This is a genomic window from Streptomyces sp. NPDC051320, assembly GCF_040682175.1.
Taxonomy (GTDB): Bacteria; Actinomycetota; Actinomycetes; order Streptomycetales; family Streptomycetaceae; genus Streptomyces.
Map to the genome: position 1 here is coordinate 170,400 of NZ_JBFBAL010000005.1, position 55,675 is coordinate 226,074.

The following is a 55,675-nucleotide window of genomic DNA, read 5'->3' on the forward strand; positions in this document are numbered from 1 at the left end:
GCGTCGGGGATGCGCTCCACGTTCCAGAACTCGGGCACGGCTCTGTCGATCGGCCTGTCGTTCTCCCTGATGATCTCCGGACTCGCCGGTTCGCTGCCCCACGCCCTGAACAGTGGGCTGCAGGCCCAGGGGGTGCCCGCCGCAACAGCGGCGGAGGTGTCCGGGCTGCCCCCGGTGAGTACCTTGTTCGCCACATTCCTCGGGAAGAACCCGATCGGCCACCTGCTCGGCCCCAGCGGTGTGCTGGACAGACTTCCGGCGCACCGCGTGCAGACGCTGACGGGAACCCGGTTCTTCTCCGAACTGGTCTCCGGGCCCTTTCACCACGGCCTTGGGACCGTCTTCGGGGTGGCCACCGTGATGGCCCTGGTGGCCGCGCTCGCCTCGGTGCTGCGCGGCCGCCACCACAAAGCCGGGCCGACCGGCCCGGGCGGTTCGGACAACTCAGGGAAAGGACAGCCGTCATGGCGAAAAGCGCCCTCCTCGTGATGGATGTACAGCAGGGCATCGTCGACCGGCTCAACGAGGACACCGACTATCTGCCACGACTGGCCGGAGCGGTCGACGCGGCCCGGGCGGCAGGCGTGCCGGTGATCCATGTGGTCATCGGTTTCCGCGCCGGGCATCCGGAGGTCAGTTCCCGCAACAAGAGCTTCGAAAGGCTGGCCGGCGGCGCCGCGGGCGGAGGCTTCGCCGAGGGTGATCCGGACGCCCGCATCCATCCCTCGGTGGCGCCCGGGCCGGGCGACATCGTGGTGACCAAGAAGCGGGTCAGCGCATTCGCCGGAAGCGACCTCGACATGGTGCTCAGAGCCGGGGGAGTGGACACCCTGGTGCTCGCCGGCATTGCCACCAGCGGCGTGGTGCTGTCCACCGTGCGGCAGGCGGCGGACCTGGATTTCGCTCTCGTGGTGCTGGCGGACGGTTGTCTTGACGCCGATCCCGAGGTGCACCGGGTGCTGACCGAGAAGGTGTTCACGCGCCAGGCGGACGTCATCGGTGTGGATGACTGGATCGGAACCCTGCGCAAATGATCCCCGGAGCCGGCCGAGGGTCAGCGGCCCTCGCCCGGCGCCTCCGGTGGCAACCACCCCGTGCCTCTGCCGCCTAGGGACAGATGCTCCACCACATCGGCCAGTTCTTCGCAGGCTCGCTCCAGCCTGCGGCGGATGTTCTTGTGCTCGGTGACGATCGCGGACAGCAGCAGCGAGGTCAGCGCCACAGAGCCGTTCAGCGTCGTGAGGTTGATCATGACCTCGAGGAGCGTGAGATGGGCGAAAGCCCCTACGCGGTCGGTCGCTGCCACCACCGCAAGCACGGCCACCAGCAGTGCGCACGGTGCGCTGCCGGCCAGCTCGAAACGCAAAGCAGCCCAGATGAGCAGGGGAAAGACCAGGAAGAGCATGGCCAGATGACTTCTGGTGGCCAGCGGGGAGACGACCAGGGCGGCGACTGCCAGCGCTCCGGCTTCGACCGATCGGCCGGTGAGTTGTGGCAGCCGCGCTCTGCTCAGCACGAGCAGCAGGGGCGTCACGACGAGCACGCCCATGGTGTCCCCCGCCCACCAGGCGAACCAGACCAGCCAGAAACCGCTGCGCGGAAGCTTGTCGTCCGCCAGCAGCACCACCGAGCCCACGGTCGAGCTGACCAGCATGCCGGGAAGCGCGCCCAGGAAGACCAGCGCCAGGCCGTCGCGGAGCCTGTCGAGCTGGATGCGGAAGTCGGCCCTGCGTAGCAGATAGCAAGCGCCCAGCGGGGCGAGTGTGTTGCCCAGCGCGATCACGATACCGTCACCGCTGAAGGAGTCTCCGGTCGCGGCTGTCACGAACAGGGCGCCGAGTGCGATGCCGGGCCAGACGCGCAGTCCCCAGCACAGCAGCGCGGCGAGTGCCACGCCGGTGGGCGGCCACAGCGGTGTGACCATGGAGCCGTGGACCGTCACCTGCCGCTCCAGACCGAGCTGCCCCGACACGTAGTAGGCGGCGGCGACGGCCAGCACCCGCAGAGCGGTTGCGGTCCGTCTTCTGGCTGCCTCGCTGCGGATCACGGAGCCCATCAGACACCGGGTCCGGAGCTGCGGCCGCCTATGACACGCGCACCCGGGAGCAGCGGTCAGGCCGGCCCGGGTGCCGCGTCATGGCGCAGGACGAGCACGGCGGCGTCGTCCTGGTGCCCGGTGCGCCGGGCCGCCCGGATGACGTCGTCGGCCAGCTCGTCCGCAGTGGCTTGCGGGAGGGCGGCTACTTGCTCGCGCACCTGTTCCAGCCCGGCGTCGATCGGGAAGGAGGGGCCCTCGACGACTCCGTCGGTGATGAGCACGACGGCCCCGGCCGTCGTCAGCCTCCGCCGGGTGACCGGGTAGTGCTGCTTGGCCAGGATGCCGAGCGGCACGCCGCCCTCGTCCTCGGTAACACCGGAGTGGCCCTCGGCCGACGACCACACGGCGGGCACATGGCCGGCGCGAGCGCTGTGAAGTTCCCAGGTACAGGGATCGAAGCGCAGGAACGTGCATGTCGCGAAGAGATTGGAATCCACCGAGAGCAGCAGGTCATTCGTCCGGCCCATGACCTCGCCCGGATCCGCCGCGGTGCTGGCGGCGGCCCGCATGCCGATACGGATCTGCCCCATGAAGGCCGCTGCCTCGACGTCGTGCCCCTGGACGTCCCCGATGGCGAAACCGAGCGAGCCGTCCGGGAGCACGAAACCGTCGTACCAGTCGCCGCCGATGTCCAGGCCACTGCGGGCGGGGGTGTAGCGGGCGGCGGTCTGCAGGCCCGGGAGTGCGGGGAGGGTGGCCGGGAGCATCTCGCGCTGCAGCGCCTCGGCCAGTTCCACCCGGGCCTGGTGCAGTTCCACCTCTTTCCGCGCCCGGGCGGTGAGGTGCTGGAGGGTGGTGAGCAGCTCGTCGGCGGTCGCTGAACGAGATGGACGACGCCGGTTCATGGGCCGCTCCGCGGTACGTTCGTTCCCGGACCGCGACGCAGCGCTCGTCGTCACGAGGCAGATGCGGTGTCCGTCGGCCGAGCCCGCACCCGACGGTGACCACGGCCTGCGCTCTGCGGGTCGTCCCCTGCATCATATTTCCCGACCGAGGATCCCGCAGACCCGAATGCCGCGAAAGGGTCGTATGTGCCCCGGTGAGGAATCAACGGATGAGCCGACGGGGTGCTCGCGCCTCCGGCCGTGTAGCGTCTCACTCAGCTGTCGTGGTTCCGAAGTACCTCTCGCCCGTGCGTACATGCACGGGCGGGTTTGCTGTTCGGCGTCTCCGAGGACCAGGGCGATCACCTCCGGCTCCCGCGCGGTGCGGGAACCGACTTCGAGTCCCCTTGGAGGGCACAAGCATGGCCAGTGGCACCGTTAAGTGGTTCAACGCGGAAAAGGGCTTTGGCTTCATCGAGCAGGATGGTGGGGGCCCGGACGTCTTCGCCCACTACTCCAACATCAACGCCCAGGGCTTCCGTGAGCTGCAGGAGGGCCAGAAGGTGAACTTCGACATCACGCAGGGCCAGAAGGGCCCGCAGGCGGAGAACATCGTCCCCGCCTGATCCAGGCGTTCGTGCCCGTCCCCGGTCTGCCCGGGGACGGGCACTGCCGTATCCGCCTGCCTGGCGCCATCCGGTCCTGGAACGACCCGTGACGCCATGGCTGCTCGGGTGCGCTCCGCAGCCGAGAAAACCTGTTTGCACGGATGATCTTGAGGGTACCCGCAGCGTGTCGTTGCGGCGCCAACGGAGTCGTCGCAGGCAGGAGGGAACCGATGAGCGCCACCGGAGAGTCCGCACACCCCACCGTCACCACGGAAGTGCCTGCCCGTCTCGACCGGCTGCCGTGGTCCCGCTGGCACTGGATGATCGTCATCGGCCTCGGGACCGTCTGGATCCTGGACGGTCTGGAAGTCACGGTCGTCGGCAATATCGCCAGCCGCCTCTCGGAGCACGGCAGCGGGCTCGCCATCACTGACGCGCAGGTCACCGGCCTCGCGGCCGCCCTCTACGTGGCCGGTGCTTGCTCCGGAGCCCTGTTCTTCGGCTGGCTCACCGACCGCTTCGGCCGCAAGAAACTCTTTCTGATCACCCTGGCGGTCTACCTCGCGGCGACCGCGATGACGGCGCTGTCCTTCTCCGTGTGGTGGTTCTTCATCTTCCGGTTCCTTACCGGCTTCGGTATCGGTGGTGAGTATGCCGCCATCAATTCCGCCATCGATGAACTGATCCCCAGCAAGTACCGGGGCAGGGTCGACCTGATCATCAACGGCAGTTACTGGCTGGGCGCGATGGGCGGCGCCCTGCTCTCCGTCGTGGCGCTCAATACCGACATCTTCCCGAAGAACATCGGCTGGCGGCTCACCTTCGCGCTCGGTGTGGTGCTGGGTCTGGTCATCCTGCTGGTCCGCAGGCATGTACCCGAGAGCCCGCGCTGGATGTTCATCCATGAACGCTCCGAGGGTGCCGAGAAGATCGTTTCCGATGTCGAGCGAGAGGTCGAGGCGGAGACGGGCGAGCGACTGCCCGCACCGGGGAAGGCCATCACCATCGAGCAGCGCAAGAGCGTCGGCTTCGCCGAGATCGCCGGCGCGCTCTTCCGCTCCTACCCGAAGCGCGCCACACTGGGATTCTCACTCTTCATCGGGCAGGCCTTCCTCTACAACGCCATCACCTTCGGATTCAGCTCGATCCTGGTCAACTTCTTCGATGTGTCCAGTGGTTCGACCGGATACTTCTTCGCCGTCATGGCGATCGGCAACTTCCTCGGTCCGCTGCTGCTCGGCCGGCTCTTCGACACCGTGGGCCGGAGGAAGATGATCTCCGGCACGTACATCCTCTCCGGCCTGCTGCTCTTCGCTACCGCCTGGCTCTTCGACCAGGGCCATCTCAATGCGACCACCATGACGGCGTGCTGGTGCGTCGTGCTCTTCTTCGCCTCGGCCGGTGCCAGTTCGGCCTATCTGACGGTGAGCGAGATCTTCCCGATGGAGACCCGGGCGCTCGCGATCGCCTTCTTCTACGCCATCGGCACGGCGGCGGGCGGTATCACCGGCCCGCTGGTCTTCTCCAGCCTCACATCGAGCGGTGTGGTGGGGGACGCCGTCCTGGCGTTCTCCATCGGGGCCGCGCTGATGGTCGCCGCCGGAGTCGTCGCCCTGTTCTTCGCCGTCGATGCGGAAGGCAGGTCGCTGGAGGACATCGCGAGCCCGCTCTCCGCCCGGGCGGCGAAGGCGGATGGCACCACCGGATCGCCGAGCGCTCCGGCTGTATGACTCCGAGGAGGCGCTGGCATGAGTGACGACGACGCACTGCGGACCTACCGCGACAAGCGGCATTTCGACACCACTTCGGAGCCGCGCGGCGAGAACGGTGCCGGCGCGGATGAGCTCTCCTTCGTGGTACAGATCCACGACGCGCGCCGGATGCACTTCGACTTCCGGCTGGAGGTGGACGGTGTACTGAAGTCCTGGGCGGTGCCCAAGGGGCCCTCCACCGATCCCCGGGACAAGCGGCTCGCCGTACCGACCGAGGACCATCCGCTGGAGTATCGCGAGTTCGAGGGCGTCATCCCCCAGGGTGAGTACGGCGGTGGCACCGTCATCGTCTGGGACGAAGGAACCTATCGCTCCCTCAGCCACGACCGCCGGGGCCGGCCGGTGCCGTTCGGGGAGTCCCTGGAGCGTGGGCACGCGACGTTCCGCCTGCATGGGACGAAGCTCCAGGGCGAATACGCACTCACCCGCTTCCATGGCGGCGGAGGTGACGGAAGCGGTGAGCCCGAGGCCTGGCTGTTGATCAAGGCGAGGGGGAAGAAGGAGAAGAACGGGAAGAAGACCCAGGACACCGAGCAGCGCGGCGGGAAGAGCGCAACACATGGTTCGCCGGACCCCTGGCGGGCGCGCTCGGTCCGTAGCGGACGCACGCTGCAACAAGTCGTCGACAGCGCCGCCGACAGCAGCCGAAACGAGGAGGTCCGATGATCCGAGCAGCCGACATCCGCGAGTGGCGGAACCGCGACGTGGTGGACGCCGAGGGACGCAAGATCGGGCCGCTGGAGGCGGTCTACGTCGACACCAGAACCGACGAACCAGCCGTCGTCACTGTCCTGATCGGTCTGCCGACCCGCCGTCGGCTGACGTTCGTGCCGCTGACCGACGCCATTCTGGGCCCGGACTACGTCAAGGTCGGTTATCTCCGGGATCAGGTGAAGAGCGCACCCTCGATGGGCACCGATGACGTGCTGCCCGCCGAGGAGGAGAAGGCGGTCTTCGCCCACTACGACCTGCCCTACCAGCCAGGTGCCAACGGCGAACGGCAACTCGCCCGCCCCTGATCCGCTCCACCCTCTCGGACCTCTCGAAGAAAGCCCGTCGACATGACTGCGGTCCTGCTGTTCGTCATCGTGGCCCTTCTACTAGGCATCATCGGCGTGCTGGTCTCCGGGCTGGCCTATCTGTGGATCGTCGGGATCGTGGTCCTGGTGGCGGACCTCGCCTATGCCGCTTGGCGCTGGCGCCGCAGCGGACGCCGCCCGGTGCGCTGACGGCACCTTGGCCCGGGCGGTCCAGGCCGTGACGGATTGATCGCTTCAGGCTTCCGTGTCGAGACCTGTCACGGTCGCCGGACCGAGCGGCGCCGTTCTGTCGGAGAATCCCGCCTCGCGCAGCGCGGCGGACGCGGTCTGCTTCGCGCTCTCCTCCGCACTGTGGATGTTGTCGGCGGCCACTTCGAGCCGAATGCTGAAGGTGCGGTTCTCATTGACGGTGAGCAGATCGAGGTCCTCGGCCTCGCCCAGCGGCGTCTGCCGGGGGTCGGACGGGCGGAGCTTGCGCAGCAGTGTGTTCCGGGACGCATCGCTGATCTCCTGCAGAAAGGTGCCCGGGATGGTGATGACATAGGTGGCCATATGAACTCCTGGTGTCGGCTGCCCAACGCTGAGCCGGGCGGGTAATGGCCCGCCCACCTCTTGGCCTGCCCCGTTTTCGGCTGCGATCACCGTCGGCCACCCACCCCGTCACCCGCCTGCACCGCATGCCCCCGCATCGGACACCCGGCTGCACCGCATCCCGCGTGTCGAACACACTGCCGGGACCGATGAGCGACCATGGTGGTCTCGCAGAGACACCGCCCCGGTGCGGCCGGCCGGGGCGGTTCCGACCGGCCGAGGAGCAGCGGATGAAGAGCGCAGAGGTACTGGCGGACGCTTTCGGACGTGTCCAGGAGATCGTGCATTCCGCGGTCGACGGGCTCTCCGCGGATGACCTCGGCGCCCGGTTGGACGGCGGGGCGAATTCGATCGGCTGGCTGGTCTGGCATCTGACCCGGGTCCAGGACGACCACCTGGCTGATGCCGCGGGCGAGGATCAGGTGTGGCATTCCGGGGGCTGGGCGGAGCGCTTCGAACTCCCCTTCAGCCACGAAGAGACCGGATACGGCCAGACCACCGAACAGGTGGCGCAGGTCGGGGTCGGTGCCGATCTGCTGCTCGGCTATTACGACGCCGTCCACGAGCGGACCCTGCGCTTCATCCAGGGCCTCGACGACGACGCGTTGGACCGGGTGGTCGACGAGGCGTGGTCCCCGCCGGTCACGCTGGGTGTCCGGCTGATCAGTGTGATCGGCGACGATCTCCAGCACGCCGGACAGGCGGCGTTCGTACGCGGCTCTCTGGAGCGCTCAAAGGGTTGAGCGCGCGGCAACAGCCGTAATGCGGTGCAAAGTGCCGAAAGTTAAACTCTGGGCATCGAAAGGCGCCCATAGTCCTCCTTCGGAGCGGCCGCATGGCAGGACGAGATCTCCCACCGATCGGGGCCGGCGAGCGGCTGGCTCTGAACCGCATGGGCAGTTTCGACTGGGATCTCGCCCGGGGCACTTTCGCGCTCGACGAGGCCGCCCTGGCCGTTTTCGACCTGCGCGCCGACGAATATGACGGCAGCCCGAAGTCACTCAGCTGCCGGGTGCCTCCCGAGGAGGGGCTCCGACTCGATGCGGCGGTGACCGAGGCCATGCGCAGCGGCCGGTCGTCGTACGGTACGTACTTCCAGGTGCGGCGGCGCGACGGGATCCGGCAGTGGACCCATGCGCGGGGGCGGATCCTGCGCGATGAACAAGGCGATCCCTACCGGGTCGTCGGCATCGTCCGCAATGCCGCCACCGAGCTCACCGAATTCGTCTCCATCAGCCCGATCGAGGCCGGCCGGCGCCGTTTGAGCACCATGGTCCAGGGGGCCACCGACGCGTTGGCGAAGGCCGTCACGGTCGATGACGTGACCGACGTGCTGATCGGTGAGGGTGGTCTCGAGCGCCTCGGAGCCGACGGGCTGCTCCTGGGACTGGTCGACGGCGGATCCCTGAGGATCATCGCTCTGGCCGGAGACTCCATGCAGATGATGGCGGACCCTGAGCTCAACCGTCTGGATCAGGCCATGCCGCTCCCGCAGGCGGTCCTCACCCAGCAGCCACATTTCGTGACGTCCCTGCGGGACCTCGCGCACCGGGTCCCCGGGTTGCAGGAGTACGTCCGGCACTGGGGGCTCGATGCGGCGGCCTTCCTTCCGCTGATCGCCCAGGCGCAGTCCATCGGTGGCCTGGCGCTCTTCTACCGGGGACGGAGCGATTTCCCGTACGAGGACCGCAACTTCTGCCTCGGCATGGCGGGCATCATCGCCCAGTCCCTGCAGCGCGCCATCCTCTTCGACCAGGAGCGGGAATTCGCGGCCGGCCTTCAGTCGGCGATGCTGCCCCGGCGGATCCCGAAGTTCGCAGGGGCCGAGATAGCGGTCCGCTACCACGCGGCCTGGACCGGCCGGGAAGTCGGCGGTGACTGGTACGACGTGATGCCGCTGCCCCGCGGCCGGGTCGGCGTCGTCGTCGGGGACGTACAGGGACACGACACTCATGCCGCGGCGATCATGGGCCAGTTGCGGATCGCGCTGCGGGCCTACGCGGGGGAGGGACATTCGCCCTCGACCGTACTGGCCCGGGCCTCCCGCTTCTTGGCCGACCTCGACACGGACCGTTTCGCCACCTGCACGTACGCCCAGATAGATCTCACCTCGGGAGGCGTGCGGGCGGTGCGCGCCGGCCACCTCGGGCCGCTCATCCGGCACACCGACGGACGGATCGGCTGGCCCCATGTGCGCGGTGGTCTCCCGCTCGGGCTGGCTACCGAGTTCGCGCAGGAGGAGTACCCGGAGACCCGTCTCGATCTTGTGCCCGGCGAGTCCTTCGTGCTCTGCACCGACGGTCTGGTCGAGGAATCGGGCATGGACATCAGCGCCGGGATGGATGCGCTGGCCGAAGCGGTGCACACGGGGCCCGAGGAGGCGGAGAAACTGTCCGATCACCTGGCGGACCGGTTGTGGGAGCGCTGGGGAACGGGCGACGATGTCGCGCTGCTCGTACTGCGCCGCTCGCCGGACTTCGGAACCCCGCAGGCGCCCCGTATCCACGAGTACATCCACCAGGCGGACCCGGAAGGCCTCGCGGAGACCCGGGTCGTGCTGCGCAAGGCGCTGGACGCCTGGGGCTTCGGCGACCTGGCGGACGATGTCGAGCTCGCTGCCGGCGAGCTGCTGGTGAACGTACTGCTCCATACGGAGGGCGGCGCCGTGCTCACCCTCGAAGTGCTGCCCGAGCCGATCCGCCGGATCCGGCTGTGGGTCAAGGACCGGTCGAGCGCCTGGCCCCGGCGCAGGACGCCGGGCGAAGCGGCGACGTCCGGCCGTGGCCTGCTGCTGATCGATGCGGTGTCGGCGCGCTGGGGGGTGGAGCCGCGCGGAGACGGCAAGGCGGTCTGGTGCGAGTTCGAACCGGCCGGCGCGGGCGCCTGACGCCGGAAGCGGTGGGCGGACCCGGGCGACGAGCTCACGCCACGAGGGCCGGTCCGCCCGGGTCCGGGCAGGACACACCGTGCTGGTCCACGGCGCCAACGGAGGAGTGGGCTCCACCCTGGTCCAGCTCGCCCGGCTGGCCGGGGCGCGGGTCATCGGCACCGCATCGCCGCGTGACCACGACGCGCTGCGCGCTCAGGGCGTGGTTCCGCTGGACTACCGGGCGCCCGACCCGCCGGCGCTGGTCCGAGCAGCGGCCCAGCAGGGGCTGGACGCAGTCTTCGACCACGTCGGCGGTGACGGCATCGTCGACTCCTTCCGTCTGCTGGCCCCCGGCGGCACCCTGGTGTCGTACGGCACCGCAGCCACCCGGGACACCCCGGGCGCCTCCGGGCTTCCGGTGCTGCTCCTGCTCGCGCGACTGACCCTGTGGAACCTGTTGCCCAACCGCCGCCGTACGACCTTCTACAACCTCTGGGCGGGCGAGCGCCGCCGGGCGGCCGTCCGTTCCCGTATCCGCACGGATCTCACCCGGGTGCTCGGCCTGCTGGCGGAAGGGTCGCTGACGGCCGCGGTCGCGGCTCGTGTCCCGCTCGATCGAGCCGCCGAGGCGTTGCGGCTCGCCGAGTCCGGCACCCCGGCGGGCAAAGTTGTGCTGACCCCGCCGCGGTAACCGCTACGGCAGGTAGTTGAAGGTGTCCGGGTCGGGTCCCGTCCGGTCGCCCCGGCCGAGGGCGGTGATCGCCGCCATGTCGGCCTCGGTCAGCTCGAAGTCGAACAACGCGAAATTCTCCTCGACCCGGGAGCGAGTGACCGACTTGGGAAAGACGATGTCGTTGCGCTGCAGATGCCAGCGGAGGGTGACCTGGGCCGTCGTCCGGTTCAGACGGCGGGCGATGTCGGTGAGGGTCGGATCGTCGAGCACCTTGCCCTGGGCGATCGGCGACCAGGCCTCGGTGGCGATCCGGTGACCGGCGTCGAAGGCGCGGAGCTCGTCCTGAGGGAAATAGGGGTGGATCTCGATCTGGTTCACCGCCGGAGCCACCTCGGTCTCGGCGAGGAGACGGCGCAGATGATCCGGCTGGAAGTTGGAGACCCCGATGGCCTTGACCCTGCCGGACCGGTAGATCTCCTCCAGGGCCCTCCAGGTGTCCACGAAGTCGCCGACGGCCGGCATCGGCCAGTGGATCAGGAACAGGTCGAGATAGTCGAAGCGCAGATCGTCGAGGGTCCGGTCGAAGGCCTTGAGCGCGTCGTTGTGGGCGTGATACCCGTTGTTCAGCTTGCTGGTGACGAAGACGTCCTCACGAGCCAAACCCGATTCGCGGACCGCCTGCCCGACCTCCTTCTCATTGCCGTACATCTCCGCCGTGTCGATGTGCCGGTAGCCGGTCTCGAGGGCGACGAGCGTCGCCGCCACGGTGGCCGCCGGCTCGATCTGGTAGACACCGAAGCCCAGCTGCGGAATCTGGACGCCGTTGTTCAGGGTGACGGTGGGAACTGCGTTCACGATCATTCCTTGTCTCGTCCGGATGATGCATGGGCAGGGAGCGCGACCCGCGCTCCCTCTGGATCCAGGGTGCAACGGTCCGGGCGCTCTGTCGCATCGGCTTCCCGGTCGGCCGCACCTCATGCGCTGCGGTCGGCTGCTGCGGGGATCGGGCAGGAACGTCGTGGGTGCGGCGTTAGTCTGCGGTCATGGGCGAGCAACAGCGAACCGCGGGCGCAGCCGACCCGGGCCTCTTCGGTCCCGCATCGGTGACTTGGCAGGCGCACGCGGACCCGATCATGTGGGTCGCCGGGATCCGGGCGCTCTACCTTCAGGCGCTGCACCCCCGCGCGGTACGCGGAGTCACCCAGAACTCGGCAGCCTTCGACGGCAGGAGCGGCAGCCAGGAATCCTGGGGCCGGCTGATGCGCACGGCTGGTTTCGTCGGCACCATCAGCTACGGAACGACGGCGGCGGCCGAGCAGGCCGGCGACCGGGTGCGGAAGATACACAGCCTGCTCGGCGCCACCGATCCAGGAACCGGCGAGCGGTACGGCATCGGTGAGCCGGAACTGCTGCTGTGGGTGCACTGTGCCGAAGTCGATTCGTATCTGCAGGTGCTCCGCCGTTCCGGTTTTCCGATCAGTGATGCCCAGGCCGACCGATACGTCGACGAGAACCGGGCCGGCGCCCGGCTGGTGGGCCTCGACCCGGCAGGAGTTCCGGCGAGCCGGGCCGCGCTCGCCGATTACTTCGACTCGGTGCGCCCCGAGCTGGCCGCCACCGAGGAATCGCGCCGGGTCGACGACTTCCTGCGGCGTCCTCCGGTGCCCGCTCTCCTGGTCCCGGCGCGCGAGGTCCTCTGGCGGCAGGTGGCGGGCCTCGCGTACGGCTCGTTGCCCCGGTACGCCCAGGAGCTCTACGGCAGACGGGCGCCCGCCCCTGCGACGGTGGACCGCCGGCTCACTGTCACCGGGAACGCCCTGCGCTGCATCCCCGCCCGGCTGCGCTGGCAACTGCCGCCCGGCCATATCCTGAAGGCGATGGCCCGTCTGGGGCCCGGCAGCCGTCCGGCACCGTACAAACTCCGGACACAGGACGCCATACTGGACGGGCCGGGGAGGGCGAAGCTGAGCAACGGGGGCGACAGCACGACATGGCGGACACCAGGCTGATCCACGGCCGGTACCGGCTGCTCGATCAGATCGGTCGCGGCGGCATGGGCGAGGTGTGGCGGGCCCGGGATGAGTCGCTGGGCCGCCAGGTCGCGGTCAAATGCCTCAAACCGATGAGCCCGCAGCCTGATCAGTCCTTCACCCGGGTGCTGCGCGAACGCTTCCGCCGCGAGGCGCGGGTGGCCGCCGCGCTCCAGCACCGCGGTGTCACCGTCGTACACGACTTCGGGGAGTACGAAGGCGTTCTGTACCTCGTGATGGAGCTGCTCGACGGGCGGAACCTCAGCCAGCTCCTGGAGTCCAACGACCAGCAGCCACTGCCGGTGCCGGAAGTCGTCGACATCGCCCGGCAGGTCGCGTCCGCTCTGGCGTACACCCATGAACAGGGCATCGTGCACCGGGACCTGAAGCCGGCCAACATCATGCGGCTCACCGACGGCACTGTGAAGATCTGTGACTTCGGCATCGCGCGACTGGGCCATGACATCGGCCTCACCTCGAAGCTCACCGGCACCGGCATCGCCATGGGCACCCCGCACTACATGTCGCCCGAGCAGATAATCGGCGGCGACGTCGACCCGCGCAGCGATCTCTACTCGTTGGGCTGCGTGCTGTACGAAATCGCGACCGGTGCCCCGCCGTTCGACTTCGAGGACGCCTGGGCGGTGCTGGTCGGCCACCGGGACACCGTTCCGGCGCCGCCGCGCAGCCACCGGGCCGAGCTGCCGGCCTTCCTCGACCGGCTCATACTCGACCTGCTCGCCAAAGCGCCGGAAGAACGGCCCGCGGACGCCAGCGACCTCGGCGACCGCCTCAACCCCGGCTTTCCCACTCCGGGACTGCCCGCACTGGAAGGGGCGCAACGGCCGTCCCCGGCCCCGGGCCTGCCGTCCTGGACGCGGGGGATGACCACCGGTCCGAAGGCGACCGGAACCTGGACGCTCGTTTCCACCCCCTCCGACCGGGCGACCGCCCTGACCGGCGAGTGGACGACTGCCGCCGCGCCGCACGCGAACGAAACGCCGGCCGTGTCGTCCTCGGTTCTGCGCCCCACGCCGGCGCCCGAGGTGCTGGCCGGCCTCGCCGGCCGGCACAACGCGGGCCTCAGCCTGAGCAGACTGGGGCGGTGGAACGAAGCGGGCAAGGTGCACCGTGCGGTCGCCGCCGAGCGCGAGTACCTGCTGGGCCCCGAGCATCCCGACACCCTCGCCAGCCGCTACGAGGTCGGCTTCACGCTCAGCCGTACGGGACGACCGGCGGACGCATTGCGCGAGTTCACCCGGGTGTCCGAAGGCCGGGAGCGCAGCCTGGGCGCCGATCATCCGGAGACGCTCGCCGCCCGGCAGGAGTTGGCGTTCGTGCTGGGGCGCCTCGGCCGGCACTTCGAGGCGCATCAGGTGTACACCGCGGTGCTGGCCGCTCGGGAGCGCACCATGGGCCCTCACCACGCCGACACCTTGCGGTGTCGCCACAACCTCGCCTTCAACCTCGGCATGCTGGGGCGCTTGGACGACTCCTACCGAATGGCGTGCGACGTCGCGAAGGCCCGCTCCGAGGTGCTGGGTGCGGGCCATCCCGACACGCTGGTCACCCGGTACGAAGTCGGGTACGCACTGGGACGGCTGGGGCGCTGGCCGGAGGCGTTGGAGACCTACCGGGAGGTGGCACGGGCGCGCGCACAGGCGCTCGGACCCGACCATCCCGACACCCTCGCCGCCCGGTACGAGGTCGGCATCAGCCTGGGCCGGCTCGGCCGCAGCGCGGAGGCGCTCGATCTGTTCCGGGCCCTGATCGCCGACCGGACCCGGGCACACGGCCCCGACGAGCCGGAAACCCTGCGCGCCCGGCACGGCCTGGGCGTCAATCTGGGCCGCCTGGGACGCTGGGAAGAGGCTCTCGCCGAGGCGCGTGACGTCTGCCGACTCCGCGAGCGGATCCTGGGCGCCGACCATCCGGACACCCTGGTGAGCCACCGGGAGATCGCTGTCGGGCTGGGCTGGCTGGGCCGGTGGGCGGACGCCCTCGTGATCTACCGACAGGTGGCCGAGGCCCGCGAGCGGGTATGGGGCACCGACCACCCGGATGCCCTGGCCAGCCGCAACGACGAGGCGCACTGTCTGGAGCAGCTCGGGCGCGTTGTCGAGGCCGCGGATCTGTACCGCAGGGTCGCCGCCCGGCGCCAGGAGCGGAGCGTGCGGAGCCACTGACACCTGGCGGACGGTGATCAGCACGTGTTACCAAGAGCCATGCCCCTGCATCACTCGTATGACGTCGTGATCGTCGGCGGTGGCCACAACGGACTGGTCGCCGCCGCGTATCTGGCTCGCGCCGGACACTCCGTTCTGGTCCTCGAACGCCTCGGCCACACGGGTGGGGCCGCGGTGTCCACCAGCCCCTTCGCCGGCCGGAACGTGCGGCTCTCGCGCTATTCGTACCTGGTCAGTCTGCTGCCGCAGAAGATCGTGCGGGAACTGGGTCTGCGCTTCGCGGTCGGCGAGCGCACCGTCTCCTCGTACACCCCCGCGGTCCGCGGCGGCCGGCCCACCGGGCTGCTGGTGGGCGGCGGGCCGGAACGCACCCGTGCCTCCTTCGCGGCGCTGACCGGAAGCGACCGGGAGTACGAGGCATGGCAGCGGTTCTACGCGCGGACCCGGCACGTCGCCGAGCGGGTCTTTCCGACGCTCACCGAACCGCTGCCCAGCCGGTCCTCACTTCGCGAGCGAATCGGCGACGAAGCGGCCTGGCGGATGCTTTTCGAACAGCCCATCGGCGCCACCATCGAGGAGCACTTTGCCGACGACCTGGTTCGCGGCGTCGTCCTCACCGACGGGCTGATCGGCACCTTCGCCGACGCCCACGACCCCTCGCTGCGGCAGAACTGCTGTTTCCTCTACCACGTCATCGGTAACGGCACCGGTGACTGGAACGTCCCGGTGGGTGGCATGGGAGCGCTGACCGATTCCCTCGCCACGGCCGCTCGCGGCGCCGGCGCCGACCTCGCCACCGGGCACGAGGCCACCCGTATCGAGACCGACGGCCGCCGGGCCGAAGTGACGTTCCGTACCGGTGACACCGAGGCCACCGTCGCGGCCGGCCATGTCCTGGTGAACGCCTCGCCCCAGGCCCTGGCCACGCTGCTCGGCGAGCGGCAGCCGCCGCCCGCCGAGGGCGCCCAGCTCAAGGTCAATATGCTGCTGCGCAGACTGCCGCGCCTGCGTGACCACTCCGTCGACCCTCGCGAGGCCTTCGCCGGAACGTTCCACATCGCCGAGGGATACCAGCAGTTGGCTGCCGCGTACGCGGCAGCCGCACGTGGCCGCCTGCCGGACACGCCGCCCTCCGAGATCTACTGCCACTCGCTCACCGACCCGTCGATCCTCGGCCCCTCGGCGGCCGCCGAGGGCTGCCACACGCTCACTCTCTTCGGGCTGCACACTCCTGCCCGGCTCTTCGCACAGGACCACGACTCGGTGCGGGACGCCCTGCTGACGGCGACCCTCGCTCAGCTCGACGCCTACCTCGAGGAGCCCATCGCGGACTGTCTGGCGCTCGACCAGGACGGCCGCCCCTGTATCGAGGCGAAGACCCCTCTCGATCTCGAGCGCGAACTGAGACTGCCCGGCGGAAACATCTTCCACCGGGACCTCGCCTTTCCGTTCGCAGCCGATGACCCGGGCAACACTGAAGGCCCGAGCGGCCGTTGGGGTGTGGAGACGGCGCACGCCAACGTCCTGCTGTGCGGTGCGGGCGCCGTCCGGGGTGGCGGAGTCAGCGGTATCCCCGGTCACAACGCCGCCATGGCGGTCCTGGGGAGGTGATCATGGTCAGGAGCCGATCGGGTTGACGGAGGTCGCCGGGTGCGGGGCGCCGTCCTGCTGGGTGACCGCCCCGCCGAACGGCCACTTCAGCGAGAACGGGGTCTTCTCGTTGGGCTGGGTGATAGGGACGAGACCGGGCTCGAAGGTGCCGGAACCCGTCTGGGTGGTGGCTCTCAGGGTGATGGTGAAGTCAGTGGTGGCGCCGGGAGCCACCCGTTATCAATCCCGCGAGCGTACCCACCCGGGGGCCGCGATCCTTGCCGCGTCCTGCGGTCGTCTCTCGTCGAAGACCGCGTGCCGGCCGTCCTCCACCAGGATCCCGCCGAGGTACACGCCACGCCCCACGTAGAGCGGATCCGTCGTGCAGCGCCAGCGCAGTTGGAGCTGTCTGCCCCGCCAGGCGGTCAGATCCGCCTCCATCCGATGCCACGCCCGGCCGGACCATCCCTCCACCGAACCTGTCGGGTGCGTCTGTGGCGCCCGGCCCCGGAGCATGGTGGAGAAGGGCAGCGACTCCCACGTCGCCCCGGTGTCCGCGGACACCTCCAGAAACAGGAAGTCGGAGTGCGGCTCGGTGTCCCACCAGACCGAGGCGGTGAGACGCGCCCGCTGAGATGCGGGGGCCGGGGGCAGCGTGAGCGAGGGCAGCGTGAGGGTGGTCGTGCTCGCACTCGCCATGCCGGTGAACCACGCGGTACGCCCCTGCGCGGGACGTACCGGCACGGCGCGCGCCAGATTGTTCCCGGCGGCGACCCGCGGCGCGCTTCCACTGCGCCAGTTGCGCACCGGGTGGACCGAGTTCCCCAGCAAGATGAGGAACGAGTCGGTGGACGGGTCGAGCACCAGGCTGGTGCCGGTGAACCCGGTGTGGCCCGCTGTGTGCGGCGTGGCCATCGCCCCCATGTACCAGTGCTGGTAGAGCTCGAACCCCAGGCCGTGGTTGTCACCGGGGAAGGCGGTGTTGAAGTCGGTGAAGAGCAGATCCACCGACTCGGCCCCGAGGATGCGGGCTGCTCCGTACGCCCCGCCGTTCAGCAGGGTGCGGGCCAGGACGGCCAGGTCCCGGGCGCAGGAGAAGACCCCCGCATGGCCGGCCACGCCTCCGAAGCTGTAGGCGTTCTCGTCGTGCACCTCGCCCCAGACGAGTCCGCGGTCCAGCCCCGACCAGGGCAGCCGGGCGTCCTCCGTCGCGGCGATCTTCGGCTTCCAGGCAGCGGGAGGGTTGAAACGCGTGCGGTGCATGCCCAGCGGAGCAGTGATGTCTTCCCGGAGCAGTACGTCCAGGGTGCGGCCGGTGATCTTTTCCAGGACCAGCTGCAGCGAGATGAGATTGAGGTCCGAGTAGAGATATGCGGTCCCGGGCGGGTTGATCGGCGCTTCGTTCCACAGCAGCCGCAGCTTCCCCTCCCGGGTCGGCTCCTTGTAGAGAGCCAGCGTCGCACGGAAGCCGGAGGTGTGGGTGAGCAGCTGAAGTACCGTCACGTCCTGCTTGCCCGCCGCCGCGAAATCGGGCAGATAGGAGGCCACCTTCGCCGTCAGCTCGAGCGAGCCGCGTTCGATCTGCTGAACCGCCACGATCGAGGTGAAGAGCTTGGTGACGGACGCCAGATCGTAAAGGGTGTCCTCAGCCGTGGCGATCTGCTGGTCCGCGGGGAACTCCACGCCGGTGTCGGACGTCTCGTCGTATGCCCTGTAGCGCACCGCCCGGCCGATCGGCCGGTGCAGAGCCACGGTGGCGCCCCGACCGGCGAGCAGCACCGCGCCCGCATACCAGGGATGGGTGGGGGAGGGGCCGAGGAACGCCTCCGCGTCCTTCACCAACTGCTTCAGGTGGGCGCCGAGCAACCCTGCTTGTTCGGCGGAGCCGTGCCGCAGCGTGGTACGGCGCGAGCCGGGCACCGCACTGCGACTGTCGCTGCCGCCGGCGTCCGCCCGTGCGGGCCCTGCCGGGAGCGAGGCCAGCGCGAGTGCCCCGCCGAGCGCGAGCATCCCGCCGCCGAGCAGGCGTCTGCTGATGTCGCCGCTCGCTGCGTCCCCGCCTGCTGCCTGCCCGCTCATCCGGAGACTCCCTGAAAGTATCTTTCGAAAACTTCACCGACCCCGAAACATTCTGCCGCCGATACGGAGCTGTCAACCCTCCGCTCGCGTGTCCACCGAGCGGACAAGGGACCTGATGGCCTATCAGCAAGCCCGCCACCTTGACCCGCTCGGTGGCGGACCCCAGGATCGCGCCATGACCGAAGTACGCAGCAGCACAGTCGACGGAGTCCTGCGCCGCAGCGCGCGGCGAGTGCCCGGACGCACCGCGGTCCGCTACGGGGAACGCTCCTGGACCTACGCCTCCCTCGACGAAGCGGTCACCACGGCCGCCGCTGTCCTCGTCGGGCATGGACTGCGGCCCGGCGACCGGGTCGCCTCCTACGGTCACAACTCGGACGCCTATCTCATCGGCTTCCTGGCCTGCGCCCGCGCGGGGCTGGTGCACGTTCCGGTGAACCAGAACCTGAACGGGGAGGACCTGACGTACATCCTCCGCCAGTCGGGCAGCACGCTGGTACTCACCGACCCGGAGCTGGCGGCCCGGGTCCCCGCGGGGCTGCCGGTGCGGCTGTTGCGCGGCAGCGACGACTCGCTGCTCACCGAACTGAGCACCCCGCGGACCTTTGTCCCGGAGCGGGCCCCGGGGACCGAGGACCTGGTCCAGCTGCTCTACACGTCGGGGACCACCGCGCTCCCCAAGGGCGCGATGATGACCCACCGCGCGCTGGTGCACGAGTACGTCAGCGCCATCACCGCGCTGGACCTGCGGGAGAGCGACCTGCCCGTCCACTCACTGCCGCTTTACCACTCGGCGCAGTTGCATGTCTTCCTGCTGCCCTATCTCGCGGTGGGCGCGGAGAACACCATTCTTGACACCCCGGACACGACGACGATCTTCGATCTGGTCGAAGCGGGCCGGGCCGACAGCCTTTTCGCGCCGCCCACCGTCTGGATCGGCCTGGCGAACCACCCGGACTTCACGGCACGCGATCTGAGCGCGCTGCGCAAGGCCTTCTACGGGGCGTCGATCATGCCGGTACCCGTCCTGGAACGACTGCGCGAGCAACTGCCCGCGCTGGCGTTCTACAACTGCTTCGGGCAGAGCGAGATCGGCCCGCTCGCCACGGTGCTCGGACCCGACGAGCATGACGGACGGATGGATTCCTGCGGCAGACCGGTTCTCTTCGTCGAGGCGAAGGTGGTCGACGAGGACGGCAAGGACGCGCCGGACGGAACCGCCGGCGAGGTGGTGTACCGCTCCCCGCAACTGTGCGAGGGCTACTGGGACAGACCCGATGAGACGGCAGAGGCGTTTCGGGACGGCTGGTTCCGCTCCGGTGATCTGGCGGTGCGCGACGCCGAGGGTTACTTCACCGTGGTCGACCGGGTGAAGGACGTCATCAACTCCGGCGGCGTCCTGGTCGCCTCCCGCCAGGTCGAGGACGCGCTCTACACCCACCCGGCCGTCGCGGAGGTGGCGGTGATCGGGTTGCCGGACGAGCGCTGGATCGAAGCGGTGACGGCTGTCGTGGTTCTGAGGGAAGAGGCGACCGAGGAGGAACTCCTCGCCCACGCCCGCGAGATGCTCCCGCACTTCAAGGCTCCCAAACGGATCCTGTTCGTGACGGCGCTGCCGCGCAACGCCAGCGGCAAGCTTCTCAAGCGCGAGCTTCGGGACCGTTTCGCAGATCCACGATCCTCTTGATCTTCCCGACGGACCGCTCCAGCGTCTCCGGGTCGACGATCTCGACCCGCACGGACAGCCCTACGGACTCCTTGACGGCGTGGGCCACCTGCCCGGCTGCCGCGTCGCGCACCGGCCCCGGGGTCTCCGGCCTCGCCTCGACCCGCACAGTGAGCGCGTCCAGCCGCCCCTCCCGGGTGAGCCGCAGCTGAAAGTGCGGGGCGAGTCCGGGCGTACGCAGCACGATCTCCTCGACCTGCGTGGGAAAGAGATTCACCCCGCGCACGATCAGCAGATCGTCGCTGCGCCCGGTGACCTTCTCCATCCGGCGGAACACCCGAGCGGTCCCCGGCAGCAGCCGGGTCAGATCCCTCGTCCGGTAACGGATCACCGGCATCGCCTCCTTGGTCAGCGAGGTGAGGACCAGTTCCCCCTGCTCCCCGTCCGGCAGCACCGCGCCGGTCACCGGATCGACGATCTCCGGAAAGAAATGGTCCTCCCACACGTGAAGGCCGTCCTTGGTCTCGACGCATTCCTGCGCGACGCCCGGACCCATCACCTCGGAGAGTCCGTAGATGTCGACGGCGTCAATCGCGAACCGCTCCTCGATCTCGGTCCGCATCTCCTCGGTCCACGGCTCCGCGCCGAATATGCCCACCCGGAGCGAGGTGCTGCGCGGATCGATGCCCTGGCGCTCGAACTCGTCGAGCAGGGTGAGCATGTAGGTCGGTGTGATCATGATGATCTCCGGACGGAAATCCCGGATCAGCTGCACCTGGCGGGTGGTCATCCCGCCGGACGCGGGAATCACCGTGCAGCCGAGCCGCTCGGCTCCGTAGTGCGCGCCCAGGCCGCCGGTGAACAGGCCGTATCCGTACGCGACATGGACCTTGTGCCCAGGACGCCCGCCGGCCGCGCGGATCGAGCGGGCCACCACATCGGCCCAGATGGACAGATCACGCTCGGTGTAACCCACCACCGTCGGGCGTCCTGTGGTGCCACTGGACGCGTGAATGCGGCGGATGTCCGCCTGTTTCACGGCGAACATGCCGAACGGGTAGTGGTCACGCAGATCGGCCTTGACGGTGAAGGGAAATCCGGCGAGGTCGGAGAGCGTCCGGCAGTCGTCCGGACGCAGGCCGGCCCGGTCGAAGGAGTCCCGGTAGAAGCCGACGTTCTCGTAGGCATGCCGCAGCGTGGCGCGCAGGCGCTCGATCTGCAGGGCCGCGAGATCCTCACGGCTGAGCCGTTCTGCCGCATCCAGCAGAGCTGTCATAGGGGCTACTCCCGTCCCAACCGGACAACCGATCATTCGGTTGTGCTGTGCGTGATCAGTAATTCAGGAGAGGAAGGGAGCGTCAAGGCATCGGCGCGGGGCCGGAGTGGCAGCCCGTGCGCCCCGGGTGGGGGCATGGGTGGTACTTCTGCCGTGGCCTGTTCGTTATCCGCGTCCCTCGCTAGGGTGGTGCCGGACGACGAACGCGGGAGGAGCACGGACGTGGCCGAGAGCACCACCCCTCAGCGAACCCTGGCCGGCTGGGACAAACCGGAGCTCGATCTCACTCATGCGGACTGGCAATCGGGGAGTCAGGGACGGGGCGACGTGCAGATCGCCTTCGTCGACGGCTTCATCGCGATGCGTAACGGCGGCAAACCGGGCGGCCCCTCGCTGATCTTCGATCCGGGTGAGTGGCGGGCCTTCGTACTGGGCGCGCGCGACGGGGATTTCGATCTGACCTGACTCGGGTTGCCGACCCGGTCGCCGACGGGTGCAGTGACAGGTACGGCGCCGGCCGGGGGCAGTGCCGCCGACCGGGGGCGGCCCGGGCCTCGGCAGCACGCCTGGACACGTACCATGGCTGCATGTCCTTCCTCCGCCGCCGCAGCGCCGCCACTCCCGCGGGTCCGGACTTCGACGTCCTGGCCATGGACCCGGGTGACTGGCCCGGCAATCTCGGCGCCGGACTGCTGCCGGCTCCGGACGGCAGCTGCCAGGGTGTGTTTCTGCGGTACGACCTCTTCGGCGGCCGCGGCCCAGCGATGATCATCGGGAATCTGCCGGAAGGCTCACCGGCCCGGGACCTCGCCGACGGGGAGGTCCCCTTCGAGGTCACGCAACTGCTGGCGGCGCTGGAGAACGATGAGCACGTCGACGTGCAGGATGCCGAGGACACGCCCGTGATGCAGGGAGACAATCTCCTCATCGTCCGGCGCCTCAAGCTTTCCGAGACGCGTATCTCCTGTGTCCAGTTCGACCGCAGCGACAATGTCCTCGTCACCATCGCGAGCTGGGACAGGCCGATCACGGACGATCTCTACACGCTGCTGAAGCCGCTGCCGGCCGAGATGTTCCAGCAGGGCTGAGCCCCTCACCACTGAACCCCTTCACCGCTGGGTCCCCTCACTGCTGAGCCCCTTCACACCCGCACCATGCCCCCGGCCCCTCGTGCGGCGGGTCGCACGGGCGTGTCCGCGCGCGGGTGGGACGTAAAAGTCGGGTAACGCGGCTTCGCCAGCATGTGGTGACGGCCGCCTTCGCACAGGTCAACCGGCATGCCAGTGGTCTGGACAACTGTTTCAACAGGCGGCTCGCACGGCGCCCTTGACGTGTTGTCACCTCAGGTCGGAGAGTGCGCGCATACCGCATGCGAGATCACCCGGCGCAACTCCCCGGCAAGAAGGGCTGCCCATGACGTCCAAGCAGAGGATCAGACTCGCGCTTGCGCTGACCACCACGAGCGCATTCAGTCTCGCGCTGTTCAGCCCAGCGGCGCAGGCGAGTCCGCAGGGCGGCCGGCCGGAGTGCCCGCGCACCCTGGACTGCGCCTGGGCCCCCGCCGCCTACCAGCAGACCGGTGATCCGGCCGACAAGGAGACGTACGGCAATTACGACACGGCCGATCGCCCGCACACCGCAAAGATCAAGTACATCGTCCTGCACGACACCGAGGAGACCTTCGACAAGACCCTGAAGATCTTCCAGGACCCGCACAACCAGACTTCGGCGCACTATGTGGTCCGTTCCAGCGACGGTCACGTGGCCCAGATGGTGAAGGACAAGGACGTCGCCTGGCAGGCCGGCAACTGGTACATCAACCAACAGTCGATCGGCATCGAACAGGAGGGCGTCGCGACCGAGGGTGCGAAGTGGTACACACCCGCGCTGTACCGCTCCACGGCAGAACTCGTGCGCTACCTCGCGGCCAAGTACGACATCCCGCTCGACCGCCAGCACATCATCGGGCATGACAATGTGCCGCCCACCAGCGCCTCCGGAACCGCGGCCATGCACTGGGACCCGGGCACCTACTGGGACTGGAACTACTTCATGAAGCTGCTGGGCAGGCCGACGGTCCCCACCGCTCGACCCAGCAGCCAACTGGTCACCGTCAACCCGGTGTTCAAGGAGAACGTCCAGGCCTTCAGGGACTGCGAGAAGAACGTCGATCTGCCGCCCCAGCCGTCGAGCGCCGTGCCCCTGTACACGGAACCCTCGACCGACGCACCCCTCTTCTCCGACCCCGGTCTGCACACCGACGGGTCGCCGGGCACCAACTGCGCCGCCGACTGGGGCAGCAAGATCAGCGCCTCCCAGCAAGCGGTCGTCGCCGAGCGCAGGCCCGGCTGGACGGCGATCTGGTGGTACGGCCAGGAGGCCTGGATGCAGAGCCCCTCGCACACCAGGACCATCACACCCACGTCGGGTTACGTCGTCAAGCCGAAGGCCGGCAGCACCGGCGTACCGGTCTACGGGGTCGCCTACCCGGAGAAGGGCGACTACCCGTCGGACTTCACCGCGCCCCACGTCGGTACGGCCCTGAAGTACACCATCAAGCCCGGCCAGGCCTACCCCGGAGGCGGCGAGGCGCCCACGGGCTACTACTACGCACCGACCATCGACTCCTCCTATCCGTACGACCACACGTACTTCCCCGGCAGCACCACATATGTGACGGTCCAGATCGGCCACCGGGTTGCGTTCGTCAAGGCGGACGACGTCGACATCGTTCGTACCCGCTGAGGCCCGAGGCCCCGGGGGCAGCCCCGGGGCCTCGGACGGACGCTGTGCCCGCGGCTCAGCGGGTGCCGACCGCGGCGCGCACGGCACGGCGGGCCAGCGCGCAGTCGTCGTGCAGTCGCCGGAGCAGCAGCCGCTGCTCCTCCCCGTGGGACAGCACACCGGGCTGGACCTGCTGGCCTCCACCGGTCGGTGCGGCCTCGCGGATGGTGCGCTGGACCGCTGTCTCGTACGTACGGATCTCGCGGGTCAGCACCAGCATCAGGTTCACCAGGAACGCGTCCCGGGCCGCCGGACCGGCCGACTGAGCGAGCTGGCTGATCTGCCGGCGCGCCACCGGCGCCTCCCCCAGCACCGACCACAGGGTCGCCAGGTCGTAACCCGGCAGATACCAGCCGGCGTGCTCCCAGTCGACGAGTACGGGACCGGCCGGGGACAGCAGGAGGTTGGAGAGCAGCGCGTCACCGTGGCAGAACTGCCCCATGCCCTGCCGCCCGCCGGAGTGCGCGAGACCGTGCAGAAGCTTCTGCAGATCACCCAGATCACGGTCGGTGAAGAGACCGAGCTCGTGGTAACGCGCAATCCGGGAGGCGTAGTCCAGCGGCTGGTCGAACATCCCGGCGGGCGGCCGCCACCCGTTGACCTTGGTGATGGCGCCCAGGGCCGACCGGAGATCCGCACGGGGCGGAGCCTGCACCGGGTGCCGCTGAAGGGCCGCCGCTCGTCCGGGCATTCGCTCGATCACCAGGACGCAGTCCTCGGGATCCGCGGCGATGAGCCGCGGCACCCGAACCGGTGGGCGGTGTCGGACGAACGCGCGGTAGGCAGCTATTTCCTGCCGGAAGTGCTCCGACCATGCGGGGGAGTGGTCGATTAAGCACTTGGCGACCGCGGTCGTGCGTCCGGTGGTACCGACGAGCAGCACCGAACGACTGCTGCGGCGCATCACCTGCACCGGATTGAACTCGGGACAGATGCGGTGCACCGACGCGATGACCATGCGCAGTTGCGCGCCCTGGGGGCCGGACAAGTCGAGTCTCCCGCTGAGCGGTTGGGTGCCCTGTCCCGCAGCCCGCGGGGCCCGGCCCGCGCCGACAGCGGCCACAGCATGGGAGGGGTCGAGGTACGGTCCGCCACTTATCGGGAGAGCGCGGTGCGACCGAGGTGGGGCGGACACGGAGGACGATGCTGTGTACATGGGGATACAGATCCCTTCGTGTGCCGACGAGTTGCCTGCGCAGTCCCGGCGGCGGCCGGGACATACCCTGGGGAGTACGCCCCGGCCATCGGGTCGGGGTGGCGCGTTCCTACCTGACACCGGCCCGCGGGTGGCACACCATCTGGCGCACCCTGGCGAACCCTGGCGAATAGTCGCGGGGCATCTGACAGAGGGTTACTGTCAAATCAGCCGAGAACCTGGGGGCTTGACGTGACCGGAGTACCCAACACCCGCCTAGCAGACCTGTTCGGCCTGGCCGGCTGGTCCAAGGGCGAACTTGCGAGACTCGTGAACCGGCAGGCGGCCGTGATGGGCCACCAGCAGCTGGCGACCGATACGTCGCGGGTACGGCGCTGGATCGACATGGGCGAGAGCCCGCGCGATCCCGTACCGAAGGTGCTGGCGGCTCTGTTCACCGAGCGGCTCGGTCGTGTCGTGACCATCGAGGACCTCGGGTTCGTACGCCCTGGGCGCGCAGGGAAACGGCAGGACGTCGGGAACGCGGAACACACGGCGAATCCGGACGGCCTCCCCTGGGCGCCAGAACGAACGGCAGCGGTCCTCACCGAATTCACGGGAATGGACCTCATGCTCAACCGACGCGGCTTGGTGGGCGCAGGCGCTGCGCTTGCCGCAGGCTCCGCACTCAGCAGCGCCATGCACGACTGGCTACACACCGATCCGGCGCTCGCCTCGGACGCCCCCCGTATCTCCGACCCCCTGCAGGCCGACCCCGCAGCATTCGACCGGTACGAGGCCGCTCCCATCGGTTCGCAGGAGATCGAGGCACTGGAGCACTCCGTCGAGGTCTTCCGCGCGTGGGACGCCTCTCGCGGCGGCGGACTCCAGCGCAAGGCCGTTGTGGGGCAGCTCAACGAGGTGGGCGGCATGCTCTCCTACCGCCACCCCGACGTACTCCAGAGGAGACTGTGGGGCGTCGCGGCCAACCTGGCGGTACTCGCAGGCTGGATGTCGCACGACGTCGGTCTCGAGCCGACGGCCCAGAAGTACTTCGTCATCGCCGCTCACGCGGCACGCGAGGGCGGCGACCGCCCCCGGGCCGGCGAGGCCCTGTCGCGCGCCGCACGTCAGATGGTGCATCTCGGCCGCCCGGACGACGCACTCGATCTGATGAAGTTGGCCAAGACCGGCTCCGGCGAAGAGACCCTGCCGCGCACCCGCGCCATGTTGCACACCATCGAGGCCTGGGCGCAGGCCTCGATGGGCCGTGGCCAGGCCATGCGCCGCACGCTCGGCGAGGCCGAAGAGCTCTTCGTGTCGGACCGGGGTGACGTGCCGCCGCCGAGCTGGATGCAGATGTTCGACGAAGCGGATCTCCACGGTATGCAGGCACTCGCCTTCCGCACGCTCGCGGAACATGAGCCCTCGGCCGCGGTGGCGGCCCAGCACCATGCCAAGCAGGCGCTGCAGCTGCGGATCAACGGCCGTCAGCGATCGAAGATCTTCGACTACATCTCGCTGGCGTCTGCCTGCTTCATCGCCGACGACCCCGAGCAGGCCGACCGCTATGCCCGTCTCGCGCTGGTGTCGATGGGGGAGACCTCCTCGCATCGCACCTGGGACCGGCTGCGTGAGATGTACCGGCTCACGAATCAGTACGCCGGTCACGCGACGATCCAGGACCTGCGGGAGGAAATCGGCCTGGCGCTGCCCCAGCAGACGAAGCGGCCACGCAACGCGGGTGCCTAGTCGGCCGGGCGGCCTTGGGGAGAGCCGGCCCCCGGGACCCGGGCGACCAGCACGCAGGCATCGTCGCGTCGTTCCGTCTCGCCGCACTCGTCGGTGATCACCCGCAGGCAGTCCTCGGCGGTACCGGTAGCGGCGAACCGAAGTGCGAGTGCGAGCAGCCGGTCCGGGCCCGACTCGTCCAGGGCATCGCGCCGCGCCAATCCGGCGGTGTGCAGGACCAGCAGGTCGCCGGGGAGCAGCTGCACCTCCGCCTGCCCGTACGCGGCACCGGGCGCCGCACCGAGCAGCGCACCACTCGGCGGCGCGAGCACACGCCCCGCCCCCCCACGGAACAACAGGGGGGCGGGATGTCCGGCCTGTGCCCAGGCCAACGTTCGGGTGCTCCGGTCGTACGTGCAGCACACGGCGCTGCCCAAGGCCGGCTGCGCGGAGGCTTCCAGAAGGTGGTTCAGGTGCCCCAGCAATGGACCGGGAGCGATGCCTGCCACGGCCATCCCGCGCAGCGCACCGAGCAGCATCGCCATTCCGGAGGCGGCGCTCACCCCGTGACCCGTGAGGTCGCCCACCGTGAGCAGCGAGCCGCCGCCGGGCAGTTCCATCGCGTCGTACCAGTCGCCGCCGATGAGCGTAGGGGCTGCGGCCGGCAGGTAGTGCGCTGCGAGGTCCAGCGCCGCACGGTCACTGTGGGCGAGTCGTACCGGTCCGCGCCAGTGCGGCAGTACGGACCGCTGCAACTCGACCGCTACCTGGCGCTCCGTGCTGGCGATCCGCTGTCTGCGCTGCAGGGTGTCCTGTGACTGGCGCACCGCATGCTGGCTGCGCCGGAGGTCGCTGACGTCGCGCAGGACGGCCCACATGGACGCCGTGCAGCCGTCGCTGTCGAGTACCGGCTCACCCATCATGTGCAGCGTCCGCAGCGTGCCGTCGCTCCGGATGATGCGGAACTCGCCGTCGATCGGCTTCCCGTCCACGAGGCAGTCGGTGACCATTGCGGTGAGACGTGTCTGATCGTCGGGCAGCAGCAACGAGGGCAACTCGTCGAGGGACAGCGGCCCTTTCTCCGGAGGCCGCCCGAAGATCTGGTAGACCTCCGCCGACCAGCTCATCTCGTCGGTGATCAGGTTCCATTCGGCGCTGCCGACCCGGCTGATCAGCGATCCCGGCCGGGCATCGGACAGCGGTTCGGAAAAGGCCGGGCGCCCGAAGTACTCGTCGCGGGGCCCATCCGTGCCATCGGCAGGGAGACCGTCCTTGAGCTGGCCGAGATGTGTGCCCAGGTCGTCGAGTTGATGAACCGCGAGATCGCACAGCGCCCGGTGCCAGCGGCCCTGGACGTCGTCGTCGATGGACACGGAGTCCCGGCGGACCGCGTCGAGGTCGCCGCGGAGTCTGCGGGTCCGGGTGATGAGCGCGTCGACAGTTTCCCGCTCCGGTGGCTGCGGGGCGGGGCGGTCCGCGAACACATGGGACGGCATGACGTACTCCGATACGGGCGCGGCGCGGCCGAAGGCTGCGGGATGGGCCGGTTACGACTGTTGCACAGTGAGCTAACGCCCGTAAGGGAATTGGCAACACTCGATGCGATGATGCCGTTGGCATATGTCAATGGCGCTCGGTTCCCGGGTCGGCACCCTCTTGCGCCCTGAGTGCCGCAGCTCACACCCGAAAGTCGGACCGAGATGGAACGCCCCGGCATGGTTCATCGTTCTACTACATGTAGGCGCGGCCGGGAATCATGGTCCCGCCCCCACCGGAGGCGACCGCCCTCCGCGTCTGCACCCGGTACCGCCCCGGCTGGCCTCCCCCGACCGGCCGGGGCTTTGCCGTCTCGGACCACTGTGTCCCGGAGCCGGCCTCCGTTGCCGGGGGTGCGCATATGCCAGCTGATCTGGCCAGAATTCTATGGTGACAATGTCGGTCCACCAACGAAAGGCTATTGACCTGCCTAGCCGCAAACTGCCCGGGGGGGGGTGGCTGTGCACGACGAATTCCTGTGCCATGTCACCGCGTACGGAGTCTGCGGCGGCCGACGTGTCGGCGTGCCTCTGGGAACCTATCGCGCGCCGACCCTTCCGCTGGCCCTGTGGTGGCTCAGGGATCGGGCCACCTGGATCTCCGAGCGGCTGGATCCGCGCCCAGACAGCGCCGCTTTCCCGCCACAGGCACTGATCGAGCTGCCGGTGGACGCTCCGGACGTGCCGGGCGCCTTCCGTGCCTGGCGCGACGACCCGGGCCGCCAGGAAAGGGCGGCGGAGGCGCTGGCGGACGGCCTGCTCATGCGATTCACGGTTCGGGACGACACCACGGAATACGAACTTCTTGCGGAGTCGGTCGATGCGTTGCGCATGCAGCGGGCCATTCCGGCGCTGTCGCCCTCCACTGCGGAATCGAAAGGTGATCTCGGCAGTTCTTTGGTGGCTTCTGCAAAGGGAATGCGCAGCGATGATTTTGGTCCGGCGGAATTCTCCGGGCTGCCTTCGGGGGCGGCGCTGCTCGCCCATCTGCAGGGCTCCACCGTCGTGTTCAGCTATGCGGCGGGGTGACGGCCGAGTGTGACTGTCGCCCCGCCGCAGCACCGACGGCCGGTGTCAGCCGCGGGCCGGGGAAGTCAGCACGGCCCCTCGTCCTGCCAGACGCCCCAGGTGCCGGTGGTGCCGGGCTCCTCGTTCTGGGTCCACCACTTCGCCTGCCAGGTGTGACCGTTGTGCGAGACCGTATTGCCCTGGGTGTATACGGCTGCTCCGCTCCACGCCGCCGCAGTGCATGATCCGCCCGGCGTGGGCGAGGGCGATGTCGGGGGAGTGGTCGGCGGGCCGGTGGGTGGCGTCGCCCCGGCGAAGGTCACCGAGTACTTGGCGAACTCCCAGGCCGACTGGGGCACGCTGCTGCAGGTGCCGGATGTTTTGCCGTTGTCCGGGGGGCTGCACTCCCGGTCGCGGTTGAGCGACCAGAAGGTGAAGCGGTCCATGTGATGGCTGGTGGCGAAGTCGAGGACGGTCTGGAAGTCGGACTGCCGGAAGTACTCACCACTGTCACTGCGGCCGTTCATGCCGGAGAAACCCTCATGGGCGTACGCGGTCGCCTCGTTCCAGCCGAAGGTCGACTGGAGGATCGCGTTGAAATTCGTCAGAGCGCCGGTCTGGGCGGCCGCTCCGCTGAAGCCCCCGTCGAAGGGCATGATCGAGAAGTTGTTGGGGGTGAACCCTTGTGCCTTGGCCTCGTTCAGCATCTGCTTGCCGAACCAGCCGGTCCCGTCGGCGGTGCCCGCGGTGGTCACCGACACGTACAGACCCGGGTTGTTCTGCTGGAGAATCCTGGCAGCGCCGATCTCATGGGATACGGCGGCCGTGTTCTCGTACTCCGGTTCCTCCAGGTCGAAGTCGATGGCCTTCAGCCGGTATTTGGTGATGACCTGCTGGTAGGCGGCCGCAGTGGACGCCGCGTCGGAGCACGCCTGCCCGAGCTTGGTGCCGCCGTATCCGCCGATCGACACCGAGACGTCGCCGCCCTTGGCTCGGATCTTACTGATGACGGATCCCACGGCGGTGTCCGACGAAACGGCCGACGTGCCGCCCCAGGTGGGGCTGCAGCCCCCGCCATTGGGGGCCAGGATGAAGGCGAGCTGGAAGGCTTTGAGTCCGGTGGCGTCCATGATGGCGCCCGCGTCCGGCGGGTCGTTGTCCAGGGGCATCAGGTAGGGAGCGGCCGCGTACCAGCGGTTGCTGAGAGCGGTGGGATTCTCGGTCGCACCGGCTGCCTGGCCGGTGGTGAGCGTGGCCAGGCCGGCGGCGGCCAGCGCGGCGGTGGCCACGCCGCAGAACAGTGCACGTATGCGTTTCATGGGGCGGTCTCCTGAGTGGGGCGGGGCCGCCAGAATCGAGCGCTGTCGAGTGCGCGTCAACAACTTGGACTAGACCATTGCTATCTCTTGGGGATCGAAGCTTGCGGATCCCACGCGAAACGGACGGTCCGGCAGAGTGGCGCGGCAGCCACGCCGGACGAAGTCCGGGAGCTACTCGGCAGGGAGCCGTTCACCGCAGCGGCTGCAGAACCGCGCGCCGGATTCCTGGGCAAGACGGCCACACTCGGGGCACACCAGGCTCAGCAGACAGGCCGCTTCGCCGCCCTCCCGTTCGACGGCAGCCGGTGCGACGGCCGCCGGTGCGACGGTCAAGCCCGTGCGGCGGCGGTGTGCGGCGAGGTAGACCAACCCCTCGGAGCCGGCTTCCAGGGCGCGGTGGGATCCCTGCGGGAGCCAGGCGATTCCGCCCGGGACGAGGTCCTGCTCGGCCGCGTCGGTCAGCAGCCGCCCGCGGCCCGCGAACACGCACAACAGGACGTCGGCCTCGGGCTCGACGGGCTTCGCCACCTCGGCGCCCGGCTCCAGCCGAACCACCTGGGCGTCCAGTTGGCGACCCGGCTCCGCGAGTCGCCACAGCGCTCCGCGCTGTCCGGCGGACGCCTCCCGGACGAGGCCCGCGGCGTCGGCGATGACACCGGGGACGGAGGTCGAGGACACGGCTGCTCCCGCTGTGGTCGGTCGGCTGACGCGGAAATGCTACGCCGACAGCCGCCGGAGCGGATGGGCCCGAAGCCGCCGAGTCCGTCAAGTTCGGTCAGTCCGCTCCGGTTCAGCGGCCGGCGCCGAGATGTTCGTTCGTGCGGGCGGGATCGTCCAGCCGTTGGGTGGTGTCCTGATGCAGCAGCCCGATGAGCCGGTCGGCCTCGGCCCGCGTCAGATGGAGCAGCAGGGCGTCGTCGGGCTGCGCGGGCCCCGGCGGGGCGATCACCAGTCGGGCCGTGCTTGCCCCGGCCGAGTCGGTGGTGAAGGAAGGGGGGAAGGCCAGACGCCAGTTGATGAGCGCGTCCCTGAGCCGGCCGTGTGGAGAGCTCAGGTCGCGTGCGACCCAGCCCGTCGTGACCTGAGCGAGGTGATCCAGTTTCTGGGTGTGTGTCACCGCTCCATCGTGGGTCGCTGTCCGGGTGCCCGCCCCCTGGACGCGGCCGGAGAGTGACGGGCCTGTCGTCAGTGCGGCGCGGGGCGCCCGACCGGGGTGATCTGCTCGGCAGCGGGCACCGGCCCGGGCGGGGTGCCGTCGCCGAAGGGGCGGCCGCCCAGTTCCTCGCGGTGGTGCGGAGCCGACCAGCCGGCGAGGTCGGGGCCGAGCGGCACGATCCGGGTCGGGTTGATGCCCGCGTGCACCTGGTAGTAATGCCGTTTGATGTGGTCGAAGTCGACCGTGTCGCCGAAACCGGGTGTCTGGTAGAGGTCCCGGGCATACGCCCACAGCACCGGGTCCTCGGTGAGCTTGGACCGGTTGCACTTGAAGTGACCGTGATAGACGGCGTCGAAGCGTACGAGTGTGGTGAACAGCCGGATGTCGGCCTCGGTGATGCTCTCGCCCACCAGGTAGCGGCGGCCCGCCAGCCGCTCCGACACCAGGTCGAGGCGTCGGAAGACATCGCGGTAGGCGTCCTGGTACTCGCTCTGCTCGGTGGCGAAACCGGCCCGGTAGACACCGTTGTTGACGTCTCGGTAGACGCCTTCCATCACCTCGTCGATCTCGTCGCGCAGCGGCTCCGGGTAGAGGTCGGGGGCGCCCGGCCGGTGGAAGGCGGTCCACTCGGTGGCGAGGTCGAGAGTGATCTGCTGGAAGTCGTTGGTGACCAGTTTGCCGCTGGGCACGTCCACGATCGCGGGCACGCTGACTCCGCCGGGGTAGCCGGTCTCCCGTGCGTCGTACGCCTCACCGAGGAACCGGATGCCGAGTACGGGGTCGCGGCCGCCCGGGTCCAGCGTGAAGCGCCAGCTGCGGTCGTCCTGGATCGGGTCGGTGACGGCCAGCGAGAGCGCTTCCTCGAGTCCCAGAAGCCGCCGCGAGACCAGGGCGCGGCTGGCCCACGGGCAGGCCCGGCTGACCACCAGCCGGTAGCGGCGTTCCTCGGCCGGCCAGCCGTCCCGCCCGTCCGCGGTGATGCGGTCCGCGAAATGGCTCTTGGAACGCTTGAAAGGCTTCTTTCCGTACCCGGTGTTGCCGTCGCTGCCCTTGTTCATCACCGTGCTCCGTTCGTTCGCCGCTGCCCCGTGCGGTGTCCGCACGCGACCCACGTCCCCCAGGCTGACATCGATCGGTGCCGTGCCCCAGCCGAACGTACGGAGACCCTCGGCCCGCGGGGCCGAGGACAGCGGGTCACACCTCGATCTGGCGGGCAGCCGTCGCGACGAAGTAGAACCTGAGAGCGGAAACCGACAGTGCCGCGATGGACCGGAGGGGGAGACTGAATGAGCCCAGAGAACGGCGTGGACCCGGTGAGGGCAGCGCTCGGAGCCGCCGGGGTGGGAGAGGGACGCATCGTTCGCCGTCTGCCACTGACCGGGGGGACCTACAACACGGTGGTCCGTGTCACCCTCGACGACGGGCGGGACTGGGTGGTGAAGATTCCCGCCGCGGGGCTGAGCTATGAGCGGAACCTGCTGAAGGGCGAGGTCACCTTCTACGACTCGGTGGCCGCACTGGGGGAGCCCGTCCTCCCCGAGGTCGTGCGGAGCGAACTGGATCCGGCAGCGACGCCGGGCCCCCATCTGATCATGACCACCCGCGAGGGAGTGCCCTGGAACGAGGCCGAAGGCAGCATGTCGACGGAGGAGTCCGCGCGCCTCAGGGAGGATCTCGGTCGGCTCATCGGCCGGCTCCACGCCGTAACCGGGCCCGGTTACGGCTATCCGGCCGGTTCGCTGGGCCCCCTGGTCCGTACCTGGCGGCAGGCCTTCACCGCCATGACGGACGCGCTGCTCGCCGATGCCGAGCGTTATGCGGCCCGGCTGCCATGTCCGGTGGCCGAGATCCGCGGAATCTTCTCCGCCGCGAGCGACGTGCTGGACGACGTGACCCGGCCTGCCCTGGTCCACTTCGATCTCTGGCAGGGAAACCTGCTGATCGCTGGGGCCCCGGAGGCGCGGACCCTCAGCGGTGTCATCGACGGCGAGCGCATGTTCTGGGGAGACCCGGTCGCGGACTTCGTCTCGGCGGCGCTCTTCGGGAACATCGAGGAGGACGAGGACTTCCTGACGGGCTACGCGGCGACCGGCGGACCCGTCCGCTTCGACGCCTCCCTGCGTCGGCGGCTGGCCCTCTACCGCGGTTACCTCTACCTGATCATGCTGGTCGAGGTGGTTCCGCGTCAGTACGGTCCCGAGCACCGGGAATGGACCTGGAGCCATGCCGGACCTCAGCTCGTCAGGGCCCTGAGGGAACTGGAGCCGGCCGGTCCCGACCGCCGCGGCAGCATCCGGAATAGAGGGGGAGGGGGTTCCGTTGCAGTAGACGGTTCAATATTCAACTAATAGTGAGAGGTGAGAGGGATGCAGTTCGGGATCTTCACCGTCGGTGACGTCACGACTGACCCGACCACGGGGAAGGCACCGTCCGAGCACGACCGGATCAAGGCCATGGTGGCGATCGCCCTCAAGGCGGAAGAGGTCGGCCTTGACGTGTTCGCGACCGGTGAGCACCACAATCCGCCCTTCGTGCCGTCCTCCCCGACCACCATGCTCGGCCACATCGCGGCGCGTACCGAGCACCTCATCCTCTCCACCTCCACCACGCTCATCACCACCAATGACCCGGTGAAGATCGCGGAGGATTACGCGATGCTGCAGCATCTGGCCGACGGGCGGGTGGACCTGATGATGGGACGCGGCAACACCGGACCGGTCTACCCGTGGTTCGGACAGGACATCCGCCAGGGCATCCCACTCGCGGTGGAGAACTACGCCCTGCTGCGTGAGCTCTGGCGCAAGGACGTGGTGAACTGGGAAGGCAAGTTCCGTACGCCGCTCCAGAGCTTCACCGCGACGCCGCGTCCGCTCGACGGCGTGCCGCCGTTCGTCTGGCACGGGTCGATCCGTAGCCCGGAGATCGCCGAGCAGGCCGCCTACTACGGCGACGGTTTCTTCGCGAACAACATCTTCTGGCCGAAGGACCACTTCAAGCGGCTCATCACGTTCTATCGCGAGCGCTTCGAGTTCTACGGACACGGAACGCCGCGGCAGGCAACCGTCGGGCTCGGGGGCCAGGTGTTCATGCGGAAGAACTCGCAGGACGCGGTGCGGGAGTTCAGGCCGTACTTCGACAACGCGCCGGTGTACGGCCACGGACCCTCGCTGGAGGAATTCACCGAGGAGACACCCCTGACCGTCGGCAGCCCGCAGGAGGTCATCGAGAAGACACTGACCTTCCGGGAAAGCTTCGGCGACTACCAGCGGCAGCTGTTCCTGATGGACCACGCGGGCCTGCCGCTGAAGACGGTCCTGGAGCAGCTCGACATGCTCGGTGCGGAGGTCGTTCCGGTGCTGCGCGAGGAGTTCGCCAAAGGCCGCCCCTCCGAGGTGCCGGACGGCCCCACCCACGCGGCGCTCGTGGCGGCGCGGGACCGGGAGCGGAGTACCGAGAAGCAGGACGGCACCAAGCAGGACGGCACCCAGCATGAGGAGGAGGTGACGGCATGACGACGCGCAAACTCGTGGTCGTCTCGGCCGGGCTGAGCCGGCCGTCGTCGACCAGGCTGCTGGCCGACCGGCTGGCGGCGGCCACCACGGAGCAGTTTCGGGCGGCCGAGGTCGACGTACACGTCGTCGAGGTGCGCGATCTGGCGGCCGGGATCGCCAACCACCTGGTGACCGGCTTCCCCGGCCCCGCCCTGCGCGAGGCGCTCGACACGGTGATGGGGGCGGACGGACTGATCGCGGTCACACCGGTTTTCACCGCCTCGTACAGCGGCCTGTTCAAGTCGTTCTTCGACCTGATCGACCCCACCGCACTTGCCGGGAAGCCGGTCCTCGTGGCGGCGACCGGCGGTACCGCACGGCACTCGCTCGTACTGGAGCACGCGCTGCGTCCGTTGTTCGCCTATCTGCGGGCCGTGGTCGTTCCGACGGCCGTCTACGCGGCCTCGGAGGACTGGGGCTCGGACGGGGACCCGCACACCGAGCATCTGCCGGGCCGGATCGCCCGCGCGGGGCAGGAGCTCGCCGCCCTGATGGCCGGCCGGCCGGCGGCGGTCACCGCCCAGGACGCGTACGAGGACATGGCGCCGTTCGCCCAGCAACTCGCCGACCTGCGCGTGGACTGACCGCACCCGAACGGGTGAGCTTCGGAATAAGCATCGGCAGGGCGCTGGTTCGCTGCTGCATGACATCCGAGAAGCAGGCCCGTTTTGGTCACATCGGGATTTGGAGCGCTGCACTGCGTCCCGCCGGCACCGACCACCACAGCGATGTTTCGGAAGCCGTGGCCGAGCTGGACGAGCTCGGCTACGGCACGATCTGGATCGGTGGCAGCCCCTCCGTCGACCAGGTGGCGCCGATCCTCGAAGCGTCCCGGCGCATCACCGTCGCCACCGGCATCCTCAGCATCTGGCAGCATCCGGCGGGGGAGGTGGCGCGGCAGGTAGCGGAGCTGGAGAAGAACACGCCGGGCCGGTTCGTGCTCGGTCTGGGCGTCAGCCATGACGCGATGACTCCGCAGTACGCCCGTCCGTACTCGGCGATGGTCGGCTACCTCGACGCACTGGACACCGCGCCCGATCCGCTTCCGGCAGAGCGCCGGGTACTCGCCGCGCTCGGCCCGAAGATGCTGAAGCTTGCAGCAGGCCGTTCCCTCGGCGCGCATCCCTATCTGGTGACCGCAGAGCACACCGCGCAGGCCCGGTCGGCGCTGGGCCCGGACGCCCTGCTCGCTCCCGAGCTCAAGGTCGTCCTCGACGACGACATCGACCGGGCTCGCACCGTCGCCAGGGAAACCCTCGCCACCTACCTGCAACTCCCGAACTACACGAACAACCTGCTCAGGCTCGGCTTCACCGACGACGACCTCCTCGGTGGCGGGAGCATCCGGCTGCTGGACGCGCTCTTCGCTCTGGGAGGCCTGGAAACGGTGCGCACCCGCGTGGACGCCTACCGGGCGGCGGGTGCGGACCACGTGGCGCTCCAGGTCCTTACGGGCGACCGGCACCACGATCTGCCGCGTGCGCAATGGCGCACGCTGGCATCGGCCTTCTCCCTGGGGTGACGTCGAAGGTCAGCCGCCCGCGGAAGTCGCCGCCCGGGCCCTGTCGACGCGTTGGCGGATCGGAGCATAGTGCTCAGTGATGGCGCGGGCGAAGGCGTCGACGTCGCGTGCGCGGGCGGCATGGATGATCCTGCGGTGGTCGGTCACGGTCCCGGCCTCGCTGGTGATCACACCCAGGTGCGGCACGACGACGGTGCAGACGTCCCAGAACGCCAGCGACAACTGCCCGATGAGCTCATTGCCCAGGGGAGCGACCAGCAGCGCGTGGAAGGCGCGGTCGGCTTCGACGAAGCCCGTTCCGTCACCGCTCCCCGACTGCGTCGTCCCGGCTCAGCAACCCACGGAAGGTGAGCCCTTCCACCAGCGCGGAGATGCTCAGCCCACCGACGTAGGTACCGTACCGTGCCCGTGCCGGGCTTCCACGATGTCCAGCGCGTCCAGGGTTTTGACCGCCTCGCGCACACTGGACCACCTCGCTCCGAGAGCGGCGCTCAACTCGTTCTCCGTCGGCAGCGCGTCGCCCGGGCCGAGCTTGTTGTCGAGAACGTAGCGCTTGATGCCCTCGCTGACCTCCTGCCGCAGCAGACGTACGTCCGGACTCTGCCCGCTGTGCACCCCTTGTGCCCTCTCCTCCTCGGCCCGATTGCTCGCGCCGTTTACCAGCTGTCAGACATCAGATGTCCGACAAGCCACCTTCGGTTCGCGGCTGACACCGTCCGCGAACCTTTCGGCGAAGCGGCCGGGGGCACGATGATGACCTTATGAGCGATCACGACGAGACGGCAGGCAGTCAGAGTGCCTTCGAAGAGGAAGCGCGGCACGTTCTCGCGGTGGGGGCGCGCGAGGAGAAGCTGCGCCGCAGATACCCCATCGAGTCGAGATCCTTCGAACGTACCCGTATGGGCCCCTATACCGCGTACGCGGCAATGGTTCTCGAAGGCACCGGCTGGCGGCAGATGTTCCCGGCTCAGCCGAGCGAGGACGAGGCCCGCCTCGACCTCGCGGCGGTACTGCGCCGGAACACCGCACACCCGCACGTGGGCCCCGGTCGCTACGCCCAGGCGGCTGACGCGGTCGAGAACGGGGCGGACCAGGTCGTCCTGGGCGAGAACGTCTACCGCATCGTCCGTGTCGAGCAGAGCGTCATCATGACCGAGTACGGCCCCGAACCGCCGCAGGCCACCGACCGTCCCTTCCCGGAGGAATTCGACGACCGGGAGTCCGAGCACTGAGAGGCGCCCGCGCCCGGAGATGCGCGGAGCTGGCATGATGCCCAACATGTCTGAACGCGTAATCGCCGCCTGTGACGGCGCGTCCAAAGGAAATCCGGGGCCGGCGGGCTGGGCCTGGGTCATCGCTGACGAAACGGGCGCGCCGGTGCGCTGGGAAGCGGGGCCGCTGGGTACTGCGACCAACAATGTCGCCGAACTCACCGCCTTGGAGCGGTTGCTGGCGGCTGTCCCGGCGGACGTCCCGATGGAGATCCGGATGGACTCGCAGTACGCGATGAAGGCAGTCACGACCTGGCTGCCCGGCTGGAAACGCAAGGGCTGGAAGACGAGTGCGGGCAAGCCCGTCGCGAACCAGGAACTCGTCGTCAGGATCGACGCGCTGCTCACCGGTCGTGCCGTGGAGTTCCGTTATGTGCCGGCGCACCAGGTGAACGGTGACCCGCTCAATGACTTCGCGGACCGTGCGGCGAGCGCGGCGGCGGTCGCCCAGCAGGTCGCGGGCAGTGAGCACGGCTCACCGCAGCCGCCGCGCGCCTCCGGGACCGGGTCTTCCGGCGGCACGGCGCGGCGTGCCGCCGGCGGATCGTCGAAGCGAGAGCCCTCGGTGCGGACGCTCAGCGCCAAGTTCCCCGGTCGCTGCCGTTGTGGGCGGGCCTACGCGGCGGGCGAGAAGATCGCGAAGAACGCGGACGGCTGGGGTCACCCGGCGTGCCGCGCGGCAGATGCCGCCACGGGGTAGCTGGTTCTGGCCGAAAGGCCCCAGTTGAAGAAGTAAGCAATCGGGCGTTTCAGCAGGTCGGCGGGCAGTTTACCGGGAAACCACTGACCATTTGTCCACATGCTGGACGGCTCGCGTGTCATGGAGTGGCCATCGTGAGCTGCCCGAACGACCATTCGGCCGGGTCCCCCGGACGTCGCCGTCCGAAAACCGATCGGCCATGTGCAATGACTCTCCGCGCAGGCAAGACTCCTGTCCGCGATCGATCCCGAGAACGGGATCCCGACGAACAGGAGAGTCATGCCTCACCGTCCGAAGATGACCGGCTCGAAGATGGTCGGCTTGAAGGTGCTCGGCGCAGCAGCCCTTGCCGCAGCAGCGTTCGCGACAGGCGCCACAGGTACCGCACACGCGCAGCCGACCAGCCTCTACGCCCCCTCCGCGCTGGTGCTGACCATCGGGTACGGGGACACCGGCCAAGCCGTCGGCGGCGTCGTGCGGGCCGTCACCCTGAGCTGTGCACCTCAGCCCCAGGGCACCCACCCGGCCGCCCGGGCCGCCTGCGACGAACTCGGAGCCGTCCAGGGTGACATCGGACTGCTCACGACCGCCGGCGACGGCGGGGACTGTACGCAGGTGTGGGACCCCGTCACGGTGACCGCTGACGGGGTCTGGCAGGGGCGGCGGATCGCCTGGCAATCCACGTACGGCAACAGCTGTCGGCTGAACGCGGCGCTGTCCGACAGCGTGGTGTTCAACTTCTGATCCGGCCGCCTCGGTCGGCGGGCATGCCCGGCGCCGGGCATGCCCGCTCTCTCGCCGGGGTCATGCGCCGGGGGAGTACGAGTAAACGGTGGTCGACACGGCGCACACCCCCGGCTGGACGACCTCTGCGCGCAGGGTGCCGGAGTCGGCAGCGTAATCGACCCCCTCCGCCTCGAAAGTCCCCGAGCAGATGCTGCGCGTGGGCAGTTGGAGCAGGGTGGTCACGGTGCCGGTGACCGCCGTGCCGTCCAGGGCGTGCGGGAGATCGACCTGCAGCAGATCCTTGCCGGCGTCGTCGGATACGCACACCAGCCGGGTGCCGGAGACGAAGTCACAGGCTTGGATGTCGGTGACCGTGCGGTCCAGCGTGATCTGGCCTGCTTGCGCCAGTGCGCCACCGGTACGGGGAGTGGCCGGGTTGAGCAGCGGGGTCGGGAAGACCTGCAGACGGTCCTGGTCGCCCCACTCGCCCGAGACCAGCCACTGGGTGTCGGGGGAGACGGTAGCGAAGGAATTATTGAGCTTCTCGCCCGGGTCGAGCTGGTGTACATACTCGTAACGCCGACCGTCCGAGGTGGTGACGGCGTACATCTTCGAGGTCGCGCCGTCGCCTCCCTGATAGGCGTCGAAGGTGTCGCCCTGTGCGATATCGGGGTCACCGATGTGGTTCCAGCCCTTCACCCGCAGCGCGACCGGGATCGAGGCGAGACCGCGGAAGAGCAGGGAGCCGTCCGCCCGGCTCGCCAGGCCCTCGCCGCCGGTCAGCGAGCCGGTGTAGGAAGTGGCGGATTCGGTCCAACTGCCCGTGGACGCGGAGGCGGTAGGCGCGACCGCGGCGGTGAGCGCGAAGGCGCCGGCCAGCGCAACGGCAACGCGGAGCGGCTTGAAGGTCACTGATCCCCCGTCACATGATGTCGGAGGACAGAGCGTAGACCGAACGCGGGCGGGCCTCCACCCCGCGCAGGTTAATTCTTCGGCCTGCCCGGGCTCAGGGCCCCTCCTCGTCCTTCTTGGTGGTGTGGGCGATGCATTCGACGTCGATCTGGTCGGCGAGCTTGGCCAGTTCGATCGTCAGTGCGGCCACCGTCTCCTCATCGGCGTTCGACGACTCCTCCCGCACCGCTCGGAGCCAGCCGGCGCCGAGGGTCCGGAGCATGTTGCTCACATCGGCCGCCGCCACATGCAGCACGCCGTGTTCGTCGGGGACCAGGGCAAGCATCACGTCACGGTTCAAAGCTCTCCGCCTCCAGGTGTCTTCGCGAGGACTCTAATGACACCGTGCCCTCCGACCGGGGACATGGGGCGAGACAGGCGGCAGATCTTTTCCGGCGCCGCGAGGGCGGTGCCGCCGCACGGTTGGCCGGACGCCCCCTAACGAACGCGGGCCACGCCGGCGTAGATGCCGCTCCCCTCGGCCTCCACCACGGGGGTGTCCCGGTACCACTCGGGCGCCGTCACCAGCCCCGGATCGACGAGATCCAGTCCGTCGAAGAATCGCCCGACCCCGGCGCGGGAGCGGAAACCCAGCTGGATGCCGCCCTTCGCGTACTCGGCCGTGACCATCTCGGCGAGCTCGGGATAGAGATCGGATGAAGCATGGGACAGCACCAGGTAGCTCCCGGACGGCAGTGCGTCCACCAGGCTGCGGACAATGCCGTACGGGTCCTGGTCGTCGGGGATGAAGTGCATGAGTGCGATGAGCGAGAGGGCGATGGGACGATCGAAATCCAGGAACTTCCGTGCATGGTCGAGGATGGTGCCTGGTTCTCGGACATCGGCCTGGACGTAGTCGGTGGCGCCCTCGGCGCGGCTGACCAGCAGGGCCTCCGCGTGACGGAGGACGATGGGGTCGTTGTCCGTATAGACGATCCGGGCGGCCGGCACGGTGCCCTGCACGATCTGGTGCAGATTCGGCTGGGTGGGGATGCCGGTGCCGACGTCGAGGAACTGGTCCATGCCCGTACCGGCCAGCCACGCCGCCGCGCGACGCATGAACTGCCGGTTCTGCCGTGCGGCGTCCTTTGCCTCGGGCGGCAGCCTCTCACCCACCTGTTGGTCCACGGGGTAGTTGTCCTTGCCACCCAGAAGCCAGTCATAGACCCGCGCCGGGTGGGGTCTGCTGGTGTCTATCCGAGGCTGGGGCGAACCTGCCGTCATGATGAACTCCGTTGCGTTCGGGGTGGTCCAGGCCGAAGCGGGCAGGGGCCGCTGAGTCGGCCCACGACGCCCTGCCTGCGCAGTCTGCCACAGCAACTCACCTGGAAGCGGGCGGTGTTGCGCGGTGTCGCGGTGTCAGTGCGCGCCCGCCGTCCGCTTCCGGCCTCGGCAATCAATGGACGCTGAATAAGGTTTCATATATAAACATCCTTGGCCAGAGTGCACACCCTGGTCCCCACCCATCCCGGATGGAACGGCACCGCGCGGCCCGAAGAGGCCCGCAGCATCGATGGCATCGCACAGGCTTATCTGCGTTATCTCCAGCTCCGCGGGCTGAACGACGTCCTCGTCGTCGGTTCGTCCGTCGGCGGCTGGATCGGCGCCGAGATGGCGCTCCGCGACGCTGACGGAATCATGACCGGACTGGTCCTGATCGATGCCGTCGGAGTCCATGTCGACGGCGAATCGATCCGGGATGTCTTCGCCCTCGACGCGCGGGAAGTGGCCCGGTACTCCTTCCACGACCCTGAGCGTTTCCTGGTGACCCCGGCGGAGATGGCGGCCGGGCAGGACGAGCGGCAGCGCGCCATTATGGCGACGCTGAACGCCGTGGCGGGCCGTCCCTATATGCACGACCCCACGCTGCTGCACCGTCTGCCGGGAGTCACCCTGCCGGCCCTGGTGCTGTGGGGCGCGAGCGACCGGATCGTCACCCCGGCCTATGGACGGGCGTACGCGGAAGCCTTGGGCGACGCGCGCTTCGAGCAGATTGCCGAAGCCGGCCACCTGCCGCACCTGGAGCAGCCGGACGCGGTGTTCACGCTGATCGACACCTACGCGAAAGGCTGACGGCGGCGCATCCGTCGCTGCTGTTCCCGCTCAACCCTGCTCGTCGCCGATCCGCAGGAGCAGGCCCAGCAGCACGGTGCGCTCCGCATCCGACAGCGAGGCGAACGACGCCGCGAGGACCTCGTCGGCGACCGCGTGTCCCGCCGCGAGCAGCTCCGCGCCGCGCTCTGTGAGGTAGTGCTCGATGCGTCGTCCCCGGCCCGGCCGGCGTTCGACCAGCCCCTGTGCGAAGAGCCGGTTGGCCAGCGTCCCGAAAGCCTGGTCGCTCTGGAACGTGGCCAACGCCAGGGCGTGGGCCGAAGCCCCCGGCGAGCGATCGATGGCACGAAGCGCGTCCCATTGGGCGAGCGTGGTCCCGACGGCAGAGAGCCGGATGTCGAGCGCCCGATGGTGGCGGTACTGGGCCTGCTTCACGGCTCGACCCAGAGTCTGCAGGTCAGTGCTCATGGCCCGACCGTAACAGCCTTTCTAAGCTTACGTATATCGCTCACTTCCCTGCCGGATTCCAGCTCCGAGCAGGGAGGGAGTCCACGGCGAGCAGGCCCGGCACCCGCTCGACGGCCCGCTGGATGGCCTTGGGGCTGGTGCCTACCCGCGTTCCCCCAACAGGTCCCGGGTGCTTTCGACGAGGCGTGCCGACGTACTCATGACAGCGCCGTACCTACGGGTAGGTCGGGGTCCGCGCTGCTGCGGACCGTGCACGCAAAGTGACACGCGTAACTTTCTGTTGATTCACAGGCATAAGTCACGGGCGCCGGGGGAGGTGACCAGACCGCTGGTGTGAACCAGTGGCGAAAAGCCCAGTGAGGAAAGGCGTACCCAGGTGCCGGCAAGCGAGACCATTCACGTTGACGGGGTATGGCGAGCCGCCACGTCCGGCGCCACGCGGGCGGTGCTCGACCCCGCCGACGCGCAGACCCTGCAGATGGTCGCCGAGGGCGGCGTCGAGGACGTCGACGCGGCCGTGCTGGCCGCGCACCGGGCCTTCGCCGGTGGCCAAGGCCAGTGGCCGCGCACCCCGGCGTCGGAGCGGGCCGCACTGCTGCGCCGGGTCGCCGGCCTGTTGCAGCGCGACCGGGAAGAGATCGCGCTCATCGAGAGCCGCGACACCGGCAAGACGCTGGAGGAAGGCCGGGTGGACGTCGACGACGTCACCAACGCCTTCAACTACTTCGCCGATCTGGTGGTCAACGAGAGCGGCGGTCGGGTCGTGGACGCCGGATCACCCGACGTGCACAGCGTGGTCGTGCATGAGCCGGTCGGCGTCTGCGCGATGATCACCCCCTGGAACTATCCCCTGCTGCAGGCCAGCTGGAAGATTGCACCGGCCCTCGCGGCAGGCAACACCCTGGTCATCAAGCCCAGCGAGGTCACCCCGCTGTCCACCGTCCATCTCATAATGCTGCTGGTGGAGGCGGGCCTGCCCGCCGGGGTCGCCAACATCGTCACCGGAGCCGGCGTTCCTGTCGGGGCCCGGCTCGCCGAACACCCGCAGGTCGACCTGTTCTCCTTCACCGGGGGACTGGCCAGCGGCACCACGGCTGCTCAGTCGGCGGTGGCCGGCGCGAAGAAGATCGCTCTCGAGCTGGGCGGCAAGAACCCCAATGTCGTCTTCGCCGACGCCTGCGCCACCGACGTGGCCTTCGACACCGCCGTCGACCAGGCGCTGAACGCCGCCTTCATCCACAGCGGGCAGGTCTGCTCGGCCGGCTCCCGGCTCATCATCGAGGAATCCGTCCGGGATCGCTTCGTCACCGAGCTCGCCCGCCGCGCCGAGCGGATCAAACTCGGCCGTGGCACCGCCGAGGGCGTCGAATGCGGTCCGCTCGTGTCCCAGCAGCAGCTCGACAAGGTGGCGGGCTACGTGGCGTCCGCCCTGGCAGAAGGGGCGAAACTGCGCTGCGGTGGAAGCCGTCCCGAGCCTTCGGAGCAGCGCCCCGCCACCGGCTATTTCTACGCACCCACCGTCCTGGACTCCTGCCACCGCGACATGTCGGTCATCCGTGAGGAGATCTTCGGGCCGATCCTGACCGTGGAAGCCTTCCATGACGAGGAGGAGGCGGTGGCCCTGGCCAACGACACCGAGTACGGACTGGCCGGCGCCGTATGGTCCGGCGACACGGCGCGGGCCCGCCGCGTCGCCGCGCGGCTGCGCCACGGCACCATCTGGATCAACGATTTCCACCCCTACCTTCCGCAGGCGGAGTGGGGCGGTTTCGGCAAGTCCGGCATCGGCCGGGAGCTGGGCCCCAGCGGTCTCGACGAGTACCGCGAGTCGAAGCACATCTACGAAAACCTGAAGCCTGAGCCGGTGCGCTGGTTCGCGGGCTGAGCGCCCGTCTGTTCGCGGCAGCACGTATACGCGTCAGCACTTTGCAGAAGGAGCACCTGTCATGCCACCGGACATATCCACGATCAGCGCCGACTACATCGTCGTCGGCGGCGGAACCGCGGGCTCGGTGATAGCTTCCCGCCTCACCGAGGACCCCGACGTCAGCGTGGTGGTCGTCGAGGGCGGTCCGACCGACATCGACCGCGATGACGTCCTCACCCTTCGCCGTTGGCTCGGCCTGCTGGGCGGCGATCTCGACTACGCCTACCCCACCACCGAGCAGCATCGCGGCAATTCGCACATCCTGCACAGCCGGGCCAGGGTGCTCGGCGGCTGTTCCTCGCACAACACGCTGATCTCCTTCAAGCCGCTGCCGGGCGACTGGGACGAGTGGGCCGAAAACGGTGCGGCCGGCTGGGACGCGAAGTCCATGGACCCGTACTTCGCCAAGCTCCGCAACAACATCGTCGCGGTCGACGAGAAGGACCGGAACGCCATTGCCCGTGACTTCGTCGAGGCCGCGCGGAGCGCCGCGGACGTGCCCCGTGTGGAGGGCTTCAACAAGAAGCCGTTCCACGAAGGCGTCGGCTTCTTCGACCTCGCCTACCACCCGGAGAACAACAAGCGCTCCTCCGCTTCGGTTGCCTACCTTCACCCGCACATCGAGGCCGGCGACCGGCCCAACCTCCGGATCCTGCTGGAGACCTGGGCGTACAAAGTCGAACTCGAGGGCGCCCGGGCCACCGGTGTGCGGGCCCGCACCAAGGACGGTGAGGAGATCCTCCTGCGGGCGGACCGTGAACTGATCGTCTGTGCGGGCGCGGTGGACACGCCGCGGCTGCTGATGCTCTCAGGCGTCGGTCCGAAGCAGGACCTGGAAGCTCTGGGCATTCCCGTCGTGCACGATCTGCCGGGAGTCGGCGAGAACCTCCTCGACCACCCCGAGTCGGTCATCGTCTGGGAGACCGACGGCCCCATTCCCGAGAACTCCGCGATGGATTCCGACGCCGGACTCTTCGTCCGCCGCGACCCCGATTCCCGCGGTCCGGATCTCATGTTCCACTTCTACCAGATACCCTTCACCGACAACCCCGAACGCCTCGGCTATGAAAAGCCCGAGCACGGTGTGTCGATGACACCCAACATCCCCAAGCCGCGCAGCCGTGGCCGGCTGAGCCTCACCAGCGCCGATCCCGAAGTCAAACCCGCTCTGGATTTCCGGTACTTCACGGACGAGGACGACTACGACGGCAAGACCCTGGTCGACGGCATCCGGCTGGCCCGCGAGATCGCCAGGACCGAGCCGCTGGCACAGTGGCTGAAGCGTGAGGTCTGCCCCGGCCCCGACGTCACATCCGACGAGGACATCAGTGAGTACGCCCGCAAGGTCGCACACACCGTCTATCACCCTGCCGGAACGTGTCGGATCGGTGCGGTCGACGACCCGTCGGCCGTGGTCGATCCCGAGCTGAGGATCCGTGGCCTTTCCGGCATACGCATCGCCGACGCGTCCGTCTTTCCGACGATGCCCGCAGTGAACCCCATGATCGGAGTCCTGATGGTGGGAGAGAAGTGCGCCGAACTGTTGGCCGCGACCACCGAGCCGGGAGGCGATGCATGATGGCGACGACCGCCGCAGAGTCAGCCGACAACGTCAAGCACGACAGCACCGCAGTCGGGAGTGAACACACCGCACAGAACGGCGGGGACCGCCCGCGGGTCTTCTCGGTCCGCAACCTGTGGAAGGTCTTCGGCCCCAAGGCCGAGCGCATTCCCGGCGACAGCTCCCTCGATGGTCTGACGGGTGAGGAGATCCGCGAGCGCACCGGCTGCACGGCAGCCGTTCGCGACGTGTCCTTCGACGTCCATGAGGGCGAGGTCTTCGTCGTCATGGGTCTGTCCGGCTCCGGCAAGTCCACCTTGGTTCGCTGCCTGACCCGGCTGATCGAGCCGACCAGCGGCGAGCTGGAGATGGACGGCGAGGACGTGCGGGCGATGGACAAGTCCAAGCTGCGTGAGCTACGCCGTCACCGTGCCTCGATGGTCTTCCAGCACTTCGGGCTGCTGCCGCACCGCTCGGTCCTGGACAACGTCGGCTACGGACTGGAGATCCAGGGCGTCGGCAAGGCGGAACGCCGCACAACGGCCGCCGACTTCATCGAGAAGGTCGGTCTGACGGGCCTGGAGAACCGGCGGCCGCACCAGCTCTCCGGCGGCCAGCAGCAGCGCGTCGGCCTCGCCCGCGCACTCGCCGTGGACCCTGAAGTCCTGCTCTTCGACGAACCGTTCAGTGCCCTGGACCCGCTCATCCGCCGCGATATGCAGGAGGAGGTCGTCCGGTTGCACAACGAAGAGGGCCGCACCATGGTCTTCATCACCCACGACCTGTCCGAAGCGCTGACCCTCGGCGACCGGATCGCGCTGATGCGCGACGGCAGGATCGTTCAGCTCGGCACCCCCGAGGAGATCGTCGGCTCCCCGGCGGACGACTACGTCAGGGACTTCGTCCGGGATGTTCCGCGCGAGCAGGTCCTCACCGTCCGCAGGGCGATGCGGCCGGCCCGGGGCGACGAGGCGGCAGAAGGCGAGAGTGTCGGTCCGGGCACGCTGATCTCCGACGCCATCGAGGTCGTCGTACGCTCCGGCGGCGCAGTCCGGGTCGTTGACGGCGGGCGCTGCCTGGGCATCGTCGACCACGCCTGCCTGCTCGGTGTCGTGGCGCGTCTCGACGAGACGGAGGCGGCCGCGTGAGGTACCCCAACCCTGCCCCCGGCGAGACACCACGGACGGTGGCCATGGATGTGCCGCTCTCCACGGTGAAACGGGGGCACATATGACCACCGCCACCGCCACCCGCATCGGGACCGGGGCCAACCCGCCTCCCACACCCGACAACCCCTCCCGGCTGCACGCCGCGCTGCACCACAGTGGTGTGCGCAAGCTCCTGGTACTCGCCGTCATCGCCGCGATCCTGGTACCGATCGCGAACGCCAACTGGGGCAGCGGCTTGTGGCCCCACGCGCTCACCGTGGACGTCTCGAAACCGCTGGGGCACGTCAGCGACTGGATCATCGACAACCGGGACACCCACCCGGTCTTCATCTACTTCCTCGGCTACCTCAGCAACGCCGTGATCATCGCTGTCCGCGGCGTGTACCTGCTGCTGCTCGCGCTGGGCTGGGCCGGCGTGACCGCCGCCGTGACCCTGGTGGCCTGGCGCGTCGCCGGACTGCGTATCGGGATCACCGCACTGGTCTCCCTGCTCGTCTGCGGCGTGCTGGACATGTGGGTGCCGACCATGCAGACACTTGCGCTGATGGTGGTTGCGGTCGTCGTCTCGGTCCTCGTCGGCGCCGTCCTCGGTCTCGCGGGCGGACTGTCGGACCGGCTCTTCCGCATTCTGCGGCCCGTACTCGACACCATGCAGGTCCTGCCTGCCTTCGCGTATCTGCTGCCGGTCGTCCTGGTCTTCGGCATCGGCGTACCGGCCGCCCTGCTGGCCACCGTCGTGTACGCGGCACCGCCGATGGCGCGGCTCACCGCCCTCGGACTGCGCGGCGCCGACGCCGGCGTCCTGGAGGCCGTCGCTTCGCTCGGCTCCACCGCCCGGCAGCGGCTGGTCAGCGCGCGGCTGCCACTGGCCCGCAAGGAACTGCTCCTCGGTCTCAATCAGACGATCATGATGGCCCTGTCCATGGTCGTCATCGCCTCGCTGATCGGTGCGGCCGGTCTCGGTGACCGGGTCTACCAGGCACTGGCTTCCGTCGACGTCGGCGCCGCACTGGCCGCCGCGATTCCGATCGTGCTGCTCGCGATCGTCATGGACCGCACCACCGCGGCCGCGGGCGCTCGGCTGGGCACCGAACCCACCGGGCCACCGGCTCTTCGGGGCCTGCGCGGATGGGCCATGGTGGTCGTCCTGACCGCGGTCGTCGCCGTGGCCGTGCGGCTGGCCGCTTCCACCCTCTGGCCGAGCGGTCTGAACGTGGACATCACCACACCGGTCAACGACTTCAAGGAGTGGATGGTCGACCATCTCTACTCCGGAGTACCGGTCGTCGGCGGCACCGCCGACTGGGCAGCGCACTTCACCTCATGGATCCTGGATCCGCTCAGGGACGGCCTGACCGGGCTGCCCTGGTGGGGAGCGCTGCTGATCGTCGCCGCACTCGCCTGGCTGATCGGCACCTGGCAGACAGCCCTGACCGCGGTACTCGCGATGGGCGTCATCGGCCTCCTCGGTACCTGGAAAGCCTCCATGGACACGCTCTCCCAGGTGCTGGCCGCCCTGGTCGTCACCCTCGTCATCGGATTCGCCGTGGGCATCCTGGCCGCCGGAAGCCGCCGGGCCGAAGCCGTGCTGCGGCCGGTCCTGGACGTCATGCAGACCATGCCGCAGTTCGTGTACCTCATCCCGGTGGTCGCGCTGTTCGCCGTGGGCCGTGCCCCGGCGGCCGCCGCAGCCGTCGTGTACGCGCTGCCCGCCGTCATCCGCATCACCACCCAGGGCCTGCGGCAGGTCGAGCCGGCCGCGGTCGAGTCGGCCCGTTCGCTGGGCGCCACCCGCTGGCAACTGCTGCGCCAGGTCCAGCTGCCGCTGGCCCGCCCGTCGCTGCTGCTGGCGGTCAACCAGGGTGTGGTCCTGGTGCTCGCGGTCGTGATCATCGGCGGCCTGGTCGGCGGTGGCGCGCTCGGATACGACGTCGTCACCGGCCTCGCCACCGGCGACCTGGCGATCGGCCTCGTCGCAGGAGTGGCCATCGTGTGCCTGGGGCTGATGCTCGACCGGGTCACCCAACCGACACAGCGCCACGCACGGAAGGGAGCCTGACCCATGTCCCGTATCAGGACCACCCGCAACCGCCGGGTCACGGCCGTCGTCACGTCCCTGGCGGCAGGCTCCCTGCTGGTCTCCCTCAGCGGCTGCGGCGCCGCGGACATGACCAAGCAGTCCTCCCCCTTCGCCGCCGCCAAGGGCGCCAAGTCCGTGACGCTCTCCGTGCAGAGCTGGGTCGGCGCACAGTCCAACGTGGCCGTCGCCACGTATCTGCTCGAGCACAAGATGGGCTACCGGGTCGACACCGTCCAGGTGGACGAGATCCCCGCCTGGGACGCACTCAGCCAGGGCCGGGTCGATGCCATCCTGGAGGACTGGGGCCACCCGGACCAGGAGCAGCGGTACGTCAAGGACAAGAAGACGATCACCGCGGGCGGTGACCTGGGTGTGACCGGCCATATCGGCTGGTTCGTGCCGAAGTACTGGGCCGACAAGCACCCCGACGTCACCAACTGGAAGAACCTCAACAAGTACGCCGCGCAACTGCGCACGGCGGAGAGCGGCGACAAGGGCCAGCTCATGGACGGCTCGCCGTCCTATGTCACCAACGACAAGGCGCTGGTGAAGAACCTCAAGCTGAACTTCGACGTCGTCTTCGCCGGTTCGGAGGCGGCCCAGATCACCCAGATCCAGCAGTTCGCCAAGGAGAAGAAGCCCTTCCTCACCTACTGGTACGAGCCGCAGTGGCTGTTCAACGAGGTGCCGATGAAGGAGGTCGAACTGCCCGAGTACACCGACGCGTGTGCGAAGAAGGGTCTCAAGGATCCGACGACGGTGGACTGCGCCTACCCGTCCACGCCGCTGCAGAAGTACTTCAACACCGAGTTCGTCAAGACAGGCGGGGACGCCGCCACGTTCCTGAAGAACTTCAAGTGGACGAAGGACGACCAGAACAAGGTGTCCGAGATGATCGCTTCCCAGGGGCTGTCCGCCGATGAGGCGGCCAAGCGCTGGGTGGAGAAGAACCCGGACGTCTGGCAGAAGTGGCTCCCCGCAAAGAAGTGACCGGCGGCCCGGATCCGGCGAATGAACTGTTTCAATGGGGACAATCGCTGGACCCGGGAGAGAGCGCAGGACCCCATGGCCGGAATCAAGGACGTGGCACGGGAGGCCGGCGTCTCAGTGGGCACCGTCTCCAATGTGATCAACCGCCCCGAGACGGTCTCCGAGGTGACCAGGGAGCGCGTGCAGTCGGTCATCAGGCGGCTGGGCTATGTGCGCAGCGAATCCGCCCGCCAGCTACGGGCCGGGCACAGCCGGATCATGGCGCTGCTGGTACTGGACATGGGGAACCCGTTCTTCGTCGACGTGGTCCGCGGCGCCGAGTCGTCGGCCCGCAGCGCCGGGCTCGGTGTGATGGTCTGCAACAGTGGCCAGAGCCCCGCCGAGGAGGCGACGTACCTCTCGCTCTTCATGGAACAGCGGGTGCGCGGCGTCCTGTTGTCACCGGTGGACACCACCGGGGCCAATCTGGACTCGCTGCGCCGGCAGAACATTCCGTTCGTCCTCGTCGACCGGGTGGGAGACGAGCCCGGTGAATGCTCGGTGTCCGTCGACGACACGGTGGGCGGCGCGCTGGCGGCCCGGCACCTGATCGGCGCCGGGCACCGCACCATCGCGTACATCAGCGGGCCACCCCACCTCCAGCAGGTCAAGGACCGGCGCGACGGCATGCTGCTGGCACTGGCCGAGGCGGGCCTGCCCGCCGGGGCGCTGCTGGAGATTCCCGCCGACCGCCTCGACGTGGCGGCCGGCCGCGACGCGGGTTCCCGGCTGCTCGGGCTCGCCCCACGCCCCACCGCGGTCTTCTGTGCCAACGACCTGCTGGCGTTGGGTGTTCTGCAGGTGGTGTACGCGGCCGGGCTCGCGGTGCCGCAGGATCTGGCGATCGTCGGGTATGACGACATCGAGTTCGCCGCCGCGGCTGCCGTGCCGCTGACTTCCGTACGCCAGCCCGCGGTGGCGATGGGCAGAATGGCCGCGGACCTGTTGCTCGAGGAGGTCGGCCCGGACGCCCGGGACCACCGGCACCAGCGGGTGGTCCTCCAGCCCGAACTCGTGGTCCGGGAGTCGAGCGGCACTCGCCGCTGACCTCGCAGCCGCTCTCAGGAGGGGAAGGAGCGCGTGGTGACAGTGAAAAGCGCTCCGTCGGGATCGCGCAGCGTCGCCTCGCTCTTCTCCTTCGTACAGTGTTCGTGGAGCGCGACACCGCCGTGTTCGCGTGCGGCCCGCACGGTGGCGGCCACATCGGCCACCGGGAAGTGGACATGCCAGCCGGGACGGATACGGGGGTCCGGCGCGGAACCGACCGCACCCGAACTCAGCCGGGCCAGCACCTGGGAGCCGCCGTACAGTACGACCTCGTCCCCTTCGTAGTCCGGTTCGCAGCATCCCGGCCGGCCGGTCGCCCAGTCGAGAACCTCGCCGTAGAAGATCGCCGCTTCGAGCGCGTCACGCGTGCGCAGGTGCAGCCAGGCGGGGGTTCTCCGGCGCCAGATCGGCCAGTCGACCGGAAGCCGGCCCTCCCAGACCCCGAAGGTCGCCCCGTCCCGGTCCGCCGCAAGCGCGCCGCGCCCCACTGGGAAGGTGAGCGGGCCGACGGCAACCGTACCGCTGCGTTCCCGGATCCGGGACACGGCTCGGTCGGCGTCATCGACCGCGAAATACGACGTCCAGGCGACGGCCACCTGCAGTGACGGCGCCAGAGCGCCGATGCCGGCGACCGGTGCGTCGTCGATGAGCGCGAGAGTGAAGTCGTCCCCGAGCCTGGTCCGGCGAAAGCGCCATCCGAGCACCGCACCGTAGAAGTCCTGCGCACTCCTCAGGTCACGGGTCATCAGGCTCACCCAGCAAGGGGCGCCCAGCACGTCGCTGCTCGATGTCTCGCCGGAAACCATGCTCAGTGTCATGTTTCGTCCAACGCGTTTCTGTCTCGCTCGGATGAGGCTCGCGGGACTCCTTCACCGCACCGACCACCCTATTCCAGGAGAAAGCCTGTCGTAAGGGTGCGGGGGACGCCGGTGGGTGGGGGACGCGCTCTGAGGGACGGCTCCTACTTCTTGAAGGCGTCCTTGGCCTTTTCCTTGGCCTGGCGCAGGTCACCTTTGGATTCACCTGCTCGGCCCTCTGCCGCCATCGATTCGTTGCCGACGGTACGGCCGACAGCCTTCTTGGCCTTGCCCTTGGCCTGCTCGGCCCTCGCTCGGGTCTTGTCTTCCTCAGCCACAGCCACTCACATCCTTGCTGTCTTGGAAAGCAGTGCCGGCGGGCACCTCGCTCGGCGCTAGGCCGAGGCGGAGCCCCGCCGGCCCGGTGCGGAGAGAGCCGTCTCGGTCGCGCCCAGACGGATCGCATCGATCACGGCCTGATGAAGCGACCTGCTCTCCTCCTGGGAGGGGCACGGCACCGGGCTGCCCGGCAGGGTGAACCAGTCCAGTGCACCGGTGAACTGGACCGCCACCTCGGCCTGACCGTCGATCCAGGTGGTGTGCACGGTCAAGTCTCCGCTGATGGGGCCCACTTCAACCGTTCTGACCCCGCCTGCGCCCGTGAAGACGCCACTCGTTGTCCACGACGCCCAGCTCGTCATCGGTACCTCCCACACGGTCGAGCAGCCCGCACGACGATCACGGGTTGGCGCACCTCGACTTTTTCCAGTGTGCCACCCGTGACTGGCCCCCGCGCCCCGGGAAACGGCCGGGCCTGCTGCCTGCTCCGGATCACACGGACCGGGTCGGCGGATACACGGCGATGACGTCGGCGATGGTGTGCCCGCCCTCCCACCAGTCGACGTCATCGGAGGCACAACTGCGCCCCGCGGTTTCCACGGCGGCAGCAGCGGCCGCACGGACCCGGTGCCAGAGCAGCGTGTCGTCGGGATGCCCGCTCTCCGCTCGGGCGATGAGCACCGCACGCTGCACCGCTCCGGCGCCACGCACCTGCGGCGCGTCGCACAGCGCGGCGTACGGGGTCCGGCGCAGCGTCGCGGAGAGGCCCTTCTCCGTCGCGGTGGCGAGCGGGATGCGCAGAGCGTCCCGCGGGGTTTCCGCGCGCAGCACGACGGCCTGGGCGTGAAGTGCCGCCGCGAGCAGCACCACCACCAGCGGACGGTCCGAGCCGGTGAGCGTCACACTGTCGGTCTCGCTGAAGCGTCTCGTGCGCCGGCGGTGATCGAGCTGGATCCGCACCAGCAGCTCGGCCCACTCGACGCACTGCTCCCAGATCGTTTCCGGTGCCCGGTCGGGCCCCGCCACATCATCGAGTGTCATGAACGGCACCGTATCGCTCACCCGTGCCGGAGGTCCCGAAGTCCCCGATGACGGACGATGCCCCGGTTTCTCCGCGCCCCAGGGGTGGGCTGTCCGGGGGGTGATTCGGGCATTCGGCGCCGGGGATGTCAGGATGGAAACATGACGATCAAGGCGTACTTCGACATCACCATCAACGACGAGCCCGCCGGGCGGATCACCTTCAACCTGTTCGACGAGACGGTTCCCAGGACGGCCGAGAACTTCCGTGCGCTGGCCACCGGCGAGAAGGGCTTCGGTTACGCGGGCTCCGGGTTCCACCGGGTCATCCCGGCCTTCATGCTGCAGGGCGGCGACTTCACCAGGGGCAACGGCACCGGCGGCAAGAGCATCTACGGTGAGAAGTTCGCGGACGAGAACTTCACCCTGAAGCACGACAGGCCCGGCCTGCTCTCGATGGCCAACGCCGGCCCCAACAGCAACGGCTCCCAGTTCTTCATCACCACCGTGGTGACCCCGTGGCTGGACGGCAAGCACGTCGTCTTCGGCGAGGTCGCCGACAGCGCGGGCATGGACCTGGTCAAGCGGATCGAGGGATACGGGTCGTCCAACGGCAGTACCAAGGCCAAGATCACCATTTCGGACTCCGGCGTCATCTGACGGACCGCGGAAATCGTGTGCGGCCGCGGCGACCCTCGCGGCCGCACCGGCTGCGGCAGCCAACAGCGGTTCAGGATGCTGCGAGGAGACATGTCAGGTGCCGGAAAATCCCCCATCGCAGCTTCCTGTCGTGCCCGCGGTGCTGGCAGAGGAGCGCAGACTCCGTAAGGACCTCGGTTTCTGGGGCCTGACCGCGATCGGGTTCTCCAACATCCTGGGCTCGGGCTGGTTGTTCGCCGCCCTGTACGCCGCACAGACCGCCGGCCCCGCCGCCCTGTTGTCCTGGGTCGCGGCGGGCGTGCTGTGTGCCTTGGTGGCGCTGGTGATGGTGGAGCTCGGAGCCACCCGCCCGGAGGGCGGCGGCACGGTGCGCTGGCCGCTGTACGCGAGCGGACGGCTGGTCGGCACGGTCATCGGCTGGTCCGTGCTGCTGTCGGTCGGAGGCACCGCGGCGGAGATCAGCGCGATCATGCAGTATGCCGCGCACTATCTGCCCGGCCTGTACGCGCACGGCAGGCTCAGCGCGTCCGGCCTGGGTGTCGCCACGGCCCTGAGCGTGCTGCTGACGGGGCTCAACTGGTTCGCCGTGCGGGTGTTCGCCCGGCTGAACAACCTGGTCTCGCTGTTCAAGGTCATCATTCCCGTGGTCACCGTGGTGGCGCTGTTCCTGTCGGGCACCCACTCCGGACGCCTCACCGACCACGGTGGTTTCGCTCCGTACGGATACGCAGCCTGTCTGACGGCGCTCGCCAGCGGCGGCATCGTGTACTCGGTCAACGGATTCCAGGCGCCGCTCGACTTCTCCGGTGAGGCCCGCAGGCCACGCCGCACGGTA

Annotated in this window: 54 protein-coding genes and 3 pseudogenes (2 of these 57 only partly in view); 35 read left to right on the forward strand and 22 right to left on the reverse strand. The window is 69.0% G+C overall.

Translation table 11 applies throughout. The features are described from left to right. Together AB0M87_RS13510 and AB0M87_RS13515 are read left to right on the forward strand one after the other, a co-directional pair. Positions 1–489: the final stretch of an MFS transporter gene (locus tag AB0M87_RS13510; protein WP_365852182.1), read on the forward strand. It extends 1,266 nt beyond the left edge of the window; the window shows 489 of its 1,755 coding nt (coding positions 1,267–1,755); its start codon lies off the left edge, out of view; the stop codon is at positions 487–489. Next, the gene (locus AB0M87_RS13515; RefSeq protein ID WP_365852184.1) at positions 465–1,034 is read left to right on the forward strand and encodes an isochorismatase family cysteine hydrolase; all 570 of its coding nucleotides are present in this window, start codon (positions 465–467) and stop codon (positions 1,032–1,034) included. The genes AB0M87_RS13510 and AB0M87_RS13515 overlap by 25 nt, the downstream gene beginning before the upstream one ends. 20 nt (positions 1,035–1,054) lie before the next feature. Here the strand turns inward: AB0M87_RS13515 and AB0M87_RS13520 are convergent, their stop codons facing one another. Continuing rightward, positions 1,055–2,047, reverse strand: a complete 993-nt coding sequence (locus tag AB0M87_RS13520; protein WP_365852186.1) for an MASE1 domain-containing protein — start codon at positions 2,045–2,047, stop codon at positions 1,055–1,057. A 65-nt stretch (positions 2,048–2,112) separates the two neighbouring features. Further along, positions 2,113–2,943 (reverse strand): PP2C family protein-serine/threonine phosphatase, encoded by an 831-nt coding sequence (locus AB0M87_RS13525; RefSeq protein ID WP_365852188.1) that lies wholly within the window; start codon positions 2,941–2,943, stop codon positions 2,113–2,115. A 401-nt stretch (positions 2,944–3,344) separates the two neighbouring features. Between AB0M87_RS13525 and AB0M87_RS13530 the strand changes: the two genes are divergently transcribed. From AB0M87_RS13530 to AB0M87_RS13550, 5 genes are all read left to right on the forward strand, one after another. Next, a complete protein-coding gene (locus AB0M87_RS13530; protein WP_164262258.1) occupies positions 3,345–3,548 on the forward strand; it encodes a cold-shock protein in 204 nt (67 codons plus the stop codon). 212 nt (positions 3,549–3,760) lie between these two features. After that, positions 3,761–5,260: an MFS transporter gene (locus tag AB0M87_RS13535; RefSeq protein ID WP_365852191.1), complete on the forward strand. Its 1,500-nt coding sequence runs from the start codon at positions 3,761–3,763 to the stop codon at positions 5,258–5,260. Positions 5,261–5,278: 18 nt separating this feature from the next. Beyond that, positions 5,279–5,968: a DNA polymerase ligase N-terminal domain-containing protein gene (locus tag AB0M87_RS13540; protein ID WP_365852193.1), complete on the forward strand. Its 690-nt coding sequence runs from the start codon at positions 5,279–5,281 to the stop codon at positions 5,966–5,968. Beyond that, positions 5,965–6,321 carry a PRC-barrel domain-containing protein gene (locus tag AB0M87_RS13545; RefSeq protein WP_365852195.1) on the forward strand — a complete coding sequence of 119 codons (357 nt, stop codon included), beginning with the start codon at positions 5,965–5,967 and terminating at the stop codon, positions 6,319–6,321. The genes AB0M87_RS13540 and AB0M87_RS13545 overlap by 4 nt, the downstream gene beginning before the upstream one ends. A gap of 42 nt (positions 6,322–6,363) precedes the next feature. Beyond that, positions 6,364–6,531, forward strand: a complete 168-nt coding sequence (locus AB0M87_RS13550) for a hypothetical protein (RefSeq protein WP_365852197.1) — start codon at positions 6,364–6,366, stop codon at positions 6,529–6,531. Positions 6,532–6,576: 45 nt separating this feature from the next. On the opposite strand, the gene AB0M87_RS13555 is transcribed toward AB0M87_RS13550, so the two are convergent. Continuing rightward, on the reverse strand, positions 6,577–6,894 hold the full coding sequence (locus tag AB0M87_RS13555) for a hypothetical protein (protein WP_365852199.1): 318 nt from the start codon (positions 6,892–6,894) through the stop codon (positions 6,577–6,579). Between the two features lie 269 nt (positions 6,895–7,163). Between AB0M87_RS13555 and AB0M87_RS13560 the strand changes: the two genes are divergently transcribed. From AB0M87_RS13560 to AB0M87_RS13570, 3 genes and pseudogenes are all read left to right on the forward strand, one after another. Beyond that, on the forward strand, positions 7,164–7,676 hold the full coding sequence (locus AB0M87_RS13560) for a DUF664 domain-containing protein (protein ID WP_365852201.1): 513 nt from the start codon (positions 7,164–7,166) through the stop codon (positions 7,674–7,676). 92 nt (positions 7,677–7,768) lie between these two features. Further along, positions 7,769–9,820, forward strand: a complete 2,052-nt coding sequence (locus AB0M87_RS13565) for a SpoIIE family protein phosphatase (protein WP_365852203.1) — start codon at positions 7,769–7,771, stop codon at positions 9,818–9,820. Positions 9,821–9,869: 49 nt separating this feature from the next. Continuing rightward, a pseudogene (locus tag AB0M87_RS13570) lies at positions 9,870–10,493 on the forward strand (zinc-binding dehydrogenase); the annotation flags it as partial. A 3-nt stretch (positions 10,494–10,496) separates the two neighbouring features. Here the strand turns inward: AB0M87_RS13570 and AB0M87_RS13575 are convergent. After that, a complete protein-coding gene (locus AB0M87_RS13575) occupies positions 10,497–11,330 on the reverse strand; it encodes an aldo/keto reductase (protein ID WP_365852205.1) in 834 nt (277 codons plus the stop codon). Positions 11,331–11,518: 188 nt separating this feature from the next. Between AB0M87_RS13575 and AB0M87_RS13580 the strand changes: the two genes are divergently transcribed. Genes AB0M87_RS13580 through AB0M87_RS13590 form a run of 3 tightly spaced genes read left to right on the forward strand, consistent with a single transcriptional unit; the run spans position 11,519 to position 16,302 of the window. Then, positions 11,519–12,484 carry an oxygenase MpaB family protein gene (locus tag AB0M87_RS13580; protein ID WP_365852207.1) on the forward strand — a complete coding sequence of 322 codons (966 nt, stop codon included), beginning with the start codon at positions 11,519–11,521 and terminating at the stop codon, positions 12,482–12,484. Beyond that, a complete protein-coding gene (locus AB0M87_RS13585) occupies positions 12,466–14,691 on the forward strand; it encodes a serine/threonine-protein kinase (RefSeq protein WP_365852209.1) in 2,226 nt (741 codons plus the stop codon). Before AB0M87_RS13580 ends, AB0M87_RS13585 begins: the two co-directional genes overlap by 19 nt. 39 nt (positions 14,692–14,730) lie before the next feature. Continuing rightward, positions 14,731–16,302, forward strand: coding sequence for an NAD(P)/FAD-dependent oxidoreductase (locus AB0M87_RS13590; RefSeq protein WP_365852211.1), 1,572 nt, complete (start codon positions 14,731–14,733; stop codon positions 16,300–16,302). A gap of 6 nt (positions 16,303–16,308) precedes the next feature. Here AB0M87_RS13590 and AB0M87_RS13595 read toward each other — a convergent pair whose 3' ends face one another. Next, positions 16,309–16,515 carry a hypothetical protein gene (locus AB0M87_RS13595; RefSeq protein WP_365852213.1) on the reverse strand — a complete coding sequence of 69 codons (207 nt, stop codon included), beginning with the start codon at positions 16,513–16,515 and terminating at the stop codon, positions 16,309–16,311. Between the two features lie 6 nt (positions 16,516–16,521). Then, complete coding sequence (locus tag AB0M87_RS13600) at positions 16,522–18,360, reverse strand: serine hydrolase (RefSeq protein WP_365852216.1); 1,839 nt, start codon at positions 18,358–18,360, stop codon at positions 16,522–16,524. A gap of 175 nt (positions 18,361–18,535) precedes the next feature. Here AB0M87_RS13600 and AB0M87_RS13605 point away from each other — a divergent pair, with 175 nt between their 5' ends. Further along, the gene (locus AB0M87_RS13605) at positions 18,536–20,047 is read left to right on the forward strand and encodes an acyl-CoA synthetase (protein WP_365852218.1); all 1,512 of its coding nucleotides are present in this window, start codon (positions 18,536–18,538) and stop codon (positions 20,045–20,047) included. Here the strand turns inward: AB0M87_RS13605 and paaK are convergent. After that, complete coding sequence (paaK, locus tag AB0M87_RS13610) at positions 20,001–21,302, reverse strand: phenylacetate--CoA ligase PaaK (RefSeq protein ID WP_365852220.1); 1,302 nt, start codon at positions 21,300–21,302, stop codon at positions 20,001–20,003. The genes AB0M87_RS13605 and paaK overlap by 47 nt on opposite strands. Positions 21,303–21,524: 222 nt before the next feature. Between paaK and AB0M87_RS13615 the strand changes: the two genes are divergently transcribed. The 3 genes from AB0M87_RS13615 (at position 21,525) to AB0M87_RS13625 (ending at position 24,047) form a co-directional block, all read left to right on the forward strand. After that, complete coding sequence (locus AB0M87_RS13615; RefSeq protein WP_365852222.1) at positions 21,525–21,767, forward strand: DUF397 domain-containing protein; 243 nt, start codon at positions 21,525–21,527, stop codon at positions 21,765–21,767. A 122-nt stretch (positions 21,768–21,889) separates the two neighbouring features. After that, entirely contained in the window at positions 21,890–22,390 is a 501-nt protein-coding gene (locus AB0M87_RS13620; protein ID WP_365852224.1) for a hypothetical protein, read from the forward strand. A gap of 325 nt (positions 22,391–22,715) precedes the next feature. Continuing rightward, complete coding sequence (locus AB0M87_RS13625; protein ID WP_365852226.1) at positions 22,716–24,047, forward strand: peptidoglycan recognition family protein; 1,332 nt, start codon at positions 22,716–22,718, stop codon at positions 24,045–24,047. Between the two features lie 55 nt (positions 24,048–24,102). Here the strand turns inward: AB0M87_RS13625 and AB0M87_RS13630 are convergent, their stop codons facing one another. Next, positions 24,103–25,242: an aminoglycoside phosphotransferase family protein gene (locus tag AB0M87_RS13630; RefSeq protein WP_365852228.1), complete on the reverse strand. Its 1,140-nt coding sequence runs from the start codon at positions 25,240–25,242 to the stop codon at positions 24,103–24,105. A 231-nt stretch (positions 25,243–25,473) separates the two neighbouring features. Here AB0M87_RS13630 and AB0M87_RS13635 point away from each other — a divergent pair, with 231 nt between their 5' ends. Further along, a complete protein-coding gene (locus tag AB0M87_RS13635) occupies positions 25,474–26,973 on the forward strand; it encodes a hypothetical protein (protein ID WP_365852230.1) in 1,500 nt (499 codons plus the stop codon). Here AB0M87_RS13635 and AB0M87_RS13640 read toward each other — a convergent pair. Beyond that, the gene (locus AB0M87_RS13640) at positions 26,970–28,448 is read right to left on the reverse strand and encodes a SpoIIE family protein phosphatase (RefSeq protein WP_365852232.1); all 1,479 of its coding nucleotides are present in this window, start codon (positions 28,446–28,448) and stop codon (positions 26,970–26,972) included. The genes AB0M87_RS13635 and AB0M87_RS13640 overlap by 4 nt on opposite strands. Positions 28,449–28,949: 501 nt before the next feature. Between AB0M87_RS13640 and AB0M87_RS13645 the strand changes: the two are divergent. Further along, positions 28,950–29,342 (forward strand): annotated as a pseudogene (locus AB0M87_RS13645) (hypothetical protein); the annotation flags it as partial. Between the two features lie 239 nt (positions 29,343–29,581). On the opposite strand, the gene AB0M87_RS13650 reads toward AB0M87_RS13645, so the two are convergent. From AB0M87_RS13650 to AB0M87_RS13665, 4 genes are all read right to left on the reverse strand, one after another. Beyond that, positions 29,582–30,814 (reverse strand): carbohydrate-binding protein, encoded by a 1,233-nt coding sequence (locus tag AB0M87_RS13650; RefSeq protein WP_365852234.1) that lies wholly within the window; start codon positions 30,812–30,814, stop codon positions 29,582–29,584. Positions 30,815–30,985: 171 nt separating this feature from the next. Then, positions 30,986–31,492, reverse strand: coding sequence for a hypothetical protein (locus tag AB0M87_RS13655; protein WP_365852236.1), 507 nt, complete (start codon positions 31,490–31,492; stop codon positions 30,986–30,988). Between the two features lie 112 nt (positions 31,493–31,604). Next, positions 31,605–31,931 (reverse strand): hypothetical protein, encoded by a 327-nt coding sequence (locus AB0M87_RS13660; RefSeq protein ID WP_365852239.1) that lies wholly within the window; start codon positions 31,929–31,931, stop codon positions 31,605–31,607. A 68-nt stretch (positions 31,932–31,999) separates the two neighbouring features. Further along, entirely contained in the window at positions 32,000–33,028 is a 1,029-nt protein-coding gene (locus AB0M87_RS13665) for a glutathione S-transferase C-terminal domain-containing protein (protein ID WP_365852241.1), read from the reverse strand. A gap of 228 nt (positions 33,029–33,256) precedes the next feature. Between AB0M87_RS13665 and AB0M87_RS13670 the strand changes: the two genes are divergently transcribed. From AB0M87_RS13670 to AB0M87_RS13685, 4 genes are read left to right on the forward strand one after another with little or no spacing between them, the layout of a single operon-like run. Beyond that, positions 33,257–34,318: an aminoglycoside phosphotransferase family protein gene (locus AB0M87_RS13670; RefSeq protein WP_365852243.1), complete on the forward strand. Its 1,062-nt coding sequence runs from the start codon at positions 33,257–33,259 to the stop codon at positions 34,316–34,318. Between the two features lie 18 nt (positions 34,319–34,336). Further along, entirely contained in the window at positions 34,337–35,482 is a 1,146-nt protein-coding gene (locus tag AB0M87_RS13675; RefSeq protein WP_365852245.1) for an LLM class flavin-dependent oxidoreductase, read from the forward strand. After that, entirely contained in the window at positions 35,479–36,105 is a 627-nt protein-coding gene (locus tag AB0M87_RS13680; RefSeq protein WP_365852247.1) for an FMN reductase, read from the forward strand. The genes AB0M87_RS13675 and AB0M87_RS13680 overlap by 4 nt, the downstream gene beginning before the upstream one ends. Before the next feature lie 59 nt (positions 36,106–36,164). Next, positions 36,165–37,043, forward strand: coding sequence for an LLM class F420-dependent oxidoreductase (locus tag AB0M87_RS13685; protein WP_365852249.1), 879 nt, complete (start codon positions 36,165–36,167; stop codon positions 37,041–37,043). A 9-nt stretch (positions 37,044–37,052) separates the two neighbouring features. Here AB0M87_RS13685 and AB0M87_RS13690 read toward each other — a convergent pair. Continuing rightward, positions 37,053–37,658 (reverse strand): annotated as a pseudogene (locus tag AB0M87_RS13690) (FCD domain-containing protein). Positions 37,659–37,804: 146 nt separating this feature from the next. On the opposite strand from AB0M87_RS13690, the gene AB0M87_RS13695 reads away from it, so the two are divergent. The 3 genes from AB0M87_RS13695 (at position 37,805) to AB0M87_RS13705 (ending at position 39,758) form a co-directional block, all read left to right on the forward strand. Then, entirely contained in the window at positions 37,805–38,275 is a 471-nt protein-coding gene (locus tag AB0M87_RS13695) for a DUF5954 family protein (RefSeq protein ID WP_365852251.1), read from the forward strand. Between the two features lie 34 nt (positions 38,276–38,309). Next, on the forward strand, positions 38,310–39,014 hold the full coding sequence (locus AB0M87_RS13700) for a ribonuclease H (protein ID WP_365852253.1): 705 nt from the start codon (positions 38,310–38,312) through the stop codon (positions 39,012–39,014). A gap of 279 nt (positions 39,015–39,293) precedes the next feature. Further along, positions 39,294–39,758 (forward strand): subtilase-type protease inhibitor, encoded by a 465-nt coding sequence (locus AB0M87_RS13705; protein ID WP_365852255.1) that lies wholly within the window; start codon positions 39,294–39,296, stop codon positions 39,756–39,758. Between the two features lie 60 nt (positions 39,759–39,818). On the opposite strand, the gene AB0M87_RS13710 is transcribed toward AB0M87_RS13705, so the two are convergent. The 3 genes from AB0M87_RS13710 to AB0M87_RS13720 all read right to left on the reverse strand — a co-directional run bounded on the left by AB0M87_RS13710 (position 39,819) and on the right by AB0M87_RS13720 (position 41,915). Continuing rightward, positions 39,819–40,652 (reverse strand): hypothetical protein, encoded by an 834-nt coding sequence (locus tag AB0M87_RS13710; protein ID WP_365852257.1) that lies wholly within the window; start codon positions 40,650–40,652, stop codon positions 39,819–39,821. 94 nt (positions 40,653–40,746) lie between these two features. After that, positions 40,747–40,992, reverse strand: coding sequence for a DUF6213 family protein (locus tag AB0M87_RS13715; protein WP_365852259.1), 246 nt, complete (start codon positions 40,990–40,992; stop codon positions 40,747–40,749). A 137-nt stretch (positions 40,993–41,129) separates the two neighbouring features. Then, the gene (locus AB0M87_RS13720) at positions 41,130–41,915 is read right to left on the reverse strand and encodes an SAM-dependent methyltransferase (protein ID WP_365852261.1); all 786 of its coding nucleotides are present in this window, start codon (positions 41,913–41,915) and stop codon (positions 41,130–41,132) included. Between the two features lie 219 nt (positions 41,916–42,134). Here AB0M87_RS13720 and AB0M87_RS13725 point away from each other — a divergent pair, with 219 nt between their 5' ends. After that, entirely contained in the window at positions 42,135–42,764 is a 630-nt protein-coding gene (locus AB0M87_RS13725; RefSeq protein WP_365852677.1) for an alpha/beta hydrolase, read from the forward strand. A gap of 30 nt (positions 42,765–42,794) precedes the next feature. On the opposite strand, the gene AB0M87_RS13730 is transcribed toward AB0M87_RS13725, so the two are convergent. Continuing rightward, positions 42,795–43,211, reverse strand: coding sequence for a MarR family transcriptional regulator (locus tag AB0M87_RS13730; protein WP_365852264.1), 417 nt, complete (start codon positions 43,209–43,211; stop codon positions 42,795–42,797). Between the two features lie 376 nt (positions 43,212–43,587). Between AB0M87_RS13730 and AB0M87_RS13735 the strand changes: the two genes are divergently transcribed. The 6 genes from AB0M87_RS13735 to AB0M87_RS13760 all read left to right on the forward strand — a co-directional run bounded on the left by AB0M87_RS13735 (position 43,588) and on the right by AB0M87_RS13760 (position 52,024). Beyond that, positions 43,588–45,096, forward strand: coding sequence for an aldehyde dehydrogenase family protein (locus tag AB0M87_RS13735; protein WP_365852266.1), 1,509 nt, complete (start codon positions 43,588–43,590; stop codon positions 45,094–45,096). A gap of 61 nt (positions 45,097–45,157) precedes the next feature. Then, positions 45,158–46,717, forward strand: a complete 1,560-nt coding sequence (locus AB0M87_RS13740; protein ID WP_365852268.1) for a GMC oxidoreductase — start codon at positions 45,158–45,160, stop codon at positions 46,715–46,717. Then, the gene (locus AB0M87_RS13745) at positions 46,717–47,847 is read left to right on the forward strand and encodes a glycine betaine/L-proline ABC transporter ATP-binding protein (RefSeq protein ID WP_365852679.1); all 1,131 of its coding nucleotides are present in this window, start codon (positions 46,717–46,719) and stop codon (positions 47,845–47,847) included. The genes AB0M87_RS13740 and AB0M87_RS13745 overlap by 1 nt, the downstream gene beginning before the upstream one ends. A gap of 82 nt (positions 47,848–47,929) precedes the next feature. Continuing rightward, positions 47,930–49,927, forward strand: a complete 1,998-nt coding sequence (locus tag AB0M87_RS13750) for an ABC transporter permease subunit (protein ID WP_365852270.1) — start codon at positions 47,930–47,932, stop codon at positions 49,925–49,927. Positions 49,928–49,930: 3 nt separating this feature from the next. Then, entirely contained in the window at positions 49,931–50,938 is a 1,008-nt protein-coding gene (locus tag AB0M87_RS13755) for an ABC transporter substrate-binding protein (protein ID WP_365852272.1), read from the forward strand. A 75-nt stretch (positions 50,939–51,013) separates the two neighbouring features. Continuing rightward, positions 51,014–52,024: a LacI family DNA-binding transcriptional regulator gene (locus tag AB0M87_RS13760; protein ID WP_365852274.1), complete on the forward strand. Its 1,011-nt coding sequence runs from the start codon at positions 51,014–51,016 to the stop codon at positions 52,022–52,024. 14 nt (positions 52,025–52,038) lie between these two features. Here the strand turns inward: AB0M87_RS13760 and AB0M87_RS13765 are convergent, their stop codons facing one another. The 4 genes from AB0M87_RS13765 to AB0M87_RS13780 all read right to left on the reverse strand — a co-directional run bounded on the left by AB0M87_RS13765 (position 52,039) and on the right by AB0M87_RS13780 (position 54,201). Further along, complete coding sequence (locus AB0M87_RS13765) at positions 52,039–52,842, reverse strand: VOC family protein (RefSeq protein ID WP_365852276.1); 804 nt, start codon at positions 52,840–52,842, stop codon at positions 52,039–52,041. A gap of 143 nt (positions 52,843–52,985) precedes the next feature. Continuing rightward, positions 52,986–53,159, reverse strand: coding sequence for a CsbD family protein (locus AB0M87_RS13770; protein ID WP_365852278.1), 174 nt, complete (start codon positions 53,157–53,159; stop codon positions 52,986–52,988). 57 nt (positions 53,160–53,216) lie between these two features. Continuing rightward, positions 53,217–53,522, reverse strand: a complete 306-nt coding sequence (locus AB0M87_RS13775) for a hypothetical protein (RefSeq protein WP_365852280.1) — start codon at positions 53,520–53,522, stop codon at positions 53,217–53,219. 130 nt (positions 53,523–53,652) lie between these two features. Continuing rightward, entirely contained in the window at positions 53,653–54,201 is a 549-nt protein-coding gene (locus AB0M87_RS13780) for a hypothetical protein (protein ID WP_365852282.1), read from the reverse strand. 141 nt (positions 54,202–54,342) lie between these two features. Here AB0M87_RS13780 and AB0M87_RS13785 point away from each other — a divergent pair, with 141 nt between their 5' ends. Further along, positions 54,343–54,840, forward strand: a complete 498-nt coding sequence (locus tag AB0M87_RS13785; protein WP_365852284.1) for a peptidylprolyl isomerase — start codon at positions 54,343–54,345, stop codon at positions 54,838–54,840. Positions 54,841–54,970: 130 nt separating this feature from the next. After that, positions 54,971–55,675 carry the 5' end (the start) of an APC family permease gene (locus tag AB0M87_RS13790; RefSeq protein WP_365852286.1) on the forward strand. Its footprint extends 882 nt past the window's final position, so 705 of the gene's 1,587 nt are visible here — the first part of the coding sequence; its start codon is at positions 54,971–54,973; its stop codon lies beyond the right edge, outside the window.

Bases quoted from the DNA above. Each gene is read 5' to 3' on its own strand.
- AB0M87_RS13640 (WP_365852232.1), bottom strand. From the start codon at position 28,448: ATGCCGTCCCATGTGTTCGCGGACCGCCCCGCCCCGCAGCCACCGGAG.
- AB0M87_RS13775 (WP_365852280.1), bottom strand. From the start codon at position 53,522: ATGACGAGCTGGGCGTCGTGGACAACGAGTGGCGTCTTCACGGGCGCA.
- AB0M87_RS13620 (WP_365852224.1), top strand. From the start codon at position 21,890: ATGTCCTTCCTCCGCCGCCGCAGCGCCGCCACTCCCGCGGGTCCGGAC.
- AB0M87_RS13760 (WP_365852274.1), top strand. From the start codon at position 51,014: ATGGCCGGAATCAAGGACGTGGCACGGGAGGCCGGCGTCTCAGTGGGC.
- AB0M87_RS13730 (WP_365852264.1), bottom strand. From the start codon at position 43,211: ATGAGCACTGACCTGCAGACTCTGGGTCGAGCCGTGAAGCAGGCCCAG.
- AB0M87_RS13785 (WP_365852284.1), top strand. From the start codon at position 54,343: ATGACGATCAAGGCGTACTTCGACATCACCATCAACGACGAGCCCGCC.
- AB0M87_RS13545 (WP_365852195.1), top strand. From the start codon at position 5,965: ATGATCCGAGCAGCCGACATCCGCGAGTGGCGGAACCGCGACGTGGTG.
- AB0M87_RS13580 (WP_365852207.1), top strand. From the start codon at position 11,519: ATGGGCGAGCAACAGCGAACCGCGGGCGCAGCCGACCCGGGCCTCTTC.
- AB0M87_RS13765 (WP_365852276.1), bottom strand. From the start codon at position 52,842: ATGACACTGAGCATGGTTTCCGGCGAGACATCGAGCAGCGACGTGCTG.
- AB0M87_RS13630 (WP_365852228.1), bottom strand. From the start codon at position 25,242: ATGTACACAGCATCGTCCTCCGTGTCCGCCCCACCTCGGTCGCACCGC.
- AB0M87_RS13745 (WP_365852679.1), top strand. From the start codon at position 46,717: ATGGCGACGACCGCCGCAGAGTCAGCCGACAACGTCAAGCACGACAGC.
- AB0M87_RS13750 (WP_365852270.1), top strand. From the start codon at position 47,930: ATGACCACCGCCACCGCCACCCGCATCGGGACCGGGGCCAACCCGCCT.
- AB0M87_RS13680 (WP_365852247.1), top strand. From the start codon at position 35,479: ATGACGACGCGCAAACTCGTGGTCGTCTCGGCCGGGCTGAGCCGGCCG.
- AB0M87_RS13670 (WP_365852243.1), top strand. From the start codon at position 33,257: ATGAGCCCAGAGAACGGCGTGGACCCGGTGAGGGCAGCGCTCGGAGCC.
- AB0M87_RS13565 (WP_365852203.1), top strand. From the start codon at position 7,769: ATGGCAGGACGAGATCTCCCACCGATCGGGGCCGGCGAGCGGCTGGCT.
- AB0M87_RS13780 (WP_365852282.1), bottom strand. From the start codon at position 54,201: ATGACACTCGATGATGTGGCGGGGCCCGACCGGGCACCGGAAACGATC.
- AB0M87_RS13720 (WP_365852261.1), bottom strand. From the start codon at position 41,915: ATGACGGCAGGTTCGCCCCAGCCTCGGATAGACACCAGCAGACCCCAC.
- AB0M87_RS13740 (WP_365852268.1), top strand. From the start codon at position 45,158: ATGCCACCGGACATATCCACGATCAGCGCCGACTACATCGTCGTCGGC.
- AB0M87_RS13600 (WP_365852216.1), bottom strand. From the start codon at position 18,360: ATGAGCGGGCAGGCAGCAGGCGGGGACGCAGCGAGCGGCGACATCAGC.
- AB0M87_RS13675 (WP_365852245.1), top strand. From the start codon at position 34,337: ATGCAGTTCGGGATCTTCACCGTCGGTGACGTCACGACTGACCCGACC.
- AB0M87_RS13695 (WP_365852251.1), top strand. From the start codon at position 37,805: ATGAGCGATCACGACGAGACGGCAGGCAGTCAGAGTGCCTTCGAAGAG.
- AB0M87_RS13530 (WP_164262258.1), top strand. From the start codon at position 3,345: ATGGCCAGTGGCACCGTTAAGTGGTTCAACGCGGAAAAGGGCTTTGGC.
- AB0M87_RS13590 (WP_365852211.1), top strand. From the start codon at position 14,731: ATGCCCCTGCATCACTCGTATGACGTCGTGATCGTCGGCGGTGGCCAC.
- AB0M87_RS13605 (WP_365852218.1), top strand. From the start codon at position 18,536: ATGACCGAAGTACGCAGCAGCACAGTCGACGGAGTCCTGCGCCGCAGC.
- AB0M87_RS13685 (WP_365852249.1), top strand. From the start codon at position 36,165: ATGACATCCGAGAAGCAGGCCCGTTTTGGTCACATCGGGATTTGGAGC.
- AB0M87_RS13540 (WP_365852193.1), top strand. From the start codon at position 5,279: ATGAGTGACGACGACGCACTGCGGACCTACCGCGACAAGCGGCATTTC.
- AB0M87_RS13535 (WP_365852191.1), top strand. From the start codon at position 3,761: ATGAGCGCCACCGGAGAGTCCGCACACCCCACCGTCACCACGGAAGTG.
- AB0M87_RS13650 (WP_365852234.1), bottom strand. From the start codon at position 30,814: ATGAAACGCATACGTGCACTGTTCTGCGGCGTGGCCACCGCCGCGCTG.
- AB0M87_RS13700 (WP_365852253.1), top strand. From the start codon at position 38,310: ATGATGCCCAACATGTCTGAACGCGTAATCGCCGCCTGTGACGGCGCG.
- AB0M87_RS13515 (WP_365852184.1), top strand. From the start codon at position 465: ATGGCGAAAAGCGCCCTCCTCGTGATGGATGTACAGCAGGGCATCGTC.
- AB0M87_RS13560 (WP_365852201.1), top strand. From the start codon at position 7,164: ATGAAGAGCGCAGAGGTACTGGCGGACGCTTTCGGACGTGTCCAGGAG.
- AB0M87_RS13585 (WP_365852209.1), top strand. From the start codon at position 12,466: ATGGCGGACACCAGGCTGATCCACGGCCGGTACCGGCTGCTCGATCAG.
- AB0M87_RS13555 (WP_365852199.1), bottom strand. From the start codon at position 6,894: ATGGCCACCTATGTCATCACCATCCCGGGCACCTTTCTGCAGGAGATC.
- AB0M87_RS13755 (WP_365852272.1), top strand. From the start codon at position 49,931: ATGTCCCGTATCAGGACCACCCGCAACCGCCGGGTCACGGCCGTCGTC.
- AB0M87_RS13705 (WP_365852255.1), top strand. From the start codon at position 39,294: ATGCCTCACCGTCCGAAGATGACCGGCTCGAAGATGGTCGGCTTGAAG.
- AB0M87_RS13550 (WP_365852197.1), top strand. From the start codon at position 6,364: ATGACTGCGGTCCTGCTGTTCGTCATCGTGGCCCTTCTACTAGGCATC.
- AB0M87_RS13625 (WP_365852226.1), top strand. From the start codon at position 22,716: ATGACGTCCAAGCAGAGGATCAGACTCGCGCTTGCGCTGACCACCACG.
- paaK (WP_365852220.1), bottom strand. From the start codon at position 21,302: ATGACAGCTCTGCTGGATGCGGCAGAACGGCTCAGCCGTGAGGATCTC.
- AB0M87_RS13665 (WP_365852241.1), bottom strand. From the start codon at position 33,028: ATGAACAAGGGCAGCGACGGCAACACCGGGTACGGAAAGAAGCCTTTC.
- AB0M87_RS13525 (WP_365852188.1), bottom strand. From the start codon at position 2,943: ATGAACCGGCGTCGTCCATCTCGTTCAGCGACCGCCGACGAGCTGCTC.